The sequence below is a fragment of the Aliiroseovarius crassostreae genome, assembly GCF_001307765.1.
Classification (GTDB): domain Bacteria; phylum Pseudomonadota; class Alphaproteobacteria; order Rhodobacterales; family Rhodobacteraceae; genus Aliiroseovarius; species Aliiroseovarius crassostreae.
Genome location: NZ_LKBA01000023.1, coordinates 1 through 55,870 on the forward strand (window position 1 = coordinate 1; position 55,870 = coordinate 55,870).

Below are 55,870 nucleotides of genomic sequence, written 5' to 3' on the forward strand. Positions count from 1 at the left end.
AGCGGTTGTAGAGCGTCTTGGCGGGGCCATATTCCGGCGGCACATCGGACCAGCGATAGCCTCGCTGAATGCAGAAAATGATGCCCGATAACACGCGCCGGTCGTCGACACGCGGAACACCGCGCGGCTTTCTGGGCAACAAGGGCCTGATTTTATTGTACTGTTCTTCGGTGAGCCAGAAATGCGACGACATGAACCCCCCCGGATTTCACATCTTGAATCACATCAGCGTTTATAGGTCTACGCCCTAGGCTCAGGCCCCATTAATCGGCTTGAGATCGCATTGGTCGCATGCTTCACCCCCCAGACTTTCAGGGGGTATCATGAGCAATCTTTTTTGGCTGACCGACGAACAGATGGCGCGGCTGCGACCGTTTTTTTCCAAGAGCCATGGCAAGCCGAGGGTTGATGATCGGCGGGTGTTGAGTGGGATAATCTTCATCAATCGCAATGGCTTACGGTGGTGCGATGCGCCCAGGGAATACGGCCCGCCGAAGACGCTCTATAATCGCTGGAGACGTTGGAGCGAGATGGGTGTTTTTGCCAGGATCTTTGAAGGGTTGGCTGCGGAAGCGACGGACCTGACGACGATCATGATCGATGCGACCTATCTGAAAGCCCATCGTACAGCGTCCAGTCTGGGCGTCAAAAAGGGGGGCGTGGGCGCCTGATCACTGCCGGGCAGTGATCGAGATCATGTTCGGGCGTCTGAAGGATTGGCCGCGGGTCGCCACCCGATATGACCGCTGCCCCAAAGTCTTCCCCTCGGCCATCGCTCTCGCCGCAACAGTTATGTTTTGGTTATGAGGCCTGAGCCTAGATAGAAGGGCACCATCGGTAGGATGCAAGGGCTGGCAAAGGACAGAAGACCGGCCAGCGCCGCCCCTTGCAAAACTGATCTCGAGCATTTCCATCCCCACCTGCTTACTGCTGCTTGCCCCCAACGGACACCGAACACGGCTTGCGGTCAAAACATATTCAACTTACGCATTGTATTGAAACAAGGTCAACCGGGGTCTCCTCATGCGCCGCACATTTCCCAAGATTGCCGCCGCTTTTGTGGTCTTCGGCAGCTTTGCCTGACCGCTGAGGCGGCCGAACTGGTGATGGTGGAAGAACCCGGTTGCGCATGGTGTGCGCAGTGGGAGCATGATCTGGGGGCAATCTACCCAAAAACTCCCAAAGGCCGCTTTGCCCCGCTGAGCAAACTGGATCTGCGCGCAACCCGCAAAGAGACGCTCGGGTTCACACTGGCCCGCCCCGTGTCCTTCACCCCGACCTTCCTGCTTGTGGAAGACGGTCAGGAATTGGCGCGGATCGAAGGATATCCGGGCGAGGATTTCTTCTGGGGGCTGCTGGAAAAGATGCTGCTGGAACACACGCGTTTTGCCCAGCCGGAAGGCTGAGATCCGGCCCTCGGCGTCCCCTCTCTACACGGATCCGTGATTGTTGCGAAACCTTTGCAATTCAATCAAGCTCTTCTATATAGTATACGGACGCGCCCCGGACGCAAAGACCGGGCTGTCTGCGCATGGGCCGGGTTCCTCTTGGCACAGCGCTGCACAAACACTCCCCGGCGGGCCCACCGCCGGAGCAACCAGAGGATCGCAAGATGGCCCTACCCGTCATTCGCGAAGACATGACAAGCGAAGAGTTGGATCAGATGATGTCCAGCGCCTGTGACGCATCGACCCTGCTTAAGGCGATCAGTCACGAAGGTCGTCTGATGATCCTGTGCCATCTGGTCACCGGCGAGAAATCCGTAACCGAGCTGGAAAAACTGCTTTCTGCCCGTCAGGCCGCCGTGTCACAGCAACTGGCCCGACTGCGTCTGGAAGGGTTGGTAACCCCCCGGCGCGACGGCAAGACCATCTACTATTCCTTGACCGACGACCGCCCCCGGCGCATCCTCGAAGTGATTTACGAGATGTTCTGCACGGTTGGGAAAACGGACACGCACAAGGCTGCGGAATAACCGCAACGCCAACCCTGTGGTCGCTGCGTGACCAAGCGGCCGGGCAAAACATCTGAAACCATGACCGAACGGCGCCGCGTTAAACCAGTGTGCCCGGTGCAAACGACGTCTGTTCGGGATTATCCCGGTCAGGAAATTTTGTTTTGTTTTGGGAGGAGCGACCATGCTGGACTGGATTTCAGACGCCAATCTGGCAGCGATTGTGGGGCCGGTGGAGGGGCATCCTCCTGGGACTGTATGAGAGCTCGGACGGCGTGCGTAGTCTTGCCGCTCCCGTGAAGAACTTGTCCCATAGAGTTTCCTTTTGATGGTCACAGATCCGTAGACCATCACACCTTGGGACTGAACACCTAGGTGCGGCGATCATGGGGGGCGGCGCGGCGGTTGCCTTCGGGTGTTCCATCGGCCAGGGGCTGTCGGCCTTTGCGCTTTTGTATTACGGCGCACCGGTCACCTTTCTGGCCATCGTCGCCGGGGCAGCCATCGGGCTGCGCCACCTGATTTCAGGTTTTGCCATCACTGAATAGGCATCTCTGGCGGCGGCAGGCCAGACCGGGCATTCAGGTCAAGCTGCAGGCCAGGTATTCAGGCCAAGCATTCAGACCAGCCATTCAGGCGGGGCATTCCTCATGAAGATTGACGGAACACTGCGTATCTGCTGCAAAATTTGCCGCTTTTGACCTTTTCACCACCCGCCCTGCCTTATAGGGTCGCGCGGCAACGGATCTGCAACGCGCGAGACAGACCAGATGAAGAGTTTCAATCCCGGCCCGGAACATGCCGCAGAACTGAGGGGCGTTCTCGGGACCTTTCCGACCGGTGTCACGGTTGTGACCACCTCTGCCCTGATCGCGGGGAAGCGGCAACCTGTCGGCATGACGGTGAACAGTTTCACGTCGGTTTCCCTCGACCCGCCATTGGTATTGTGGTGTCCCGCGCTTGTCTCGGCCCGCCATGATGTTTTTGTCACGGCAGAGCATTTCGCCATCCACATCCTTGCCGAAACCCAGCGCGAACTGGCGCAGCATTTTGCCCGCAATGGCGATGATTTCACGCGAGTTCCTCACCAAATCGACGATCATGGTGTCCCGCATCTGGAAGGCTGCGTGGCGCGTCTGGATTGTATCACTGAGCGCGTGATGGACGGGGGAGACCATTCGATCATCCTCGGACGGGTGCTGCGCGCCAGTCACGATATGTCTGCCTCCCTTGCCTTTCGAGCAGGCAAGTTTGGCGCGTTCAGAGAAGGGGTATGACGTCCCCTGTCCGCTTTCCTGCCACTTTGGCAGGGTCTTGGCAGGGTCTCAGTTCATCAGGATATTGGCCCGCGCGTAACTGCCTGACGCGGTTGCCCCGTCATCATAGGTCAGTGTCACATCCACCTGCTCAACCGAATTGAGCGGGAAATTCAGGAAAGGCAGGCTGTCCGTTGCCTTGATGGCGTTGGGCTGGGCTTCCTCCATATAGCAGGGCTCCAGCTCAAAAACCTGCACATCGCCCCCATTCACGGAAAACTGCACCTGCTCCAACCCGCACCGCCACGCGAGGAGATGGGTGAAATAAAGCAGGTCCTGCCCATCATATTCCCGCAAAGCCACCCAATTGGCCTGCGTGGCATCAAGAATGGGACGCACTTCTGCGGCAGTGGTGAAAGGCTGCGATGCCGCAGGGCTGGCAAGTGCCCCCAACGCGGTCATCCCCAATACGGATAATTTCGGAACAAGTCTCATCATGATTACTCCTCACATGCAGGCGAAATCCTGCGCAGGCAAAGGCTTGCCTGAAATCCACGCGACATTCACGTGAAAGCGCCCCTATGCGGCGCCTGCTTTCCCACCTATACTGCCCGAAAAGACCAAAGCAGGCAAAGAGCAATGGTAAAATCGGCAAAAAAGCGAGCAAACCCAAAGCGGACCGGCGCCGGTGCGCATAAAGCAGGCACCCCCAAGGCACGCGCCCCACGCGTTTCGGGTAACACGCCACCTAAGGCTGCTTTCAACATCATGATTGTTGGGCAATCGGGCCGCCTGTCCTATGAGGCATTGCTGTTTGTGGCCTCGCTGCGCCAGTCCGATCCTGAGTTTTCCGGGCGCGTTTTTGTTGCCGAACCGCAACCCGGCGACGCATGGTCCGATGATCCGCGCATTCGCCCTTCGGTGCGGGAGGCGCTTGAGGCCATGGGGGCAGAAATCCTGCCATTCCAGAACCGCCATTTCGGGGCAAGCTATCCAAATGCCAATAAGATTGAGGCGCTGCTGGAAATGCCCGAAGGTGAGCCCTTCATCTTTTTTGACAGCGACACGGTGGTTACCGGCAAACTGTCTGACATGGATCTGAATTTCGATCGCCCCTCCGCCTCGATGCGGCGAGAAAACACCTGGCCAAAGATTGAACTTTACGGTCCGGGATATGCCGACACATGGCGTGCGCTTTATGAAAAGTTCGACCTCGACTTCGATGGCTCACTTGATCTTGGCCAACCGGATGAGCATTGGGAACGCTATATGTATTTCAATGCGGGCTGGTTCTTTGGCGCCTGTCCCCGTCAGTTTGGCGCCCGTTTTCTGGAATATGCGCTGGCAATCCGCGGCGACGCGCCCGAGGCGCTGGTCTGTCAGGAGCTGTATCCCTGGCTCGATCAGATTGCCCTGCCCCTTGTGATCTCATCTTTCGGAGGCGGACGGCCGGGGCCGGAGCTGGCGGGGCTGGACGGGGATATAACCTGCCACTGGCGGGTTCTGCCGCTTGCTTATGCGCGCGAAAGTGACCGGGTGATCGAGGTCATCGAAACGGCCTCGGCGCCGAACAGGGTCAAGAAGGTGCTGAAAGAATATGAACCGATGTTGCGAATGATCTTTCAGGGGCGTGGCCAAAAGGTGCGCGCCATGTTTGACCGCAATGACCTTCCCCGGCGCGAACAGATCCTTCGCAACAAGATCAAGCGCGAAGGGTTCTGGCTGCGCTGAACGCCCCAAATCTTCGCCAGCGGAAAATCAGCTGGCAAAGACTTGAGAAAGATCCCGGAACCCTTTGACCTCAATGGGGTTTCCGGATGGATCGTGAAAGAACATGGTCCATTGCTCTCCCGGCTCTCCTTCGAACCTCACAGTGGGGGCAATTGCCCATGCCACCCCGGCTGCCTCCAGCCGGTCGGCCAGCGCGCGCCAGTCCTCATAGGGCAACACGACGCCGAAATGCGGCATCGCCACCATATGCGCCCCGACTTTCCCGCTCTTCGTCGTCGAAAATGGGGGGCCCAGATGCAGGCTCAACTGGTGTCCAAAAAAACTGAAATCCACCCAACTGTCGGTCGACCTGCCCTCTTCACAGCCAAGAATGTCCCGATAAAATCTGCGGGTTTGGTCCAGATCCGTTACGTGGATCGCAAGATGAAAAGGTGTCAGCATGTGCGGTCCTTCTGAGAGAATGCATCCCCCGACAGGTCCGTTGTCCGGGAAATACAATGACATTGCCCCTAAAGCGTTTCGGGATCAACTTGAAGCACAGGGTTGTTCCGCCCCCCATCCTGCGCGGCAAACTTGCCCTGTCGTCACCACAACCTGCAATATTTTGTTACAAACCCCGCCTCACCACGAAACGACATCCCAAAAAGAATGGTATTTGCGGAATATTATTTCGCACTTTGAAAATGCTGCAAATCCCCTCCCCTTTCCAATGGCGGGTGCACCCTGTTATTGAAGCGGTTTCGTCTTTCGCCTAGCCTGCCGGCAACGAGTTTAGGGAGACAGACATGACCGAAGAACGTCAATGGGGTTTTGACACGCTGCAAATTCATGCCGGAACCGCTCCGGATCCGGCAACTGGCGCCCGTCAGGTTCCGATTTACCAGACCACTGCCTATGTATTCAAAGACGCCGAACACGCCGCGCGCCTCTTCAACCTTGAAGAAGTCGGCTATATCTACTCGCGCCTGACCAACCCGACCGTGGGGGCGCTGCAAAACCGGATTGCCGAACTCGAAGGCGGCGCGGGCGCTGTCTGCTGCTCTTCCGGTCACGCCGCCCAGATCATGGCGCTGTTTCCGCTGATGGGACCGGGGCTGAATATCGTGGCCTCGAACAAGCTTTATGGCGGCACGGTCACCCAGTTCACCCAGACATTCAAACGGTTCGGCTGGGAAGCCAAGCTGGTGAACTTTGATGATCCGGCCGCAGTGGAAGCCGCGATTGACGACAACACCCGCGCGCTTTTCTGCGAAACCCTGGCCAACCCGGCGGGCGTGCCCACCGACATTCCGGCCATGGCCGACATTGCCAACAAGGCCGGCATTCCGCTGATTGTTGACAACACCTCGGCCACCCCCTACCTGGTGCGCCCGATCGAGCTTGGCGCCACCATTGTTGTGCACTCCACCACCAAATACCTGACCGGCAATGGCACCGTGACCGGCGGGGCAATTGTCGACAGCGGCAAGTTTGACTGGATGCAAAACGATAAGTTCCCATCACTCAGCCAGCCGGAACCGGCCTATCACGGGCTGTGCTTCGGTCAGGCGCTTGGCCCGATGGCCTATACGTTCCACGGTATCGCCATCGGCCTGCGCGACCTCGGCATGACGATGAACCCGCAGGCCGCGCATTACACGCTGATGGGGATCGAAACCCTGTCGCTGCGGATGGAAAAACATCTGGCCAATGCGCGCAAAGTGGCAGAATGGCTGGAAGCGGATGACCGGATCGACGGCGTGACCTGGGCCAGCCTCGACAGTTCACCCTATAAGGCGCTGGCCGACAAGATCAGCCCGAAAGGCGCCGGTGCATTGTTCACCGTGGCGGTCAAGGGCGGGTATGATGCCTGTACCAAGCTGGTCGACAGCCTGAAACTGTTCAGCCATGTGGCCAATCTTGGCGACACCCGCTCGCTGATCATCCATTCGGCCTCGACCACCCACCGCCAGCTGAGCGAAGAGCAGCAGGTGATGGCGGGCGCGGCCCCCAATGTGGTGCGCCTGTCCATTGGAACCGAGGATGCAGATGACATCATCGCCGACCTTGATCAGGCGCTGGACACCGCCTGCTCCTAAAGCGTTTCAGGATAAACTTGATACACTTTAAGAGCTTTAAGACAAAAAAGAAGAGCCGCCCATCAGGCGGCTCTTTTATTTACAAAGGCTTACATAGGGTTTTTAATTCTCAATACCCAGAGAAAACTCCATCAGAACCTGCGCTGAGATTTCGATTTCCCCTGCCGCGACCGGCATGTTTCCGTCTGCCTCCATCGACATGCGCGCCATACCGAACTGGGGCGACGGAGAGGCGCCCCCTTCGCTGATCCGCAGCACCGGTCCAAGCGACACCCCCGCGACCTCAGCCAGCAGATTGGCCTTGTGCACCGCGTTTTTGACCGCTGCGGCACGGGCCTGATCCTCGGCAGCCTGCCGGTCGCTCAGATCGAAACTCAATCCTTCGAACTGGTTCGCCCCGGCACGCATCACCCGGTCCAGAACCGGACCCAGATCTGTGAGGTCGCGCACGACAACTGTCAGGGTCGATATGGCCTCGAACCCGACCTGTCGAGGGGAGGTGTTGCCAGAATAATCCATCATGGGCGAAAGACGCAGCTGGGTGGTTTGCATATCCTTTTCGGCAATGCCCGCCTTGCGCAGGTTTTCCAAAACCGAGGACATCGCCACGGCAACCTGACCGCTGGCTTCAGCCGCCTCCTTTGCCTGCTGACGCACCCCCAGACGGATCCGCGCGAGATCGGGTGCAACCGACACCGTGCCCTGCCCGCTGACCTGCACCTTTGGCAAGGGGCCCGTATCCGCCTGCGCAGCACCTGCCATGCAGAGCGCAATCCCAAAAACAGCAAGTAATTTCTTCATGTTACTCTCCTATCTCACGCCAGCTTGCGCCATTTCCCGCCTTGTTCAATCAATTGCACCCTCCCACTCTTTCCATGGGCAATTTCCTGCTGTAGTTTCGGCTTGGCAGGCGGTTATTGGACCTAAATTGCAAGCGGGTATTGGGCTGGCTGGGTCCTCTCGTGTTTTGGCAAATGCCACAGGATCAGAAAGACGCAATGGCTGCGGTGGCGTGCGCATGGAACGGCACCGGAGATGCGACAAGGGAAAAGAACACCGGTATGACGCCAGGATTTGCGCTTGATCTCACCCATGAGGGAATCGCCCTGATGCACCGCGGAAAGGGTGGCTGGTCCCTTGTTGGCGAGGTTAAGCTGGATGCAGCGGACCTGCCCGCACAACTGGGCATGATGCGCCAACGGGCCGTGGATCTGAACACCGGTGGATTTGCCACCTCGCTGATCATCCCTCCTTCTCAGCTGCTGTTCACAACCATGACAGCCCCCGGCCCCGATGACATCACCCGCGAGGCCCGCATCCGTGAAGGGTTGGAAGGGCTAACCCCCTACCCGGTCGATAAGCTGGTGTTTGACTGGTATGCCGATGGCGACATGGCTCATGTGGCGGTTGTGGTTCGCGAAACCCTGAAGGAAGCGGAAAGCTTTGCCGTGGAAAACCGACTGAACCCGGTTGCTTTCATGGCTCGCCCGCATGGCAGCTATGAGAGGGTGGCCTGTTTCGGCAAAACGGCCTGCGCGGCGGAACACCTGCCGGAAGGGGCCACGGTGAACCTTGACGAGCTTGCCCCTCCAATCCTGATGGGCACCGGCGCATCCCTTTCCTCTTTGGACACGCCTGCTTTGGACGCAGCCCAGACAGACACGCCGGAGGTGACTGCCAACGCCCCTCTGGCAGAGCCTGAAGAGAACGCATCGACACAGGATGGCGAAAAGCAGGATGATACCGCCCCGACGGCAGATACCGCCCCTGTTCTGGCGCCTTTTCCCCCCGACTTTGTTCCCGAAGAAAAAAGTGGTTCCAAACAGCCTCAAAAGGAGGCTGGCAAGTCCGGCGACCAGAGCCTTGCTGGACAGAATACCGAACAGAACACTGACAAGCAGGACCGTGACAGGCAGGACAGTGATCAGCGTCCGGACGCACCGGCCTCTGCCCCCCGCTCCGATATGGCGCCGCCTTCCGCCCTTGGCAGCACCTCCAAGACCCCCTCTTCGGACACGGGCAACAAAACACCTGCAGAAACATCCGCCCCCCCCGCATTCGCAAGCCAGCGCAGTGGTCAGGATGCACAAGCGGGTGGAAAGACCGCCCCCTCCGTTCCAACAAAAACCGTTGCGACCCGACTTCACATCACCCCCCCGACAGCCCCCACACATCGCCCGCAAGAAGTGCATGTGCCCGTGACGGCCCCCTCGCTGGAGGGTGCGGAAAACAAAACCATCACTCCCCCGGCTGAGGGCACCCTGACGCCGCAGAAAACCGACAACACCGCACGGCCACACGAGGCGAAAGCTGCCAAGAAACCTGAACAACCGTCGCCAGAGGGGCCCCTTTCTGCCAACGAAGACAAGGCAGGCAAGCCCCCTGTCGCAGCACCAGCTCAACCAGCAAAGCCGAAACGGCCCGCTCAGAAAACCAGCCCAGGCGCCACCGCAACTCAGTCGAATATGACTGTCGCGCCACCCCCCGGAGCAATGTCAGGCGCCCCGAAAATCCCGCAGCCTGGCAAAGCCCACCGGTCCCCTTCTGAGACCGACGCGATGACGGTCTTTGGTGCGCGCCGCAGTGACACGCCTGCGGGGCAGCGCAAATATCTCGGCCTGATTTTGGTGCTCGGTTTGCTCCTGATGATGGCCATTCTGGCCGTATGGTCGATGTTCTTTCTATCAGATCAGGCCAGCGAACTGTTCCCCGACCAGCCTGACCAGTTTGAAAGTGCAATCACAACCGGACAAGACAGCATTGACGCGGCAGAGCTGGAGGCCGAGCCGGAAGCGGCGGAAGATCTGGACGTCACAGATGCTGCGGCGCCTGAAGGGTTTGAGCAGCTCTCTCAGGAAGTCGCCGCAACACGTTACGCGGCCACGGGCATCTGGGAACGCGCCCCCGATGCCATCGTCGGTCCGCCTGCCGGGGCCATTGACGACCTTTATGTTGCCTCGATTGACCCGGAAGGTCTTGCCCATGATGCGGTTGCTTTGCCCGACATTCCTCTTCAGACCTTGGCCTCGGGGACGCAGATCGGGGGCAGCCATCTTGCCCCACCCCCAAAAGGAACCAAATTTGACCTGGATGAGAACGGTTTCGTGCGCCCGACGGCTGAAGGCAGCCTGACACGTGACGGGGTTATGGTTTTTGCAGGACTCCCCCCCCGTGTGCCGCCAATAAGGCCGGACGGGCTTTTTGCGGAAACAAGCCTGCCTGCCCCCGTTACGGCGGATCCCGCCCTGGCCGGCAAACGCCCGCTGCTCCGTCCGGAGGGGTTGGTTTTGACAGAAGAGGAGCGGTTGTTTGCAGGCCGCACCCGTCAGGAACTGGCCACACCTGCGCCAACCCTACGCCCAGCCGGGCTGATTTCTCAGGGGCAGGCCGTCGCTCAGGCTGAGAGCATCGCAAATGCCGTGGAAAACGCAGCGCAGGTGACATTTGTCAGCCCTACGGAACGCGCCATCACCAGATCGCTCCTCCCCCGCCCGCGCCCCGGTCGCTTTGATAAAATCGTCTCCTCTGCCCCTTCGGTCGAGGATGCGTCAGACGGATCGGTGGTCATTGCGGCAACTCCGCCCAATCAGGTTGTCACCCCTGCCCTGCCGACCCGCGCGTCTGTGGCCAAACAGGCCACGATGAAAAATGCGATCCCGCTGCGCAAGGTTGCGTTGATTGGCATCTATGGAAGTGCTGCAAAGCGCCAGGCATTGGTGCGCTTGTCCAACGGCCGGTATGTCAAAGTTGGCGTGGGGGATCGTCTGGATGGCGGACGGGTGGTGTCGATCTCTGAAGGGCAACTTGTCTACAAAAAGGGATCCCGGACCAACACGCTGAAAATTCTTCCTTTCAGCTGACCCTGCCACTTGCAGACACTCCGCACCACCTTGCATTTTCTTGCGTGATCCACCAGCCCGAACTATGGTTTGTGAAAAATTTCTGCAGGAAATGCTTATGGATCACCTAGATGCCCGCCTCTTGTCGGCACTCCAGAAAAATGCCCATCTCACCGCCCAGGAACTAGGGGAAATCCTGCACCTGTCCCCCAGCCAGGCAGGGCGCCGCAGGCAACGTCTTGAGGAGCTTGGTATCGTCAAAGGATATACGGTGCGTCTGGATCCGCTGGAACTGGGCCTGTCCGTGCAGAGCTTTATTCAGGTAGAAATGTCGAGCCACACGCCAGAAGCGGCACACGCCTTTTCGCGCATGATCGAAACCCATCCAGAGGTGATTTCGGCCTGGACCCTGACCGGAGCTGCGGACTATCTGCTGCGGGTTTATTGCGCAAATCTGGCAGCACTCAATCACCTGATCCATGATGTTCTGTTGCCACATCCTTCAGTCGCGCGTGTCCAAAGCCAAATCGTGATGAACCAGTTGAAATCAGACGCCCCTTTACCTGTCTCACCGGACATATGAGCGAAGTTCTGGCAGATTTCCGTCCGGTGTTAACCAAGCGGGAAGGTCTGCCACATAATCTCCAGAGCAGCCATTTCTTACTCTGGATGTCTAACCGTGACCATGATTGAGCGCCGCAAGGATTTTCGCCCTGAAACAGGCGAAGCTCCCTTTCATCTGAATGAAATTTTCTTCTCACGAACAGATGAGCGTGGGATCATTCGGTCAGGCAATGACATTTTCAAACGCGTGGCACATTATGAATGGTCTGAACTAATCGGCCAACCACACAATATCATTCGCCACCCGGACATGCCCAAGGGCGTCTTCTGGCTGATCTGGGATGAGCTGAAAAAAGGCAACCCGATCAGCGGATATGTCAAAAACCGGGCAAAGGACGGGCTGCATTACTGGGTTTTCGCCGCGATGCTTCCCTTCGGAAACGGGTATCTGTCTGCGCGGATCAAACCGTCTTGTGGCAAGCTTAAGCTGATCGAAAACCTATATTCCGAATTGCTGCAAACGGAAGAGAATACATCCATCACGCCACAGGACAGCGCCACCCTGCTGCTCGAAAAACTCGCGGATCATGGCTATGCAAGCTACATGCAATTCATGGCCCAGAGCTTGGTCGAGGAAATGATTTCGCGAGATAAGAAACTGGAATATCCCAGCGACCGCACCATTCATAATTTCCAACAAATGCACCAGCTTTCTGGGGAATTGCTTCAACAGACACAACAGCTCATTCAGCAATTTGAAGCGATGCGGACCGTTCCCCATAATCTGCGTGTAATCGCCTCGCGGCTGGAACCCACCGGAGGGCCTGTTTCGACCCTCTCGCAAAACTATGGCATCATGTCACGGGAAATGTCGCAATGGTTTGAAACACATGTTTTGGGGGAGAACAGCAACTTTTCAACCATTCGCGGAGCGGTGGAAAGCGCGATGACCATGTCGGGCATGGCAAAACTCTTGAAAGAATGCGCAGCGCAATTGCACAAGGAACGCCGCAGCATGGGGGAAAATGTGTCAATCACCAATGAGCGCCGTTACATGGACGAAATTGCTGCGCGATATGTCCAGAAATGCGACACCTGCTTTCACGAGGTAAAACACGAAGCAGAGCGCATCACCAAAGCCTGCGCCATCATGAACCGTCACGTTCTGGGCCTGTCGACGACGCGCGTCATGTGTAAAATTGAAAGCGCCCGCCGGCCTGACGCCGGGGACGCTCTCGATGACATCATCTCTCAATTGATGACATTCCAAAACCGGATCAAGCACCAGTTGGACAGCATTGCAACGCTCGGAGAAGATATTTCGCAACTGCGTGTCTGACACCATATTCGAGTGACAAAACCGGGTTGCGAGGCCCCTTACCCGTCCGAGACACCTGCTTCGGCAAAGGTCGCCATCCCGGAGTGGCAGGCAATCGCACCTTTCAGGACGCCAATGGCAAGCGCCGCGCCGGAGCCTTCCCCCAGGCGCATCCCAAGCGACAAAAGCGGGGCTTTGCCGATATGCGTCAGAACACGCTCATGCGCGGCTTCAGCAGAAACATGCCCTGCCACAGCGTGATCCAACGCCCCCGGCACCACTGCCGACAGGCAGGCCGCCGCCGCCGAACAGATAAAGCCATCAAGAATGACCGGAATACCCTCAACCCGCGCACGCGCAATTGCACCTGCCATGGCAGCAATTTCACGCCCGCCCAGACAGCGAAGGGCCTCCAGACCGTTTTCCGAAGCTTGCGGATTTGCTGCGAGACCCTCTGCAACCACGCGGGATTTCAGATCAATTCCCGCATCATCCACCCCCGTGCCACGCCCGGTCCAATCGCCAGAGGCTCCGCCGAACAAAGCATGCGCAATGGCAGCGGCCGAGGTGGTATTTCCGATGCCCATTTCCCCGGTCACCAGAAGATCACATGCGGGATCAACCGCCTCCCAACCCGCAGTCAGCGCCGCAACCACCTCGTCTTCGCTCATGGCGGGGGCCTGCGTGAAATCAGCAGTGGGTTTGTCCAGCGACAGGGCATGCACATCCATTTTTGCCCCAAAAGCTTTCGACAACTGATTGATCGCCGCCCCACCATGCTGGAAATTCAGAACCATCTGTTCGGTCACTTCCGCCGGGAATGCGGAAACGCCCCGGACGGTCACACCGTGGTTTCCAGCAAAAACAATCACCTGCGGCGCCTCAAGCGACGGACGCCCGTTGCCGCGCCAGCTTGCATACCAGATAGCGAGGTCTTCCAGACGGCCAAGCGCGCCCGGTGGCTTTGTCAGCTGCCCATTGCGGTCCTGCGCTGCGGCTTCGGCAGCGGTGTCTGGCCCGCGAGCCCCCTCCAAAAGCGCCTTGAATTCCGCAAGTGTGGAAAATGACTTGTCTGACATGGCCCGATCCCCGATTGATTCCTCGCTCTCTCCTCTTTACCGAGGAGAGGTGGAACGAACCAGATCACAAAAGACTTAATATGGCCAAACACGACATGCCCCTTCTTCACCCACAGGACGTGCCCGCCGCCCTTGGGCTGCTCAGCCGGTTACCTGTGCCGGTGAATGGCACCCTGGCCCTCGAGCGCGGGGCGCAAAGCGCATGGGCCTGGCCGCTGGCGGGTCTGCTGATTGCCGCCATCCCCAGCATCGCAGCACTTGCGCTCATTTGGATCGGATTGCCCGCCCCTTTGGCGGCTGTCAGTTTTCTGACGGTCCAGATCTTGATCACCGGCGCCCTGCATGAGGATGGGCTGGCCGATTGTGCGGACGGGTTTTGGGGCGGGTATGACCGTGTCAGACGGCTGGAGATCATGAAAGACAGCCGCATTGGTGCCTATGGTGTGATCGCCATTGGTCTGTCTCTGGCGGCGCGTCTGCTTGCCCTGACTACGGTTCTGCCCGCGGATCTGGCGGTGCCTTATTCCACTGTCATCCCCCTGATGGCCATCGGCATGATCAGCCGCCTGCCAATGGTGATACTCATGCATCTGCTGCCCAACGCACGCGGTGACGGGCTGGCGCAATCGGTTGGCCGCCCCCCCCTTTCAATCGTTTGCATCGCCACGTCCCTCACCCTCGCGCTGGGTTTTGCGCTGCTTGGTATGCAGCTTCTGCCCATTCTGATCTGGACAAGTGCAGCGATGGGTCTGCTGGCTTTGCTCGCCAGGCAAAAAATAGCAGGCCAGACCGGCGACGTTCTGGGGGCCAGTCAACAGATCTCAGAAATTATCGGGCTGTTTGTTGTCGCAAGCCTGCTGACATAAAAACCGCCGCCTGCAGGATACAGGCGGCGGTTCCAGATATTCACACCGATCGGGCACCCTGATCGGGCCAGTTTACGCGGCGCGCGAGGTCAGGACATCGCTGACTTTTTTCTGCGCAGCCAGCTCATCACCACCAGCAACCGCAGCCACTTCACGGGTCAGACGCTCAAGTGCAGCTTCATACAGCTGACGCTCGGAATAGCTCTGTTCGCGCTGGTCATCATTGCGGTGCAGGTCACGCACCACTTCAGCGATGGCAATCAGGTCACCCGAGTTGATCTTCTGTTCATATTCCTGGGCACGACGCGACCACATGGCGCGCTTGACCCGGGCTTTGCCCTTGAGCGTGTCCATCGCCTTGGTGACTTCCGCATCACTTGCCAGTCCCCGCATGCCCACTTCCGTGGCCTTGTTGGTGGGGACGCGCAGGGTCATTTTGTCTTTTTCAAAGGAAATGACGAACAGCTCCAGCTGAATTCCGGCGATTTCCTGCTCCTCGATCGACAGGATCTTGCCAACCCCATGGGCCGGGTAGACCACATAGTCATTCGGGCGGAAATCATTCGTTTTCTTGCTCATACAAGTCTTCCTTCACAAGTCTGGTCATTTGCACGGTGCCGAAGACGCTCCTCAACAGACGAAAAAAACACCGCGGGGGTGCAATTGCGCCCCTCGGCATGGTCATTTGATCGGAACATCCCCCGGACAGAGAGTGGCGCGGCCCATCTTACCATCTGCACCACCCTGATCCTATGTTTGGATCCTAGCTTTCATTGGCGACAGTATATCAAAAAAACAGACCAGACGAAAGAGCAGCCGCGCGCGCGCCCTCACCACCCGTTGTAAATCAAAGGATTAAAGGGGGGGGCTCAGTAGAATTCGCCCCCGATATCATGACCGGCAGGCGAATCAGATCTTTGGCAGGCTGAGATTACTGCTCGGCAGGTGCTTCCGAAAAATGGGTTTCGAGCTTGTTCTCGACACCATCCATGTCTCCTGCCTCCGGCAGCGGGTCTTTGCGTTCAACAATAACCGGCCAAAGCTCGGCATATTTACGGTTGAATTCCACCCATTTTTCCGTTCCCGGCTCGGTATCAGCCCGGATCGCATCTGCAGGACATTCCGGTTCACACACGCCACAGTCGATGCATTCATCCGGATGGATGACCAGCATGTTTTCACCCTCATAGAAGCAATCCACGGGGCAGACTTCGACGCAGTCGGTGTATTTGCAGGCGATACAGTTGTCTTGAACAACGTAAGTCATGATGCATCCTCAAACCTTTGGCTGTGCCCCACTTATTTGAAGGCGCCGGATCAATCAAGCGGGGGGGGGCCGCTTTTCATCAAGTTGCGACGATCTTTCTTCGTTGGGCGCCCTTTTCCGTCAAATTTTGGCGCAGCCCCCATATTTGGAGGAAAGTCGTTTTCCCCCAGTGGCGGGCTCAGATCCTCATACAGGGTCTGCGCCTCAGACGCCGGACCGCGCCGCACGGATAGCAGGGAAATTCTGACCACACGCACAAGGCGCGCCTGCGGGAATGTCAAAACGTCACCGGGGCCGATCTGGAAGGCAGGTTTGGAGATCTTCTCTCCATTCACCCGCAGATGCCCCGCTGCGATCAGCTTGGTGGCCAAACCGCGGGTTTTGAAAAACCGCGCATGCCAGAGCCATTTATCGGCCCGCATCCGGGCAGACGCGCCGCCCGGAGGAGTTTCTTCAGTGGGCGTAGCCGCCACTTACACTTAACCCTTGTCCTTGAGCGCCAGAAGCGCCGCGAACGGATTGTCCGGATCAACCTTCTTGTCGCGGTTCGACGGCCCGGTTGTGTAGGTCTTGGGTTTATTGTCGCGTTGGGGCTTGCCCCCTTTGCCCCGACGATCGCCCTGCGGTTTGCCCCGAGGCTTACCGCCATCACGACCACCTTCGCGGCGTTTGCCGCCCTGGGCTTTGCGATCCCCTTGCCGCTCACCGCTGTCGCGGCGACCACCTTGGTTGCGCGCGCCCTGACGGCGGTTGAACCCGCCCCAGGTGAACGTAAAAAACGTTTCCATCTCAGCCACGTCCACCGCCGCCTCTTCGCCCGGCGTTTCTGAGGGGGCTTCTTCCGGCGCATCCACAGGAATTTCCGCGGGGGCAGCCGCAGGCGCCTCTGCCGGAGTTTCCGGCTGAGTTTCTGACGGTTGTTCAACCGGTGTTTCCGCAGGCGTTTCCTTCGGATCCGCACCAGCTTCGGCGTCTGCCTCAGCCTTCACTTTCACCCGCTCCCCTTTTTCAGCCTTGTAGCCCAGCCCCTGCATCAGGTCCGCAAACTGCTCCAAGGTCATGCCGGTGATCGACAGCATATCCGCCTTGGCTTCAAAACCGCTGCGGCTATCCTCAACACGCAACTGGTCGGCCAGGCGTTCCAGCATATCAATGCGAATCGCACGCGCACCTGCGGGACGATACCCGGACAGAAGATAGGCCGACGGGTCCACTGCCTCGATCACCGGGATGGTAACGAGGCCGGGGGGCGGCGCTTCGGGGAATTCCTGCAGATTTTGCCACAGCGAATGCAGCACCAGACGCAGCCGGGTCGGTGCCGGTTTCAGCAAAAGCGGCATGAAAATGGTGAACTGACCAAAGCGGATGCCATGTTTGCGCAATGCCCCACGGGCGTCCTGATCAAGATCCTTGACCTCCCCCGCGACCTTGTCGCGCGGGATAATGCCCAGCTCTTCAACCATGCGGAAGGCAAAGCCGCGGGCAAGCCCGGACAGGGTTTCATCTTTCTGCATCGCCGAAAGCGGCTCGAACAACGCGGCCACTTTCCGGTCGATGAAGTGCTGCAGACGGCGGGCGACCTTTTCAGCCACATCCGCCCCGGCTTCTTCATCCACAAATGCCTCGACACGCGGTTTCAAAACATCGTCACCTTTGACGAGTTTCCCGACCGCGTATTCCCCCCACATCAGGCCACCTTGCTCGGTGAAATCCATTTCCGTATCGGGGGCATTATAGAATCGGTCTGCCCGCAGATGGAATTCCGGTGCCAGCGCCTGAAGGCTGGCCGCACGCAGGGTTTTTGCCTCTTCGGGAGATCGCGAGGCATCCTGGCTAAACCGGAACCCTTCCAGACGACCAACAAACTGGCCTTCTACCGTCACTTCACCCTTGTCATTCACGTCAGCCACGAGGCTCTCCTTCTGCTTCAACCGGCGCAGAAGCACAGAGGTGCGCCGGTCAACAAATCTTTGGGTCAGCGCATTATGTAATGCGTCCGACAATCGGTCTTCTACAGCACGGGTGGCCCCGCGCCAATGGGCAACATCACGTAACCAGTCGCGGCGTTGCGCCACATATGTCCAGGTGCGAATAAACGCCAACCGTTTCGACAATGTGTCAATATCGCCATCGGTGCGGTCGATGCGTTTCACCTGTCGCGCGAACCAGTCTTCGCGAATCTCTGTGTGCTGGTGCAGATCCTTAAAGAGGCTGGTAACGAGGCTCGCATGTTCACCATGGCTGATGCCGCGGAAATCCGGCAGGCGACAGACCTCCCACAAAAGCTGGGTTGAGGCACCATCGGTTGCGCGGGCAGACACTTCTTCGTCGGCAGATACCAGTTTCAGCGCAATGAGGTCATCGGCGTCTCGGGCGCGGGTCAGGTGTTCGTTACCGCTTGGCGCCTCAAGCGACCGGATCAGCGCCTCGGGGGTGCCCATCTGCAGATCGCCATTGCGCCACATCAGTTTTTTCTGCGGTATAAAGCGATGCGACGTGATAGCCTCAACCACCTCTTCCGCCATCGGAGGAGCCTCTCCGGTGACACCGAAAGAGCCATGGTTCATATGCCGACCAGCGCGGCCCGCAATCTGAGCAAGCTCATGCGGGAATAACGGGCGCATCCGGCGGCCGTCGAACTTCTCCAGCGCGGAAAACGCCACATGGTCGATATCGAGGTTCAACCCCATCCCGATCGCATCAGTGGCCACCAGGTAGTCCACATCCCCGTTTTGATACATCGCCACCTGGGCGTTTCGGGTGCGCGGGCTGAGCGCCCCCATGACCACCGCAACCCCGCCTTTCTGTCGGCGCATCAATTCCGCAATGGCATAGAGGTTATCGACCGAGAACCCGACAATGGCCGAGCGTCCGGGCATCCGGCTGATCTTTTTCGATCCGCCATAGACCAGTTCGGAAAACCGCTCACGGCGCAGAAATTCGACCTTCGGCACGAGGGCCGCAATCACCCCGCGCATCGTATCCGACCCGAGGAACAGCGTTTCATGGGTGCCACGCATATGCAGAAGACGGTCGGTAAAGACATGGCCGCGCTCTGGATCACAGCACAGCTGGATCTCGTCAATGGCCACGAAATCCGCCCCGATGCCCGGTGGCATCGCCTCAACCGTGCAGACCCAATATTGCGCCCGATCCGGCACGATCCGCTCTTCGCCGGTTACCAGCGCCACCACATTTGGCCCGCGCAACCCAACCAGTTTGTCGTAGACTTCGCGTGCCAGCAGACGCAGGGGCAGGCCAATCACACCGGTGCGATAGCTGAGCATCCGCTCAAGCGCGTAATGGGTTTTCCCGGTATTTGTGGGCCCAAGCACCGCAGTGATGCGATTGCCGGCACGGGCTGTATCGGAAACCATCTGTTGGCCTTTTTTGCGGGCTGGTTGCGGGTCAGAGATCAGTTGCCAGCTGTTTGGTCAGCCGGGCCACCGCCTCTTTTACGTCCGGATTTCGCGGATGTATAGCAAGGACTTCGTGGTAGATTTCCAGGGCCCGGTCAGGTTCATCCAGGATTTCCATCACCACAGCAACCCCTTGCAGCGCATCAAAATGACGTGGCTCCAATGCCAGGGTCCGGCGCAGACTGTCCAGCGCGAGCCCATAGCGTTCTGCGCGGAAAAATGCCGTGGCGCGCAAATGCCAGCCCTCGGCAAACTCGGGGGCATGATCGGTCAGGGCGCCCAGATGCGAGAATGCCCCCTCAAGATCGCCCGCTTCGATGGCGGATTTGGCCCGCGTATAAAGCAGGTCAACCGAGGCAGACCCACTTTGCGCCCAACGGCTCTGGATCGCCTGTTCCAGCGCCTGCCAGTTGCTGTCATCCGCCTGTTCCAATTGGGCATAAAGGGCGTCCAGCGGCACCTCTCTCTGATCTTGTGCCTGTGCACTCACCGGCGTCAGCAGACCCAGTGTGGATATCAGTAAAAAGAGGTGAAGGACACGAAACATGACCAAGGCTAGCGCGCATGGAATGACAGAACAATGGGGAAGCTTTCCCCCTTCCATCAACAAACCTCACATTCCCAAACGTCAGCGAAAAAATGAGTTTACCTCAACGTAAAGTCTAGGTTAGCGTTTCGGTAACACCTATATGTCTAAAGCGGTTCGGTATTGACCTGACAATGGGAAAAACCGAACCACTGCAAGAGATATCAATGATGTGGGCGTTTCAGAATAAACATGTGTCTCAAGTTTATCCAGAAACGCTTCAGGTAAAGTGACCAATGGAGGATTGCACGTGAGCGACGTGATCACTGCGGCCGTAGCGGCCCTGAGCGAAAAACTGACCGGCGGATTTGACGCCGGCACCGCCAAATTCGAGATTGAAGGCGAAGGCGCCATCATCCTCGACAGCAACGGTGTGCGCGCAGGTGACGATGATGCGGATGTTACCCTGAAAGCAGATGCCGATGTCTTCGAAGACATTCTGGCCGGGAACCTGAACCCGACCACCGCCTTCATGACCGGCAAGCTGAGCGTGGATGGCAATATGGGGCTGGCGATGCAGCTGGGCAGCGTCCTGAGCTGATCCCCTCTTCCAAGGACGGCGGATCACGCGATCAATCTGCACAAGAGGCACCATGCTGAACGCACCGCTTTTTCATGATATTGCACAGGGTCCCGATGGCGGGCAGGCCTATTGGCTGACTGCGACGGATGCTGTGCGCCTGCGGGCCGGCCATTGGCCGGCCGCTTCCAGCTCAAACCTGCGGGGCAGCATTCTTCTGTTTCCCGGACGCACCGAATATATTGAAAAATATGGCATTATTGCCAAAGAACTGTCTGCACAGGGATATCATACCCTGACGGTGGATTGGCGCGGACAGGGGCTTGCGGATCGTCCAGAGCATGATCGCGCCCTTGGACATGTTGGGGATTTTGCAGAATACCAGCTGGATGTGCAGGCTTTTGTGGATCTGGCCCGGCAACTTGACCTCCCACGCCCATGGTACCTGATCGGTCATTCCATGGGGGGCTGCATCGGCTTGCGGGCCCTATTGAACAATCTTCCTGTGGAGGGGGCCATTTTCTCTGCCCCCATGTGGGGGATCTCCATGGCACCCGTATTGCGACCGGTGGCGTGGAGCCTGAGCTGGGCCCTGCATATGAGCCCGTTCAAACATATTCTGACCCCCGGCACCCAGCGCGAAACATACCTGTCTCTTGCCCCGTTTGCCGATAACCTGCTGACCACGGATCCAGAGATGTATCGCTATATGAAGGCCCAGGCCGAGGCGCATCCGGAGCTGACACTGGGGGGCCCGACGGCAGGCTGGTTATACGCCGCATTGTCAGAAACCCGCGCTTTGATGTTAACCCCGCCACCAAAAGTCAGAACCGTTACCTTTCTGGGCAGTTGCGAACGGATCGTGCAGGCATCACCGATCCATGAACATATGCAACGGTGGCAAGACGGCAAACTGGTCATGATCGAGGGGGCAGAACACGAGGTCCTGATGGAAAGCGCGGAAATCCGGCAACGTGTCTATGACAGCTTGTCCTGCCTGTCCTCCCAACAGCCCTCCGTTGCGGAGCCGGCATGATAAGATCGCCACGTTCAGCCCGATTTCACCCGTGACCGCTCAAAAACGCGGCCTACCCATCGGTCCCAAAGCGTATCTGTAAAAATTACGTTACATCAGATCCGTGGGTCAGGTATTTGACCATCCGGGCGGTCGAGGCGTCCAGCCCGTCGACACCCTGCGCACCCGTCACCACCGGGACCAGCGCCGTGGCCAGTTCTTTACCCAGCTCCACCCCCCATTGATCGAAGGAGTTGATCCCGAGGAGCACCCCTTCGACAAACACCCTGTGCTCGTAAAGCGCCACAATCTGGCCAAGCACACGCGGTGTCAGTTTGGGGTAAATCAATGTGGTTGAAGGACGGTTGCCGGGGAATTCTCTATGAGCTGCCTGACGGATCATTTCCTCCCCCTCAAAACCTGCGGCGCGCATACGGGCTTCGGCCTCCTCCCGGCCGCGGCCCATCATCAATGCCTGCGACTGGGCCAGACAATTGGCGACCAGAAGTTTGTGCTGATCTGCAAGGTCCGGCTCATGCCCTTCCCGCGCCACCATGAATTCGCAGGGGATCACTGCGGTCCCCTGATGGATCATTTGATAAAACGCGTGCTGCCCATTGGTTCCGGGTTCGCCCCAGACCAGCGGGCCGGACACCACTTTCAGTGCCGTCCCATCCATCGCCACACGCTTGCCGTTCGATTCCATCTCCAATTGCTGCAAATAGGCAGGCAAACGTGCAAGTCGCTGCTCATACGGCAAAACCGCCCGCGTGGGATACCCACAGATCTGATGGTGCCAGACCCCCGTAAGGGCCAACATCAGTGGCATATTTTCGCGCCCTTTGGCGGACCTGAAATGGGTGTCCATCGCCCGTGCCCCGGCCAACATCTCGGAAAACCGATCTGCCCCGATGGCAATCATAATCGACAGACCGATTGGTCCCCACATGGAATAGCGCCCACCAACCCAGTCTTCAAACCCGAACACGCGCTCAGCCGACAAGCCCCATTCGGCGGTCTTTTCTTCATTCGAGGACAGGGCCACGAAATGCAGTGCGGCGGCAGCGTCACCAACCTGATTGGCGATCCATTTGCGGGCCACCTCGGCATTGGTCATGGTTTCGACAGTGGTAAATGTCTTTGACGCCACGATCACCAGGGTTTCCGCCGGGTTGAGGCGGCGCAGCGTGTCGTGAATATGCGCCCCGTCGAGGTTTGAGACGAAATGCACGTCGGGCCCGTCATGATAAGGCGCCAGCGCCCGGACAGCCATCACCGGGCCAAGGTCGGACCCGCCAATCCCAATGTTCAAAACATGCCTGAACCGCCCCCCCGATGGGGAGCGGATCTGTCCCGCGCGCAGCCGGGTCGAGAAATCGCGCATCCGCTCCAGCGTCGCCTGAACCTCAGGCACGACATCCTGCCCGTCCACCATGATCCGCCGCGCCGTGGTGGCGCGCAGCGCAGTGTGCAGCACCGCCCGGCCTTCGGTTTCGTTGATGGGTTCACCGGAAAACATGGCTTCACGCCGATCTTCCAACCCGGCCTCTGATGCGAGCTCCAGAAGAAGTGACACGGCTTTGTTGTCCATCGCGGTTTTTGACCAGTCAAGCACCATATCCAAGGCTGCGGTCGAAAACATCTCTGCCCGGTCGGGCGCGTCGAAAAGGTCAATAATACGCTGAGCTTGATGCGTGTCCCGATGGGCTACAAGCTTTTCAAATGTCATACTGCGCTCTGTTTGATAGGGTGGAAACCTGCACTGCACTGAACCGACTATACACATTCCCCACGGGCTGACCATATACCCCGAACATCACGCGGCCCAGTGCACGATCAGCGCCCCAAGCAGCGCCTTGACGGGAGCGTCCAGCGCATCCTCTGCCTCCATCGCCTGTGCAAGCGCGTCACGCTTGGCCTGCCCGGTGATAATCAGGTGTTTGTTCACCGCCGAGTTCAACGCCCGCGCGGACAACGTGACGCGCGGCTCCTGTGCACCGGGGGCGATCATGGTCAGTGCAGCTGGCGCTTCACGCGACAAAGCCTGTGCAAGCTGGTCTCCGCCGGGAAACAAGCTGGCCGTATGCATATCCTCCCCCATCCCCAACACGGCGACAGAGAGCGGCAGGCAATCCTCCACCCGGTCGGAAATCTGCGCAATCACCTGCTCGGGCGTGGCCCCGGCGTGATAGAGAGGCACAAGATTGGCGCGGACCGCCCGGCTGGTCAGCAGCCGGTCCCGCAGCATGGCCGTGTTGGAACGCGGATGCGTTTCCGGCACCCAGCGTTCATCGGTCAGCATCACATCCACCCGCGCCCAATCCAGATCCGCTGCACAAAGCGCGTCAAAAATCGGGCCCGGTGTCGCGCCGCCCGGCACCGCCAGGCTGGCACGTTCTTCATGTTCCAATGTCATCACAAGCTCAGATGCGATGCGGTCTGCCAGATCCAGCATCATCATGTCCTGATCGGGGTAATCAATCAGCTTCATTCCCGCAGCTCCCTCCATCGACGGCCGTCTTTATGTAATAGCATCAATGCCTCATCCGGCCCAGACGTGAATGGGTCATAGGAATGCGGTTTGTCGCGACGCGCCTGCCAGCCTTCGATGATCGGATCCGTCCAGGCCCAGGCCGCCTCCACCTCGTCGCCACGCATGAACAGGGTCTGATTGCCGCGGATCACGTCCATGATCAACCGCTCATAAGCATCCGGCACGTCAGCCACGTCTTCGCCAAGGGCTTCTGCAAAGGTCATGTCGAGCGGCACATCGATCAGCCGCATCCCCCCCGGCCCCGGTTCCTTGATGGTCACTTTCAGATCCATGCCCTCATTTGGCTGCAACCGGATCGACAACTCATTGGCAGACTGGCCGGTATCTTCCTCAAAAATGGAATGGGGCGGCTCTTTGAAACGAACCACGATCTCGGACATGCGCGCGCGAAGGCGCTTGCCCGTGCGCAGGTAAAACGGCGTGCCGTTCCAACGCCAGTTCGACACGTGCAGCTTCATCGCGATGAAACTTTCCGTATCACTTGCATCAACTTCCGCATCCCCCGCATAGGCAGGAACTTCGTCGTCGCCACGATACTGCCCCCGCACCAGATCTTCTGGCGCCACCGGATCGAGGGCCCGGATCACCTTCAGCTTTTCATCCCGCACCGCATCGGGATCGAATTTCGAGGGAGGCTCCATCGCCGTGAGGCACAAAAGCTGCATCAGGTGGTTCTGCACCATATCGCGCATCGCCCCCGAGCGGTCATAATAGGCCCCGCGCCCGGCGACCCCAACGGTTTCCGCAACAGTGATCTGGATATGGTCCACATATTGCGCGTTCCACAGCGGCTCAAACAGCATGTTTCCAAAGCGCAGCGCCATCAGGTTCTGCACCGTTTCCTTGCCCAGGTAATGATCAATCCGATAGATCTGGCTTTCTTCGAAATGCCGGGCCAGCGTGGCATTGAGCGCACGCGCGGTTTCCAGATCATGCCCGAACGGTTTTTCGACAACGATCCGCGCCTGCGGGCCAGCAATTTCATGCCCCCGAAGGCGTTCGGCGATCGGCCCAAACAGGCGCGGGCCAACAGAAAAGTAAAAGGCCTGCACCACGTCCTTGCGCATTTCTTTGGCGAGATGCGCCCATCCCTCATCCCCAAGCGCGTCAATCGCGACGTAAGAAAAAAGATCAAGAAACCCCGGCAAAACACTGGGATCACTTTTCTTTTTCGACACGAATTCGCGCACGGCAGTTTCAACAAAGCCCCTATACCCCGCACAATCAAGCTCTGACCGGGCTGCGCCGATGATACGCGCCTCCGCGGGAATCTGCCCATCACGATAGCGGCGATAGAGGCCCGGCAGGATCTTGCGACGGGCCAGATCACCGGTCCCTCCAAAGATGACCAGATCGAAAGGATCCACAGGGATAACGCGCGAAACCATGAAGTTCTCCGTAACTTATCTGTCGCAAACCACGTGCTGGTTCGTGATCATCCATCCTGCGTGGGCTTGCAAGCAGCCATGACACACAGAAGTTCGAACATGATCGACGCTCCTAGATAGGCTGTTGCGCCAGCGGGGTCAAATGGCGGCGACACCTCAACCAGGTCGGCACCGACAATCTTTACCCCCTGAAGGGCACGCACCACCTGAAGCGCCTGATAGGAGGTCGGTCCCCCCACCTCTGGCGTGCCGGTGCCCGGCGCAAAGGCGGGGTCCACAAAATCGATATCATAGCTGACATAGGTATCCCCCGCGCCGACAATTTCGCACGCCTCGCGCATCACATCGACAACGCCACGGGCATGAAACTCCTCAATCGCGATCACGCGAATGCCCACTGCATTGGCAAAATCCCGGTCTTCACTATCATATGCCGTGCCACGGATCCCGATCATCACCACACGCTTCGGATCCAGCAGCTCTTCTTCAACCGCGCGCCGAAACGGGGTGCCATGGGTATACATGGTGCCATCAAAATAGGAATGGAACAGGTCAGTGTGGCTGTCGAAATGCACCATACCCAGCGGGGCATCCACGCTCAGCGCCCGCAAAATGGGTAAGGTGCACAGGTGGTCCCCTCCGCCGGTCAGAGGCCGGATCCCTGCCCGCTTCACACGGGTGTAAAAGATCTGCATCCGCTCCAGACTGTCCATGACATCCGCGGGGTTTGGCGCCACATCCCCCAGATCAGCACAGTTCATCACTTCAAACGGGCGTATACCGGTGGCGCCATTTTGCGCACGGATCATGGTGGACATGTCCCGCAACTGGCGGGGACCGTGGCGCGGGCCTGGCCGGTTGGTGGTGCCCCCATCCCATGGCGCTCCAACCAGCCCCACCTCCACCTCTTTGATCCGCGCATGATCCAGATCGACATGTGGCAAGCGCATGAAAGTTGGGATGCCCGCAAAGCGTGGCAGGTCAAACCCCGAGACGGGTTTGAAAAAGTCATCGGTTTTCTGATTGATCATCTGAGCCTCCCTTTGGGACAGGCTAACCCGATCCAGACATCCCGTCTTCACTTTTCAGATGGCACCGCCTGTCCATCAGGCATCCAACTCGGCATCCCAATACAGAAAATCCATCCAACTTTCATGCAAATGGTTAGGAGGAAACTTGCGCCCGACATTGCGCAGCTCTTCTGCCGTGGGTTGCCTCGCGGGTTTGCGCAAGCTCAGACCTGACCGATGCAGGGGTTTGCACCCCTTTTTCAGATTGCACTTCTGGCACGCCGCGACCACGTTTTCCCAACTGGTCACGCCACCTGATGCCCGTGGCACCACGTGATCGAAGGTCAGGTCCCCTTTTCCGCCGCAATACTGACAGCAAAATTCATCCCTCAGAAATAAATTAAAGCGCGTGAAGGCCACGCGCTTTTGGGGTTTGACGTAATCTTTCAGAACCACAACCGAGGGGATCCGCATCTCCATACTGGGGGAATGAACCAGCTCATCATATTCCGCCAGAATATTGACCCGATCCAGAAACACCGCCTTGATCGCCTCCTGCCAGGGCCAAAGCGAAAGCGGATAATAGGACAGGGGCCTGAAATCCGCATTCAGGACCAAGGCCGGGTGCTGCTTTATCCGCCCCGGCTCCCTCGTAAACTCTGTTCTGAAATCGCCATCCATTTGGGACTCCCCCACCGCCCTGTGCTTAACCTCTTTGGTTCACGGGGCGGGAGCTCCCGCCCCTGCGCTTGGTTCAACTATATATAGGAACAGAAACCAAACAACCCCCAAGATAGAGGGTTGTGGGAGCTATAACCGCAAGAGGTGACAAAGATGTGACGTACCAAATGACCGTGACTAGCGCTTATTGTTCGCCTTCATTTCCCATCTGCATCTTCTGAATGCCGAGTTTATCGAGCATGAACTGCAACGCAACCGACAGCCCGTCCATGGCAATGCCATGGCCAGTGCCTTTCATAATGAACCCATAGGTTTCAAACCCATTGGCCTCAAGAATGGTGCCACTTTCGCTGAAATGTTGCGGCGGGACCATATCGTCCTGATCGCCATGAACCAAAAGCACCGGCGGCTTGCTGACAATATGAGCTGCAAACTCGTCCGGCTCCAGCATCCGACCCGAAAAGGCCACGATACCGGCCACCGGCTCGGCGCGTTTCGGCAACACGCGAAGGCTCATCATCGTGCCCTGAGAGAACCCGAAAACAATGAGTTGTGAGTGGGTTATACCCTCTTCCTCAAGAACCCGGTCCAGAAAGGCGTTGATGTCGGCCTCGGCCATTTCCGCGCCACGCATTGCGTCTTCTTCCGACGATCCATCAAGCCACGGGATGGGAAACCACTGATAGCCAAACGGATTGCCCGCACATTTTTCGGGCGCGTCAGGGGCAATGAATGTGGTATCCGGCAGATGTTCGGACAGGGGATCCGCCAACCCCAGAAGGTCCGCCCCATCCGCACCATACCCATGCAGGAACACCACCACAGATTTGGTTGTGCCCGAAGCCGCAGGGCGGCGTTTTGCATCCAGAATGCGAGTCATCAGCGGATCCCTTCCCTTTGTTTGATCACCCGGTAATAGGCCCACAAGAGCCGCGCTGCAACGCCCCTCCATGGGGACCAGGCCTCTGCCATCACTTTCAGTTCACGATCTTTTGGGCGCGCAGGCAGATCAAACATCTCTTTCGCGGCTTCCTGAAGGGCCAGATCCTTAGCTGGAAAGATATCTGCACGCCCCAGCGAAAACAGGGCATAGATCTCGGCGGTCCACTCTCCGATGCCGGTGACCGCAGTGAGCGTCGCAATCACCTGATCAGACGAGGCAGACTGCAACGCCGCATAATCAATCCCCGCATTTGCAAGGGCCTGCGCATAGCGGATTTTTGGACGAGACAGGCCAAGTTGCGCGAGGTCTTCGGTGCTTGCCTGCGCAACCCGCTCGGGCGTGACCAGCCCGGCCCCCTCGATCCGCTCCCAGATGGCCTGCGCCGATGCGGTCGACACCTGCTGAGAGACGATCGCGGACAAAAGCGCCGCAAACCCGTCCGATCTCAGCCGCAACGGGATTTCATCAATCTGCTCAAGGGCTTTCGCAAATCTTGGCTCACATTCAACCAGCCAATCGGCCCCTTCTTTCAAGCAGGCCTGCCCTGTGATCACGCGTTCCATCATTGATGGGCCTCTGCCCAGGCCATGACCTCGCCCAATGTCGAAACCGTCTCTGCATCCGGCCCATCCGGACGGGCGATCATGGCCACCTTCACCCCAAGCGCCCGCGCGGCATCAAGTTTGGCGCGCGCCGCCCCCCCAGCGTTTTTGGCAACCAGCCAACCCACGCCGAGCTGCTCTAGCAAAGCGGTTTCTGCCGCCAGGGTGAAAGGCGGCCGTCCGGTGATCCATCCGCCGGACAAGAGAAAAGGCTCTGGCCCATCATCCACCCGCCTGCAAAACAGAACCCGGCCCGGCAATGCCTTGGCGATATCCTCGCTCTGCCCGCCAGTGGCGAGGAACACGCGCGATTTTTCACAAATCAAGTCAGGAAGTTGCATTGCACTCTTGACGAAATTCCAGGTTTCACCGGGGTTCGGTGTCCACGCGGGGCGGGAATATCTGAGATAGGGGATCGACAAGGCGGCGCAAATCTCGGCACTCCGCTGGCTGATCCGGTCGGCAAAAGGGTGAGTGGCGTCGATGACAAGATCAAATGCCTGATCCGTCATATAGGCGGCCTGCGCCTCCTGACCACCAAACCCACCTATGCGCGTGGTCACCGCCATTGGTCTGGGCTGGCGCGTTGAACCGGCAAGGGACGCAATCACCTCAAACCCCGCCTTGGCAAGACGGTTTGCCAATTCACGCGCTTCCGCAGTTCCCGCAAGCAGCAGGAGGCGCCGCCGGCTCATCCGCCCACCTGTGCGATGATGGCGCCCGGTCGGTCGATGATGACGATATCCGCGACACAATCCGTGTTGCGCAATATGTGACGCACCTGCGCCAACGCCTTTTCCGCCACAACATCGACCATTATTTTTCCATGTTTTTCATAGACCTGAAGCGCTGTATTCATCCCCCGGACATCGTCATCGCCAAGCCAATCCGCCAGCAGATCAAAGTCCACCTGACTGCGGCGCGAATGCAGATCACGCGCGCCCTGTGCGAGTTTGGTGATCTTGCCGATCCCGCCCCCAACCGTCACCCGGCCCACCGGGTGTTTGGCAAGGTATTTCAGCATGCCCCCGGCAAAATCCCCCATGTCGATCATGGCGCCGTCACTCAGGCCATAGAGGGCCTGAACAGTGGCCTCTGAGGTGGCCCCGGTGCAGCCAGCCACATGGGGCAACCCGGTGGCCCGCGCCACATCGACACCACGGTGAATAGAGGCGATCCATGCCGCACAGGAAAACGGCCGCACCACCCCCGTAGTGCCGAGGATCGACAGCCCACCAACAATTCCCAGCCGCGGGTTCCAGGTCTTTTGAGCGAGGTCCGCGCCTCCCCGCACGGAAATGGTCACATCAAGGTCAGGCGCGTGATTGAATTGGCGGGCGGCGGCCTCGATCACTTCGGTGATCATACGGCGCGGCACCGGGTTGATTGCAGGCTCTCCCGGGGGCACGGGCAGGCCCGGCTTGGTCACCATACCCACGCCTTCCCCCGCGAGAAAACGAATGCCCTGACCCGCAGTGCCAGTGCGCACATGGGAAAGAATCAGCGCACCGTGGGTGACATCCGGATCATCGCCCGCATCCTTGATCACCCCGACCTCGGCCCAGCCCTGACCATGATGCGCAACCTCAAGGTCGAACTCGGGCATCTCGCCTTTGGGCAAAGTGATCGACACCTTATCCGGAAACGCCCCGCCCCACAGGTGATGCACCGCCGCACAGGTGGCAGCGGTGGCACAGGCCCCCGTGGTCCAGCCACGGCGCAATTGAACTGTATTTATCTCGGTCATCGGCGTGACCTTACCAGCGTCTTTTCGCGCCGCCAATCGGCGTTTGCGCCATTTGAGCGCGCGAGCGCGGCAGGGTGGCGGTGGCAGACAACTGAATGTCGCAAGACGGCTTTCGCCCGATCGAACTCCCACCTATAAGAGCGCCATGCAAAACGAACTCTCTTTTCCTGCCTCTCTTGCCGGAGGCGCATGGCCCGAAATGAAACCCGGCTGGGTCTGGCTGGTGGGCGCTGGCCCCGGAGACCCCGGCCTGTTGACGCTGCATGCTGTCAATGCGCTGCGTCAGGCAGATGTGATTGTCTATGACGCGCTGGTTCAAAAGGTCATCCTGGACTGGGCGCGCCCGGATGCCGAGGTCATCTATGCCGGCAAGCGCGGTGGCAAACCCTCTGCCAACCAGCGCGATATTTCGCTGCAACTGGTGGATCACGCCCGTGCAGGCAAGCGCGTGTTGCGCCTGAAGGGGGGGGATCCGTTTGTCTTCGGGCGTGGCGGCGAAGAAGGACAGACGCTGGTTCAGCACCAGATCCCGATCCGCATCATCCCCGGCATCTCTGCAGGGATTGGCGGTCTTGCCTATGCCGGCATCCCGGTCACCCATCGTGATGTGAACCAGTCGGTTACCTTTGTGACCGGGCATGACCAGTCCGGCAATACGCCCGGTTCCCTGGACTGGAGCGCAATTTCCAAAGGGTCGCAGGTCATCGTAATCTACATGGGCATGAAACATCTGGGTCGGATCCGCTCCGCCCTGATTGCCGCCGGGCGCGAACCGGAAGAACCCGTTGCCATTGTCACCAATGCCACCACGCCAGAGCAGCGCGTGCTGGAAACCACCCTGATCACCTGTGTCGAAGACGCCGAAGCTGGTGGCTTTGGTGCCCCGGCAATCATCTGCGTCGGGCGCGCGACATTGATGCGTCAGGCGCTTGACTGGCAGGCGATCGCAGAAGGCATGGCGCCGCGCAACACCGACCCGCTTGGGCGGGGACGCCCGGCCGAGGATCGCTGAGATGGCCGCCGCGCAATTGCCCCACCCGCAGGGTGTGATCATCGCCGCCCCCAATTCGGGGTCTGGCAAGACCACGCTTACCTTGGGCATTCTGCGCGCCCTGACCCGGCAGGGGCATCATGTCACCGGGGCGAAATCCGGGCCGGACTACATCGACCCGCGCTTTCACGCCGCCGCCTGCGGGCGGGACTGCCTGAATTTGGACGCATGGGCAATGTCTCCGGACCGGGTGCGGGCATTGGCGGGACAGAGTGGTGATCTGCTGATCATCGAAGGGGCCATGGGGCTGTTTGACGGCGCCCCGCCAGTAGGCAAAGGCGCCACTGCGGACCTTGCCCGCATCCTGAACCTTCCGGTCATTCTGGTGGTGGATTGTGCGCGTATGGCGCAATCGCTTGCCCCGCTGATTGCCGGGTTTGCCGCCCATGATCCCGATGTGCGGGTCGCCGGGGTGATTCTCAATCAGGTTGGATCGGCGCGCCATGAGGCAATGCTGCGCGCCGCCATGGCGCGGATCGAACTGCCGGTTCTGGGCGCAGTCTATCGTCAGGATCAGATGGCGCACCCGTCACGCCACCTTGGGCTGGTACAGGCGGGCGAGCATCCGGACCTGCAGGCCTATCTGGACCGGGTTGGCGACGCGGTGAGCGAAGCGATCGACCTCGAAGCCCTGACCTCTCTGGCAACCACCCTTCCCAACGCACCCACCGCCGCACGCCTGCCCTCTCCGGGCAGTCGCATTGCTGTGGCACATGATCGCGCCTTTGCCTTTGCCTATCCGCATATTCTGGCCGATTGGCGGGCGGGGGGTGCAGAAATCCTGCCGTTTTCACCGCTGGCGGATGAAGCCCCGGCAAAAGATGCGGATTTCATTTTCCTGCCCGGTGGCTACCCGGAGCTTCATGCAGCCCAACTGGCAGCTGCGCAAAACTTCAAATCTGGTATGCGCACCGCAACCTGCCCCATCTACGGCGAGTGCGGAGGTTACATGACCCTTGGCCAAACCATTGAAGACAAAGATGGAAATACCCATGAGATGCTTGGCCTCCTGGGGCTTGAGACCAGTTTCTCCAAGCGCAAGCTGCATCTGGGGTATCGGCAGGTCAGCACGGATCACGGGCCCTTTGCCGGGCGCTGGAACGCACATGAGTTCCACTACGCCACCACAATCCGCGCCGAAGGAACCGCCCTGTTCGAGGCCACGGATGCCGAGGGACAGACGCTTATTCCAATGGGACTCATCCGCGCCAATGTCAGTGGCAGCTTTGCCCATCTGATCGACAAAGCGGATTGATTTTTTTGCGGCAATTTGCTTGGTGCTTGGGGGTGACCCCTTCATGTCAGGCTTATTGACCCATGACCGATATTAATGCCCCTTCCATGGCGGATGACAGCCGCGCCAGGCGAAATGTAACCATTCTGGTGCTGGCCCAGGCCATTCTGGGCGCGCAAATGCCGATGATTTTCACCATGGCAGGTCTGGCGGGACAGTCTCTGGCGTCAAACCCGTGTTGGGCAACATTGCCGATCTCACTGATGGTGGCCGGGTCGATGGTCTGGGCCAATCCGATCAGCTGGGTGATGCAGACCTATGGTCGCCGGGTTGGGTTTTGGGTTGGCACGGGTGGAGGGTCGCTCGGCGCAGCCATCAGCGCCTATGCATTGATGCAATATGACTTCTCGCTCTTCCTTCTGGGGTCTTTCCTGATGGGCCTGTATCAATCCGCACAGGGTTTTTACCGGTTTGCCGCGGCCGATACCGCCTCACCCGAATTCCGCCCCAAGGCCATTTCCTATGTGATGGCGGGCGGGCTGGCCTCGGCCATTATCGGCCCTCAACTGTTCAACCTGACCAATGACATGCTGGTTGTGCCCTTCCTTGGTGCCTACCTGGCGATCATTGCCATCAACCTTGCAGGCTCCTTTCTTTTCCTTGGGCTCGACATTCCCAAGCCGGAAAAGCCACATATGGACGCCCCCAAGGGCCGCACCAGGCTTGAGCTGTTGCGGGATCCGGTGATTGCCGTGGCCATTATTTGCGGCATGGTTTCATACGCTTTGATGAATCTGGTCATGACCTCTACCCCGCTGGCCGTTGTCGGCTGTGGTTTTGAGACCGACATGGCGGGAAATATAGTCACCGCCCATGTGCTGGCTATGTTTGTGCCCAGCTTCTTCACCGGGCATCTGATTGCCCGCTTCGGGGTGCGCGCCGTGATTTCCTCGGGGCTGGTCATCCTCGGGCTGGCGGGGATCGTCGCGCTTCAGGGGGTCGAACTGGAGAACTTCTTCCTTGCTCTGGTTCTGCTTGGGATTGGCTGGAACTTCGGCTTTATCGGCGCAACCACCATGCTGGCCGGCGCACATAAACCCGAAGAACGCGGGCGGGTGCAGGGGATGAATGACATGATCGTCTTTGGCTGCGTGACCGTGGCCTCGCTCGCATCTGGCGGGCTGATGAATTGTTCGGGGGGAACCGCCGTGGAAGGCTGGAGCGCTGTGAATATCGCGATGGTGCCGTTTCTAGCCCTGGCAGGCGCGTCGCTTATCTGGCTGATGCTGCGCCCGAAAGAGGCGTTCTGATTGACCGAACAGCGCCTTTGGGGACGAGTGGGGTAACGGGAGACAGGGGGCAAAGGAGCTTTGCCCAGCTTTAGCGATAGGCCTTTCCCCCAAATATCTTGCCCCTATCAGCCAATGGCTCAGGCAGGGTTATGGTGCCACCGGTTTCAGGTTTTCACCCGCGCATTGCGCCCGCCGCGGCGGCCGGTTGTTACAGCGGGTTCCAGAGCAGCCCGCATGACCGACGTCATCGGATGATCCGGGGCGTCCGCGCCGTAGGCCTCAAGCAACAACGCAATCCGTTCAGCCTGCGGTAATTCATGTTCGTCAAACAGCGCCCAATCAAGGAAGATCGACCGGCATTCTTCGGACCGGATCCCGTCGATCCGGTAGCTTTCGCGGATCAGACCCCGTTTATCGATGGCGGCAATCAGCTCGCTCATGTCCTCTCCCTCCTCACGCATGGGCCCCTCTCCTCACGCCGAAACCGATCCCGCCACCACCGGCGGATGCGACAGCACCTCTTCGATTGCTTCCGCGGCACGGGCGGCACGGGTTTCAACCTCGCTCACCAGCTCGCCCTCATCCTCGACCCCGGTTTCGCGCAAGAGCAGGTCCTGCCCCCCCTGCCCCAGCGCCTGCAGATCCAGCGGACCATCGCTGAGCAGTTTGGACGCGGCCTGCAACCGCCACATTAGGTCATGGCTGTCGGCCATGGCTTGCCCTTGGGCGTCAGTGAACCAGCCAATTGCGACCCCCTGCGCGATCTGTTCCCGGGGCGTGCGCGCCACATCCGGGGACAGGAGCGAGGCGGATTGCGCCACCAGTTCCACATCCTGCAGATGTCCCACCCCCAGCTTGGCCTCAAGCGCCCCACCGCCTTCGCCCTTGGCGGCGGCAATGCGCGCCCGCATATCAATCACATCCTGCACCACCTTGACCGGATCGCGGTCAAAGCTCAGCACGTCCTGGCGAACCGCTTCGTAGGCGGCCGCAACATCGGCAGGCCCGGTGACCACCCGCGCGCGGGTCAGTGCCAGATGCTCCCAGGTCCAGGCCTCGTCGCGCTGGTAGGTGCGGAAACTGTCAATGGACGTGGCCACCGGCCCCTGTCGACCGGATGGGCGCAGGCGCATATCAATCTCGTAAAGCTTGCCTTCTGCCATCGGCGCGGAAACTGCGGTGACAAACGCCTGGGTCAGGCGGGCGTAATAGGGCTTGGTGGCCAGCGGACGTTTGCCATCCGACATGTCCTGCCCGTCTGCATCGTAAATCACGATCAGATCGAGATCCGACGTCGCCGAAAGCGAGCGCGCGCCAAGGCTGCCCATGCCGACAAGCACCGCCCCTTTCCCCGGCGGCGGGCCATGCTTCACTGCAAAATTCGCCACCACCTCGGGCCAGAGCGCCCGGATCACCGCATCGGCAAGGTCGGTATATTGCGCCCCGGCCTCGCGTGCGTGGATCAATCCGCGCAGGAAATGCACACCAATGCGGAAATGCCATTCCTTCATCCAGCGCCGGGTGGTGTCGAGCTTGACTTCGTAATCCGGCGCCTTTGACAGCCGGTCCTTCAGCATCCCCGTCAAGGCCGCCTCTCCGGGCCAGGGTTCGAAAAACCCGCCTCCGATCACCGCATCCAGCACCTGGGCGTTGTGGCCAAGATAGGCGGCAAGGGCCGGCGCGGTGGCGGCGATATCGACAATAAGATCCACCAGGGTTGGATTGGCTTCAAACAGCGAAAACAGCTGCACCCCGGCCGGCAATCGGCTGAGAAACCCATCAAACTGGATCATCGCATCATGCGGACGGGGGGCCGCGGCCAAGCGCGCCAAAAGATCAGGTTTCAACCGGTTGAAAATCTCGACCGCGCGCGAGGATCGCAGGCAGGAATAGGTTTCCCACCGCGACACAATCTCGGCTTCGCTTTCCTCCAACTGGGGCACGGATGCGCCTGTGTCATCGGGGGCAAAGAAGCCTTCGGTCACCTCATGCACTTCGGTCAAAGCATCGTGGATACGGGATTTCAACGCTTCGGTGTCCCCCTCGCCCATCATCCGCGCGAGGCGGTCGAACTCCTCGGGGTTTGAGGGGAGTTTATGGGTCTGCGCATCGCGAAACATCTGAACCCGGTGTTCAACCTCGCGATGGAACCGGTAATGGCGGGTCAAAACCTCGGCCGTCTCATCCGGGAGCCAGTTGGCCGCGGCAAGGGCGGCCAGCCCCGACACGGTCTGGCGAGAGCGCAGGGTTTCATCGCGCCCGCCCGCAATGATCTGGCGGGTCTGGGTGAAAAACTCGATTTCCCGAATGCCACCGCGCCCCAGCTTCATGTCATGGCCGGGAAGGGTGATATCACCATGCAGCCCTTTATGGGCGCGGATCCGCAACCGCATGTCATGGGCGTCCTGAATGGCGGCAAAATCCAGATGCTTGCGCCAGACAAAGGGGCTGAGTCGTTTGAGATAGGCCTCACCTGCGGCCAGATCGCCCCCACAAGGGCGCGCCTTGATATGCGCCGCCCGTTCCCAGGTGCGTCCCAGACTTTCATAATAGCGCTCTGCCGCCTGCATCGCCACGCAGACCGGGGTGACCGAAGGATCCGGACGCAGCCGCAGGTCGGTGCGGAACACATAGCCATCCGCCGTCAGTTCAGACAGCATCGCGCTCATCCGGCGGGTGGCCTTTACATGGCTTGCGCGCGCGTCATGGAAGTCGAGATTGTCGAACCGGCTGTCATCAAACAGCATGATCAGGTCAATATCGGACGAGTAATTGAGCTCATGCCCGCCCATCTTTCCCATGGCAAGCGCAACCATACCGCCTGCCGTGGCAATGTCGTCCTCGCTCATGCCCGGCAATTTGCCGCGCCGGATTTCCTGCCCCACCTGAAACTTCATGGCAAGATCGGTCGCGTGCCCGGCAAAATCAGTCAGCGCCCCGGTGACCTGTTCCAGTGTCCACACACCCGCAAGATCTGCCAGCCCGGTGAGCAGGGCCACACGTTGCTTGGCAATTCGCAACGCGCTGCGCAGCGCGCTGTCACTGTCGCCGTCGATCGCCTGCATCGCATCTTCAAAAGCACCCTCAGGGCTCTGCGACAAGGCCGCTCGCAACCAATCCGCCTGTTTTTCCATCAATCCCCGCAAATAGGGCGAACAGCCGGCGGTGCCGGCCAGGACCTCACGCAGCTCGGGGGAGAGATCTTTGAAGTGGTCGGCAATCTCTCCGGCGGGTTCGGTTTCATATGCGATTGGAGAACGCGTGATGCGGGCGGCGAAAGGTTCTGTTGTCATGGGGCAAAATTGCCCCCGCGGCACCGCCGGGTCAACAGCGCAAAGGGGGGCTGCGACATTTCAGTCGCTGTCTTTTTGCATCCTTAGGGGAATGCGTTTCGGGACAAACCTGAAACACATGTATTTTGCGAAACGCCCATGAGATTGATATCTCATACGGCGGCTCGACGTTTCCCGATAGAAGGTTAAAGTCGAAACGCCTGAGGGTGCGAGGAACGAACGAAGGAACAGAGATGTCAAAAAGCCTGAAACGGGTGCGGGCCGCACTGGAAACACATGGGATCGCGGTCGAGATCATGGAAATGGCCGAGAGCACCCGCACCGCCAAAGAGGCAGCCGCCGCGGCGGGCTGCGCGCTGGATCAGATCGTGAAATCCATTATGTTCCGGGGGGAAAACTCCGGGAACCTCATCTTGTTTCTGACTGCGGGCGGCAATCAGGTCTGTGCGGACAAGGCCACCGCCCTGGCGGGAGAACCTCTGGGCAAAGCTGATGCGCGATTGATCCGGGATCAGAGCGGATTTGCAATCGGTGGCGTCTCCCCCGTTGGGCACCTGACCCCCATTCGTGCATTCTGCGACCCTCGTCTGAATGAATTTGACCTTGTCTGGGCCGCCGCAGGCACACCGCGCCATATTTTTGCAGCCCCTCCGGAGGATGTGATCCGCGCGAGCGGGGCAAAACTGGCCTGTTTTACTGTTTAAGCGCGGTATTCGGGCCATTATTTCGCAACAGACAGAATGCAAAGCATCAGTTTATATTTAATGTTTTCAATTAGGTAACTGAAAAATGTAAAAAACATTCACATTTACCCTTGCACCCCCTTCGTAGGCTCCCCACATGCAGTAATGTGAAAGGCATTCACATACACCGAAACAATCCTACGGAGAACCACCATGTCCACCGCCGCCCAATCGCATATCAGCCCCGCCCCGCAAGGCTGGTTTTCGCGCGCCGAGAGCTGGCTGGATCAACGTGGCAAAGGCGCCTGGATCGCTGCCATGGTTGTGTCCTTCATCCTGTTCTGGCCTGCAGGCCTCGCCCTTCTTGCCTATATGATCTGGAGCAAACGCATGTTTTCGAAATCCTGTTCCCATCACCGCCACCACATGTCAGGCGATCAGCATTTCGCCCGTCGACACGGGTTCCGCAGTTCTGGCAATACCGCCTTTGACGCCTATAAGGCAGAAACCCTGCGCCGGTTGATGGATGAGCAGGAAGCCTTTGAAAACTTCCTCGAGCGCCTGCGGGCCGCCAAGGACAAGTCGGAGTTCGACCAATTCATGGACGAGCGCGCCGATGCCACCCGTGATGCGGCCGTAAAGGCTGGTGACGATTTGGCAGATGAGGCAGATACGCTTGATGAACCGGGCAAAAACGAGAAGTAACCCCTTTCCTCCCTTCTCACCTGCCCACCCTGCGCGCCCCGCAACCTGACTTAATGGGGCGCGCTTTTCCTTTGCATCACAACCCGGTAAAGAAAGATGATGACCCATACAGATAATGCGCTTTGGGGGCTGCCAGATCCCGCCTACCAGCCTGAATATTACGAAAGTGTTGCGCTGAAGCGCCTGATGGCCTGGGGCGTGGACGTGGTTGTGATCTTCACCCTTTCGGTGCTGGCCAGCCTGTTGAGTTTCGGGATCGGCTTTTTCCTGTTTGGGCTGGTCTATTTCTCGGTTGGTTTTGTTTACCGGGTCCTCACGATCTCTGGACGTTCTGCCACCTTGGGCATGCGCCTGATGGCCATCGAATTGCGCACCCATCGCGGAGACCGGTTTGATCCGATGACGGCGATTTTCCACACGCTGGGCTATTATATCTCAATGGCGACATTTCTGTTGCAACTGATCTCTCTGGTGATGATGTTCACCACCCCGCGCGGTCAGGGGCTGATCGACATGGTGCTGGGCACAACCGCCCTGAACCGACAAGCCCGACAATAGCACCAAAACGGGGGCAGAACGGCTGTGACAATCAGCCGTTTACCCTTTTCATTCTATGGGGTTGAAGGAACCTGCCTATTGGCGTTACCTTTTTGGAAACCATGATTTACACGGATGACCATGCGCCATTCTCTTCCCCTTGCGCCGCAGTTTTATGTAACTGCGCCCCAGACCTGCCCCTATCTTGAGGATCGGCAGGAGCGCAAACTGTTTACCGCGCTTCAGGGGGAACACGCATCCGAACTGAATGACAGCCTGTCCAAGCAGGGATTCCGCCGCTCACAAAATGTGCTCTATCGCCCCTCTTGCGCGGAATGTAATGCCTGCCTGTCGGCCCGAATTCGGGTTGAGGATTTCGTTCCGACCAAAAGCCAGAAACGGACCGCGCGGAAAAATGCAGCCCTGCAACGGCGGGCCCGCGCGCCTTGGGCCACCGAAAACCAGTTTGACCTGTTTCGCACCTATCTCGACAGCCGCCATGCAGATGGAGGCATGGCGGATATGGATGTGTTCGAATTTGCAGCGATGATCGAAGAAACCCCGATCAAGACGCGGGTGATTGAATACCGTTCCCCCAGCGATCAGCGCAAAGGAGACCTGACCGCGGTCTGCCTGACCGATGTGCTCGATGATGGGCTGTCGATGGTGTATTCCTTCTATGACCCGGACCTGCAGGATCTGTCCCTGGGCACCTACATGATCCTTGATCACATTGAACTGGCCCGCGAAGTGGGTCTTCCCTATGTCTATCTGGGCTATTGGGTGCCCGGCAGCCCGAAAATGGACTACAAGGCCAAATTCTCCTCTCTCGAAGTGTATCGCCGTGGGGAGTGGGAGCCGTTGCAGGACCCGAAAGCCTATGAGGTGGATCAGCATCCGCTCTCTACTGATCCGATTTCAGAGCAGGTTGCGGGGATCCAGCTGCCCAGCCTGCCAAACACGGATCATTAAAGCGTTTTGGTTTTCTCCTGACACAGGAGACGTCGAAACGCGGCAAGAGATGCCAATACTATTGACGTATCGGGATATACGCCCCCCTGAACCCGTTTCATGCCGCCCTGCGTGTCCGTCACAAAAGGTCTGCGCAAAATTTTGACCGCACCCGACCAATTCCCGCCAGCATTTTTTCACTTATTACCAGAATGAGCAATATTATTTCCAAATAATTCAAAAAAACAGACCCTGCGACATTTTATTCGTCATTTTCGCTGTTGACGCCCCTGCCCCCCCCTCATAATGTCGCGCAGGAAGTCACTCCCCATCCGGGGATGCTAAGAAAACGTGGAACATAGGGACCTTCCCCAATGAACATCCTTCTGGTCGTCGTAGGAACATGGCGCATGGGCCGGTAACGGAACCTGAAGGTAACCCCATGCGCCCCCGAAGATCGGGGGTTTTTTTTTAGCACTTCACAAAATTTGGACGCGTGTAGACGGAGAGTAAGATGACACGTCAAATGACCGGAGCGAAAATGGTGGTTCAAGCCCTTAAGGATCAGGGTGTGGACACAGTATTCGGCTATCCGGGGGGGGCCGTCCTACCTATTTATGACGAGATCTTCCAGCAAAACGACATTCGCCACATCCTTGTGCGCCACGAACAGGGGGCGGTTCATGCGGCCGAAGGCTACGCCCGTTCAACCGGCAAACCGGGTGTTGTGCTGGTGACCTCCGGCCCCGGTGCCACCAACGCGGTGACCGGCCTGACCGATGCGCTTTTGGACTCGATCCCGCTGGTGGTTCTGACCGGCCAGGTGCCGACCTTCATGATTGGCACCGATGGTTTCCAAGAAGCGGACACGGTGGGCATCACCCGCCCCTGCACCAAGCATAACTGGCTGGTGAAAGAGACTGACAAGCTGGCGGACACAATCCATCAGGCGTTCCATGTGGCCAAATCCGGCCGCCCCGGCCCGACGCTGATCGACATCCCGAAAGACGTGCAGTTTGCCACCGGCACATATACCGCCCCGTCAAAAACCGATATTTCCCATTACGCCCCGCAACTGCGTGGCGATCTTGAGGCAATCACCGCACTGGTTGACCTGATGGAGAGCGCCAAGCGCCCCATTTTCTATACTGGCGGCGGCGTGATCAACTCGGGCACCGCGGCCTGTCAGTTGCTGCGCGAACTGGTGGATGCCACCGGCTTCCCGATCACCTCAACCCTGATGGGGCTTGGGGCCTATCCCGCCTCGGGCGAGAAATGGGTTGGGATGCTGGGCATGCATGGTCTTTATGAGGCCAATATGGCCATGCATGACTGCGATCTGATGATCAATATCGGCGCCCGTTTCGACGACCGGATCACCGGGCGCGTGGATGCCTTCTCACCGAAATCAAAAAAGGCGCATGTGGATATCGACCCCAGCTCGATCAACAAGGTGATCCATGTGGATCTGCCGATTGTGGGGGACGTGGGGCATGTGCTTGAAGATATCCTCAAGGTCTGGAAGGCACGTGGCCGCAAGACGGACCGCGAGGCCATCGCCAAATGGTGGGGCCAGATTGACGAATGGAAAGCGCGCAAATGCCTGACCTACAAGCAAAATGACCAGATCATCCAACCGCAATATGCGCTGGAACGTCTGGAAGCCCTGACCAAGGACAAGGACCGTTACGTGGCCACGGAAGTGGGACAGCACCAGATGTGGGCTGCTCAGTTCCTGGGCTTTGAAGATCCGAACCGCTGGCTGACATCCGGCGGGTTGGGCACGATGGGCTATGGCCTGCCGGCAACCGTTGGCGCACAGGTCGCCCACCCGGACAGCCTTGTCATCAACGTGGCGGGGGATGCCTCCTGGCTGATGAATATGCAGGAAATGGGCACGGCCGTGCAGTTCCGCCTGCCAATCAAGCAGTTCATTTTGAACAATGAACGCCTGGGCATGGTGCGCCAGTGGCAGGAGCTTTTGCATGGCGAACGCTATTCGCACAGCTGGTCCGAGAGCCTGCCTGATTTCGTGAAACTGGCCGAAGCCTTTGGCTGCAAGGGCCGTCAGGTGTCGGACCCGGCAGAGATGGATGACGCCATTCAGGAAATGCTGGACTATGACGGGCCGTTCATTCTGGATGTTCTGGTCGAGAAACACGCCAACTGTTTCCCGATGATCCCGTCGGGGGCCCCGCATAACGATATGTTGATGGGTGAAGCGGAAACCCAGGGTGTTATTGGCGCTGCTGGCGCAACTTTGGTGTAAGGAGACGAAGAAAATGTCTGCACTGAAAATCAAAAAAGGCTCGTCGCGCAAATCGGCCTATGATCTGCGGGACCCGCATTCGGGCCTGATCGAGCGTCACACTCTGGCCTGTGTGGTCGACAACGAAGCGGGCGTTCTGGCGCGTGTGATCGGGCTTTTTGCCGGTCGTGGCTACAATATCGAAAGCCTGACCGTGGCAGAGGTGGATCATCAGGGGCACCGCTCGCGCATCACCATTGTCACCACAGGCACCCCCTCGATCATCGAACAGATCAAAGCCCAGCTGGGGCGGATTGTTCCGGTGCACGAGGTCCACGATCTGACCGTTGAAGGGCCGGCTGTGGAGCGTGAACTTGCCCTGTTCAAGGTGGAAGGCAGTGGGGACAAACGGGTTGAGGCTCTGCGTCTGGCAGATATTTTCCGCGCCAATGTGGTCGACAGCACGCTGAACAGCTTTGTGTTCGAAATCACCGGCACCACGGAAAAAATCGATGCCTTTGCTGAATTGATGCGTCCGCTCGGATTGCTGGAAGTGGCCCGGACCGGGGTTGCCGCGCTGTCTCGCGGAGACAGCTGACACCTGCCCTTTGAAGGTTTCTCAAGACTGGCCTGCACCGATCGGTGTGGGCCATTTTCTTTCAGGAGAGGTCTCTCAAGAGAGGCAAGACACGCGGCTGAACAGGGGCAGGCTGCTTTACGCAACAACCCTCAGATGGCCGCCGGATTGAGGGATCGGACGCACACCGCCTTCCTGTGGCTCCTGATTTATTGCCGTGGGGGTGTCCGGTTCAGCCTGATCGCTTACCGGGGCGTCCCCTGCCCCGCCCACCTGCTCTGTTTTATCAGCTTCGGCCCGCAGCAGAACCTGCACATCCAAAGCGGAGGAGCACGGGCGGTGGCTCAGGATCTGGCAAACTTCTCGCATGCCGCCAGCGTCACGAACGTCGCAAAGGATCTGATCTCCTGCCTCCAAGTGGTCAAACCCACTTCGAACCAGCGTGTCTGACGTGATACAGGCCAGAGGGCCCTGATCATCACACCATACCAAACCGATCTTCTTGTCCCTCTTGTACCAGAGAACAATACCGTTCATGACCTGCTCCATTCTTATAGGGTAACTCTATTCACCGGTTACGAGACCCGCCAGCGGAGTTTTGACCTCGGCACACACAATTTCGGCGTCACAATCCACGAACTTGACGCGAAAGAGCGTCAACTCCACAACAGCCGAGGTGCTTTCCGACTGCCACCTGCCATTTGATCTTGGGTCACGACGAATGTTTACGCAAGGGAAAGTAGAGTTAAATCATCCTTCCGAAAAAGAAAGGACGCCCGCAGGCGCCCAGTTTCGCTGATAAGGCTCTTCGTTCACTGCCCGTCGTATTTATTGCCTGCGGCCTTATCCGCGTCGAGGGCGAGCGCACCCGCCCCGCGTGAGGATGGGGGGCAAGACCGCCCACCCTATCCCTTGCGCCCACCCCGAAGAAGGGGAATTAAGGCGCAAATTCAATCAGCTACACCCAGAAGTTCCCCCGCAGGTGTTGCATTTCATACAGGTGCCATTGCGCACCAGCGTGTAATTCCCGCATTCGCCACAGGGATCCCCCTCATAGCCCTGCATCTTTGCCTTGGTCCGCTGGTCCATCGACATGACCATACCTGACGCATCGGCTGCATCGCTTGTCGAAACAGACGTGATGTCCGTTGGGGCTGCACGATCCAGCGCGGTTTCCGGGACCAGCGTTTCAAGAGCGACCACCGGATCGGTCCCGTTCAACGACACATCCTGTCCGCCCTGCAGCACCACCAGCTCTTGCGGCAATCGTTTGCGCAGATATCCGGTAGAGCTGATTTGTTTCAGCACTTCCAAAGACTTGGAGGCCGCACTTTCAGACATTTCCTGAACATTGGAGACACCCTCATCCTGCCCACGACCCAAATCGTCGAAACTGGCGCCTGACGGTTTTACATGGGCCAGATCAGTGCGATCGAGATAGGACACTGCCAGTTCGCGGAAGATGTAATCGAGGATCGAGGTGGCATTCTTGATCGAGTCATTGCCCTGCACCATCCCCGCCGGTTCAAACTTGGTGAAGGTGAACGCGTCCACGAATTCTTCCAGCGGCACGCCATATTGCAGGCCAACCGACACCGCGATGGCAAAATTGTTCATCATCGCCCGGAACCCTGCGCCTTCCTTATGCATGTCGATGAAAATCTCACCCAGATTACCATCTTCATATTCACCCGTGCGCAGATAGACCTTGTGGCCGCCGACAATCGCCTTCTGGGTATAGCCCTTGCGCCGTTCCGGCAGTTTCTCGCGGCCGCGCGCCACCTCTTTGATCACCACTTTCTCGATGATCTTTTCAGCCAGAACCACCGCTTTTTCCTGCGGGGTGCCCGAGGTCAGAACCTCTTCTGCCTCCTCGTCATCTTCGACCAGCGACGCGGCCAGAGGTTGGGACAGTTTCGATCCGTCGCGGTAAAGCGCATTGGCCTTGATGCCAAGCGACCAGCTCAGCTCATACGCTTTCTGGCAATCCTCGATCGTGGCGTCATTGGGCATGTTGATCGTTTTGGAAATGGCGCCGGAAATAAAGGACTGCGCCGCGGCCATCATGTGGATATGGCTGTCAACACTCAGGAAACGCTTGCCTTTTTTACCGCAGGGATTGGCGCAATCGAAAATGGCATAATGCTCTTTCTTCAGGAATGGCGCCCCTTCAAGCGTCATCGTCCCGCAAACGTGATCATTCGCCGCCTCGATGTCCTGACGGGTAAAGCCCAGGTGGGAAAGCAGGCTGAACCCGGGATCATTCAGCTTCTCTTCCGGGATGCCCAGCACATTGGTGCAGAACTCCTCACCAAGGGTCCATTGGTTGAACACGAAACGAATGTCGAAAGCGGAGGGCAGCGCCGCCTCGATCTTTTCGATCTCATTTGCGCCGAACCCATGCCCGATCAGCGTGGTATGGTTGATCGCCGGACCATTGCCCAGGGTGCCATGCCCCACAGCATATGACACGATCTCTTCGATCTGTGCCGAACTGTAGCCCAGTTTTTCGAGGGCCGCCGGCACCGAGCGGTTGATGATCTTGAAATACCCGCCCCCGGCAAGCTTTTTGAACTTCACCAGCGCGAAATCCGGCTCAATCCCGGTTGTGTCGCAATCCATCACAAGGCCGATTGTGCCGGTGGGCGCAATGACCGAAACCTGTGCATTGCGGAACCCGTGTTTTTCGCCAAGAAGCAGTGCTTCGTCCCAAGATCCCATCGCCAGCTCAACCAGACGGGCATCGGGACAGTTGGCGTGATCCAGTGGCACGGGAAGAACCTCAAGCTGCTCATACCCATCCGACGCACCATAAGACGCGGTGCGATGGTTGCGGATCACCTTGAGCATGTGTTCACGATTGCGGGCATAACCGTCAAACGCCCCCAGCTCTCCCGCCATTTCAGCCGAAGTGGCATAGGCGACGCCGGTCATGATCGCGGTCAGCGCCCCACACAGGGCACGCCCCTCAACCGAGTCGTAGCCAAGCCCCATATTCATCAGCAGGCCACCGATATTGGCATAACCCAACCCGAGCGTGCGGAAATCATGGCTGAGCTGCGCAATCTCTTTCGACGGGAACTGTGCCATCATCACCGAGATTTCCAGCGTCACGGTCCAGAGCCGGGTCGCATGCATGTAATCCTCAGCCTGAAAAACGCCGTCCTTCAGGAAGGTCAGCAGGTTCATCGACGCGAGGTTACAGGCGGTGTCATCAAGGAACATATATTCCGAACACGGGTTTGAGCCGCGAATCTCGCCATCTTCAGGGCAGGTGTGCCAGGCGTTGACCGTGTCGTGATATTGGATGCCGGGATCGGCACAGGCCCAGGCGGCATGACCGATCTGATCCCAGAGATCGCGGGCGGAAATGGTCTTGGCAACGGCACCATCGGTTCGGCGGATCAGCTCCCAGTCCGCATCGTTTTCAACGGCTTTCAGGAAGGCATCCGTCACCCGGACCGAGTTGTTGGAGTTCTGCCCCGAGACGGTGGCATAGGCCTCGCTATCCCAATCGGTGTCATAGGTCGGGAACTCAATCGCGGCGAAGCCCTGCTTGGCGTAATCCAACACGCGCTTTACGTAAACCTCTGGGATTGCTACTTTTTTCGCAGCCCGCACAGCGCCCTTCAGGCTTTCGTTGACCTTCGGATCATAGGCGTCTTCTTCCGCCCCGTCCCAGGCGCGGATCGCGGCGAAAATGTCGTTCAGATGCGCTTCGTGCATCTTCGAGCCCGCGACCAGAGAGGCCACTTTCTGCTCTTCCTTGACCTTCCAGTTGATATATTCCTCGATATCCGGGTGGTCGGCGTCAACAATCACCATCTTGGCGGCGCGCCGGGTGGTGCCACCGGATTTGATCGCCCCAGCCGCCCGATCCCCGATCTTGAGGAACCCCATCAGGCCCGAGCTTTTGCCGCCGCCTGACAGGGCTTCGTTTTCGGCACGCAGGCTGGAAAAATTCGTGCCGGTGCCCGACCCGTATTTGAACAGGCGCGCCTCGCGCACCCACAGATCCATGATCCCGCCATTACCCACCAGATCATCGCCAACGGATTGGATGAAGCAGGCATGGGGTTGCGGATGCTCATATGCGCTGGTCGAACGGGTCAGTTTCTTTGTCGTATGATCGACATAGTGATGCCCCTGACTTGGCCCATCAATCCCATAGGCCCAGTGCAGCCCCGTGTTGAACCATTGGGGCGAGTTCGGGGCGGCCCGCTGGCTTGCAAGCATGTGGCGCATTTCGTCGAAATACGCGCGCGCATCCTCTTCTGACGTGAAATACCCGCCCTTCCAGCCCCAGTAGGCCCAGGCCCCGGCCAACCGATCGAAAACCTGTTTGGCTGAGGTTTCGCCACCAAACCGCGCCTCTTGCGGCAGTTCATCCATAGCTTTTTCGTCCGGAACCGAGCGCCAGAGGAAGGATGGAACCCCCTTCTCCTTCACCCGTTTCGACACCGCCGGAACGCCTGCTTTGCGGAAATATTTCTGCGCAATCACATCCGAGGCAACCTGGCTCCAAGAGGCGGGAACTTCGCAGTTTTCAAGCTGGAACACAATACTTCCATCAGGGTTTCGGATCTCGGATGAAGTGGTGGTGAAATCCAGGTCAGCATAGGCATCCGCTCCGGCTTTGGTGAATTTGCGCTCAATCTTCATCTTGCCCTGTCATCCTTATGCATGCGGTATGGCCATTGGCCACTCTGTCCCAAAAATCTTCGGCATCGACAACCCAAGGCAGAAACAGGATCTTTCATGCGCATTGCGACAACGCCAAGACCGCCACGGCAGCCCTCATGCACTATGCCAACTGTCCCATCACCACCAGTCCACCATATATTGTGGCCATGCGATCGACCCCCACAACGTGGCGTAGGAGGACATGAGACGTCAATGATATTTTAAGATATATCCACAGCTCTTTTCCATTGACCCAACATGGCAGTTTTGCCGTTAGAAATTAACCTTTTGATTCCCCGGAACACAACCACCACGTGCAGCCTTATTTTCCTGATAATTCGGTTGGCTGATCCCCTCTTCTCCCGACGCGGCCACATACGTCTGGGGTGCGCCCCTCATTTCGGGATCTGTGGAAAACCTTGTGTAAAGATACACAAATCCGAAAACTCGGGCGCTCTCACCCCAAACCTCTCAGGGGACACACGCCCCTTCGGAGCGGTCCAGACACAACAGATAGAAGGGAAGATGGTCGGGACGGCAAGATTCGAACTTGCGACCTACGGTACCCAAAACCGTCGCGCTACCAGGCTGCGCTACGCCCCGACAGAAGGACAGATAACGATCTCTTTTGTGCGAGAAAAGCCCTAAACGACGGAAAAGTGAGAAATCTGGCCAGAAAATTTTCAGGTGACAGCCAGGAAATCGTGTCACTCGGAACAGGGCCAGGCGGCAAGGCTTTGCACAACGAAAGGAGAGCGCAATTCGCTGCCTTCTGAAATGCCGATCTGCCGCGCCAGCCCCCCGTTGATTTCCAGAACATAGCGCACATCCTGCCCCCCGCTGACAGGGGTCAAATCCCCGGGCTGCGCATTTTCATGCACATAGGTGACCCGCCCATCAGAGGAGAGAAAGATCATGTCCAGCGGGATCAGGGTGTTTTTCATCCAGAATGCCACCTGATGCGCGAAAGGATAGACAAACAGCATCCCCTGCCCTTTTGGCAGTTCTTCACGAAACATCAGCCCCTTGGCGCGCTCCCGGTTCGTTTGGGCCACTTCAACGGAAAACCCCGCCTGCCCCCAGACCCCGCGCAGATCCACGCGATCAGAACGACACTCAGCCTGCCCTGGCAAGGCCAGACAGATCAGCAAAACTGAAAGCAAAAAACGCATGAACCAGATCCCTTGTCGCCCTGCCCGCATTCAAAACGCAAAGGCAGGACAAGATCAACCACTTCAGTTCACGGCAGTATCCCAAGCCGATACGACAAGAGCGAGTTTTCCGCGTTTTCCCTGAACCGTGCGCAGGCAAATCGCCTCTCCGGGCTGGAGGTCTGCCAAGCCGGACCGGCGCAGAACCTCGATATGAATGAACACGTCTTCATCCGAGCCAAAGATATTGGCAAAGCCAAACCCTTTGCCCTTATCAAACCACTTCACGCGGGCGGGCTCAATCGGGCCAGCATTTTCGAGATCTATTTCACCGGTCTGTTCTTCGCTCAGCCCCGTCAGATCATCTGTTTCCGGCGGCGTTATCGACCGGACGAGAACCGCCTGACGACCACGCTGGGTGTCCTGCACTTCAATCTCAATCCCGGCCCCGTCCGCAACGGAGCTTTGCCCATAATTTCTCAGGACATTGGCGTGAAGCAGAATATCTGCGCCACCCTCATCGGCAATCACAAACCCAAATCCCTTGGTGGGATCAAACCACTTTACATGTCCATGCAGAACCACTGTGTTCTGCACCTCAGACTCGTGCATCATCTGGTCACCCTAAAAGTTCACATCCCCATGTATAGTTTTGAAACAATTGGTGTTTGCCCGCAAGCCAAAACTACCTGTCCTTTTAGACAGGTTTTGACCGGTAACCCTGCATGAACAACGCAAAAATTTACTTTCTTTTAAGGATTTAACCGGGTCACACACCAATTCAGATTACCCTTTTCGCGTGTCCATCGAAAGCGGTCATGCAATCGGAACGCGCCATCCGCCCAGAACTCTATCTCGACCGGGTGAATGCGATACCCCCCCCAGAAAGGAGGACGTTTCGGTGATGGACCATGGGTGGCGGTGACTTTGGCAACCTCAGCCATCAGCGCGGCACGCGATGAAAGCGGCGCGCTTTGGTGTGAGGCCCACGCCCCGAGGCGGCTTTTCAGCGACCGGGAGCTGTAATAGGCATCTGCCTGCGGCCCCTCCTCACGTGTCACCGTGCCGCGCACCCGGATCTGTCGGCGCAGCGATTTCCAGTGCATTACAAACGATGCCTTGCCGGTGGCTTCGATCTCCTGCGCCTTGGCCGAGCCATAATTGGTATAGAAAACGAAAGCGTCATCCTCGATCTCTTTCAACAGCACCATTCGGGAATTCGGCATCCCCTTCGGATCCACCGTGGAAAGCGCAATGGCATTGGGGTCGTTCGGCTCGGATACTTCCGCCTCAATCAACCAGTTGCGCGCAATTTCAAATGGGTTGTCGCCCGCAAAGATCCCGTCCCGCTCAGACATGTCACTTCCTTTCAGAACCAATCTAACAGATGCCATTAAGGCGCATTTGCCTCGCGATTGTCAGCCTAATGTATCTGGCCTTTCCAAGCAGGCTTGCAGTAAGATGGGCAATCGCCTAAATGGGCTTAAACCAGAAATGTGGGACGGGGAACAGAGAATGTCGACCGGTTTGATGAATGGCAAGCGCGGCCTGATTATGGGGCTCGCAAATGACAAATCCATTGCATGGGGGATTGCCAAAGCCTGTGCGGATCAGGGTGCAGAGCTTGCCTTTTCCTATCAAGGGGACGCTTTGAAAAAGCGGGTGGCCCCGCTGGCGCAACAGCTTGGGTCGGATATTGTCGAACCCTGCGACGTGTCGGATGCCGCTTCGATTGACGCGCTTTTTGCCACGCTGGAAGAGAAATGGGGCAAGCTGGACTTTATCGTACATGCCATTGGTTTCTCGGACAAAACTGAACTTCGCGGGCGGTATATCGACACCAGCCCCGAGAACTTCCGCCTGACCATGGATATCTCTGTCTACAGCTTTACGGCCGTGGCCCGCCGTGCGGCGGCAATGATGCCGGATGGCGGTTCGATGCTGACACTGACCTATTACGGCGCCGAACAGGTGATGCCGCATTACAATGTGATGGGTGTTGCCAAAGCCGCGCTTGAGGCCTCGGTCCGCTACATGGCCGAAGACCTGGGCAAGGATAATATTCGTGTAAATTCGATCTCTGCCGGCCCGATCAAGACGCTCGCCGCTTCCGGGATCGGGGATTTCCGCTACATTCTGAAATGGAATGAGCTGAATTCGCCCCTGCGCCGCAATGTGACGATTGAAGATGTCGGCAAGTCCGCGCTGTATCTCCTGTCCGACCTCGGCAGCGGTGTCACCGGTGAAACCCATCACGTGGATGCCGGCTATCACGTTGTCGGCATGAAAGCGGTCGATGCACCGGATATCGACGTGGCCACCGGCCGCAAGTGATTGAAAGGGACTGTTATGACTGATCGTCTGCCCCATGAAAAAGGATTCCACATCAGCTGGGACCAGATCCATCGCGATTCTCGGGCGCTGGCATGGCGTCTGGACGGACAGGGCCCGGATGATGGCGCATGGCGCGCGGTTGTGGCCATTACCCGTGGCGGCATGGCCCCCGCGATGATTGTCAGCCGTGAACTCGACATTCGCACCGTGGATACGATTTCCGTACGCTCCTACCACCATCAGGCCCAGGGCGAGGCGGAAGTCCTGAAAGCGCCGGACGAAAAGATCATGGGCGACGGCGAAGGCATCCTGATCATCGACGATCTTGTCGACAGTGGCAAAACGCTGGAACTGGTACGGCAAATGTATCCGAAAGCGCATTTCGCAACGGTTTATGCCAAGCCCAAGGGCCGCCCTCAGGTGGACACGTTCATCACTGAAGTCAGCCAGGACACATGGATTTTCTTCCCCTGGGACATGGCCCTGCAATATGTCGAACCCTATCGGGGCAAAGACTGACCGCCGCAGACAGGTAAGCTGGCAGGAAAATGGATCGGTGAACTGACCGGCAAAAGACACCCCGACCCTGCGTGAAGCATTCCAGGTTCTGGGACACAAAACGGCCCCCTGTTGAGATTTTTCTCGCCAGCGGAGTGGGAAACTACACGCTCAGCGCTGATGAGATCGCCAGGCCCTCCTGACGTGCCCCCATGGGGTGGTCCAGATCGATGATGTCGTCGCTCAGATGGTCTTCATCGGCACGGCCTAGCGGCACCTTGCGCTGAGTGGATCGATGCCGCACATGATCAATGCACTTCCGGCGACGTGAAGGGGTTAGAAACCTCTCGGTGATTGCTGCGCATTCACCTGCCGGTCAGCGGTATTCCCCTCACGGCTTCGCTCAGAATGAGCTTGTCCAGGATCAGGTCAACACCACCCGCTGCATCCCGCCATAAAGCTTCCGCCATCGAGAGAACCTTTGCTGGGTCACGCCGATCTGGCACACCGCTTCCGCAACCGTCGCCCCTTGTCCTTGCAGAACTTAAACCTGCCGAAGATTTAATACTATCTCTTCGGGTTTCTCTCGCTTTCCAGCCATCGCAGATCCTCCAATTTACAGAACAAAATATCCCAGTTGCTGGACCACTTTCAGGGGAATAATCTACAAAAGTTGGCGTCGGCCGTCGTCAGGCAGTGGTTTGAAGTTGCTTAATTCCGTCTTTGAACTCAACACCCTGAATGACCTCGGGCAGACGGGTTTGCCCTGCCGCAATCAGACGTTGCAGTGGGATACCGCAAGGTGTTTGCCACATCTCCTCCTCATTTCCGTGTTAACCTTAACTTGTGCAAAAACAGTGATCCGGGGGGAGGAAGAGGCAGCATGACCAAGATCCGTCCCCCTGACCCAAAAGGTGCAACTGAGCGCAGGATGCACAAATCCGACCCCACCCCGCCATCGAAACGCAACAAGGCGAAACTCACGCCTCAGGACAAAGAAACAGATGTGGTTTTCACCGACTGGGCCAGTATCTGATCCTTTTTCCCGCCGGGATTTCACGCTAATCTACGGGCTATGAGCAACCCTGTTTCCAGCATTCGAAATCTCGGCCCCGCCTCCGATGACGCCTTTGCCCGCGCCGGGATCACCAGCGCGGAGGAGTTGCGCTCTCTTGGGCCGGATGAAGCCTATTTCCGGCTGCTCGACAGCGGGCACACCCCACATTTCATAGGATATTACGCCATGGTGATGGGACTTCAGGGTCGGCCATGGAACGATTGTCAGGGCGCTGAGAAAGCCAAGCTGCGCAAGCGGTTCGACAAGATCAAGGCGCGGGTGGCAAATGGGGCTATCAGCGATCTGGCCCATGACGCGGCTTTTGAACGGATCCTCGACGAGATTGGTATCCGCGCCCGGCGATGACACGCTTTATGGCGACTCGCACAAAAAAACCCGACCCCTTACCGGGGCCGGGCTGATCATCTGGATCGAACCTGTGGCTTAAAGCGTTTCGAGATTAACTTAAGACACAAGTTGATTTCGAAACGCCCGCAACATCAGTAGGTTTCGAGCGTTTCGCCTCATTATTGTTTCTCAATAATAAGTCGAAACACTTTAGCCCACCAGTTCCAGACCCGAGAAGAAGTAAGCGATTTCTTCTGCGGCGGTTTCCGGAGCGTCCGAACCGTGCACCGAGTTTTCGCCAACCGACTGGGCGAACTCTTTGCGGATAGTGCCTTCGTCAGCGTCAGCCGGGTTGGTGGCGCCCATCACGGTGCGGTAGGCTTTGATCGCGTCTTCGCCTTCCAGAACCTGCACAACAACCGGTTCCGAGATCATGAACTCGACCAGTTCACCGAAGAAGGGGCGCTCTTTGTGCACACCATAGAAGGTTTCGGCTTGTTTCTGGGTCATGTGGATGCGCTTTTGCGCGATGATGCGCAGACCAGCGGCTTCGATCTTGGCGTTGATGGCGCCGGTCAGGTTGCGTTTGGTGGCATCGGGTTTGATGATCGAGAAGGTGCGTTGAATGGCCATGTCGGTCCTCATTTATCTGCATGTTTCACGGGTGCCGGGATCGGCAATGTCTTTGGTCGCCCCCGTAACATGCCTAAGCCGTTCTGAAAAGAGCCGATTGACGCCTTGCCTGTGGTCAGGCACATGGGAAACATGTTGAAGATTTCCGATATCTCCTATGCGGTCGAAGGTCGCCCGCTGATCGAACATGCCTCGGCCACCATCCCCGACGGCCACAAGGTGGGTCTTGTCGGGCGCAATGGCACCGGGAAAACCACGCTGTTTCGGCTGATCCGGGGCGAGCTGACGCTGGAAACCGGTGAAATTTCGGTGCCCAAGGGCGCACGGATTGGCGGCGTGGCGCAGGAGGTTCCGGCCAGCGACACTTCGCTTCTGGACACGGTTCTGGCGGCCGACACCGAGCGCGCGGCCCTGATGCAGGAGGCCGAGACCGCAACCGATCCCACACGCATTGCCGAGGTTCAGACCCGCCTGGCAGATATTGACGCCTGGAGCGCCGAAGCACGCGCCTCTTCCATCCTGAAGGGGCTTGGGTTTGACGATCACCAGCACGCCCTGCCCTGCGCCGATTTCTCCGGCGGCTGGCGGATGCGGGTGGCATTGGCCGCCGTGCTGTTTTCCCAACCAGATCTGTTGCTGCTCGATGAACCGACCAACTATCTCGATCTTGAAGGGGCGCTGTGGCTGGAGCAATATCTGGCGAAATATCCCCATACGGTGATCATCGTCAGCCACGACCGGGGGCTGTTGAATCGGGCTGTGGGCGGGATCCTGCATTTGGAAGATCGCAAGCTGACCTATTATTCGGGACCGTATGACACATTCGCGGAAACCCGGGCTGCGCGGATTGCGGCGGCGGAAAGCGAAAACAAGAAGATCGCCGCACGCAAGGCCCATCTGCAATCTTATGTAGACCGCTTCCGCTATAAGGCATCGAAAGCCGTTCAGGCCCAGTCGCGGCTGAAGATGATCGAAAAGCTGAAACCGATCACCACGCCGCAAGAGGCGGCTTTGAAGGCGTTCAGCTTCCCCGAACCAGAAGAGCTCTCTCCTCCGATCATCAACATGGAGGGCGCGGAAACCGGTTATGGGGAGACCACAATCCTGTCACGGATGAGCCTGCGCATTGATCAGGACGACCGGATCGCCCTTCTGGGCAAGAATGGTCAGGGCAAATCCACCCTGTCGAAACTCCTGTCCGACCGGCTGGAACTGAAATCGGGCCGCATGGTGAAATCCGCCAAGCTGCGGATCGGCTATTTTGCCCAGCATCAGATGGACGAACTTTACCCCGATGAAACCCCGATTGAGCACCTGCGCCGCCTGCGCCCGGATGAATTGCCCGGAAAGCATCGCGCGCGTCTGTCGGGATTTGGCCTGGGCGCCGAACAGGCCGAAACCGAGGTGCGGCGCCTGTCGGGGGGGCAAAAGGCACGGCTGACCCTGCTTCTGGCCACGCTGGACGCACCACATCTTCTGATTCTTGACGAGCCCACCAACCACCTCGACATTGAAAGCCGCGAAGCCCTGGTCGAGGCGCTGACCGCTTATTCCGGCGCGGTGGTGCTGGTCAGTCACGACATGCATCTACTGTCGCTGGTGGCTGATCGTCTGTGGCTTGTGAGCAAGGGGCGCGTCACCCCGTTTGACGGTGATCTTGAGGATTATCGCAAGCTCCTTCTGACCTCGGACACCCCCAAGAAACCCGCCAAACCTGCACCTGAAAAAGCCAAACGTGCGGATCGAGATACCCTGCTGGCCCTCAGAGCCGAGGCGCGCAAATGCGAGACACGCGTGGACAAGCTTTTGGAAATGCGAGATAAACTCGATCAGAAACTGGCTGATCCGACCCTCTATGATGGCAGCAAAGCCGATGAAATCGCCCTTTGGCAGAAAAAACACGCCGAGGTGATGGACGGGCTGGAACGCGCGGAGGAATTGTGGATGGTGGCGCAGGAAAACCTTGAGAAGGCAGAGGCTTGATGGTCGATCTTCAGTATTTCATACCGGCCTTTGTGACGCTATTTGTGGTCATGGACCCCATTGGTCTGACACCGCTGTTCCTCGCGCTGACCCAAGGGATGAACACACACCAGCGCCGGGTGATTGCGCTGCGGGCGGCGGGGGTTGCTGGCGTCTTGCTCACCCTCTTTGCCTTTCTTGGCGACAATGTGCTTG

Annotated in this window: 55 protein-coding genes, 1 tRNA gene and 3 pseudogenes (1 of these 59 cut by a window edge); 28 read left to right on the plus strand and 31 right to left on the minus strand. The window is 58.4% G+C overall.

From position 1 onward, the window contains the following. Positions 1–193: transposase (locus AKJ29_RS15790; protein ID WP_152972468.1), on the minus strand; the 193-nt coding region annotated here is incomplete at its 3' end. 130 nt (positions 194–323) lie between these two features. On the opposite strand from AKJ29_RS15790, the pseudogene AKJ29_RS15795 reads away from it, so the two are divergent. Beyond that, positions 324–807, plus strand: a pseudogene (locus AKJ29_RS15795) (transposase). 10 nt (positions 808–817) lie between these two features. Here the strand turns inward: AKJ29_RS15795 and AKJ29_RS20215 are convergent. Next, positions 818–908 (minus strand): annotated as a pseudogene (locus AKJ29_RS20215) (cytochrome c biogenesis protein CcdA); the annotation flags it as partial. Positions 909–1,106: 198 nt separating this feature from the next. On the opposite strand from AKJ29_RS20215, the gene AKJ29_RS15805 reads away from it, so the two are divergent. The 4 genes from AKJ29_RS15805 (at position 1,107) to AKJ29_RS15815 (ending at position 3,231) form a co-directional block, all read left to right on the plus strand. Beyond that, positions 1,107–1,406, plus strand: coding sequence for a thioredoxin domain-containing protein (locus tag AKJ29_RS15805; RefSeq protein ID WP_314732212.1), 300 nt, complete (start codon positions 1,107–1,109; stop codon positions 1,404–1,406). A gap of 206 nt (positions 1,407–1,612) precedes the next feature. Continuing rightward, positions 1,613–1,975, plus strand: a complete 363-nt coding sequence (locus tag AKJ29_RS15810; protein ID WP_055192692.1) for an ArsR/SmtB family transcription factor — start codon at positions 1,613–1,615, stop codon at positions 1,973–1,975. A gap of 317 nt (positions 1,976–2,292) precedes the next feature. Beyond that, positions 2,293–2,502, plus strand: a complete 210-nt coding sequence (locus AKJ29_RS19040) for a YeeE/YedE family protein (protein WP_261172617.1) — start codon at positions 2,293–2,295, stop codon at positions 2,500–2,502. A 222-nt stretch (positions 2,503–2,724) separates the two neighbouring features. Beyond that, a complete protein-coding gene (locus tag AKJ29_RS15815; protein WP_055192513.1) occupies positions 2,725–3,231 on the plus strand; it encodes a flavin reductase family protein in 507 nt (168 codons plus the stop codon). A 48-nt stretch (positions 3,232–3,279) separates the two neighbouring features. Here the strand turns inward: AKJ29_RS15815 and AKJ29_RS15820 are convergent, their stop codons facing one another. Further along, complete coding sequence (locus tag AKJ29_RS15820) at positions 3,280–3,708, minus strand: hypothetical protein (protein WP_235477624.1); 429 nt, start codon at positions 3,706–3,708, stop codon at positions 3,280–3,282. A gap of 270 nt (positions 3,709–3,978) precedes the next feature. On the opposite strand from AKJ29_RS15820, the gene AKJ29_RS15825 reads away from it, so the two are divergent. After that, positions 3,979–4,941 carry a hypothetical protein gene (locus tag AKJ29_RS15825; RefSeq protein WP_055192693.1) on the plus strand — a complete coding sequence of 321 codons (963 nt, stop codon included), beginning with the start codon at positions 3,979–3,981 and terminating at the stop codon, positions 4,939–4,941. Positions 4,942–4,968: 27 nt separating this feature from the next. On the opposite strand, the gene AKJ29_RS15830 is transcribed toward AKJ29_RS15825, so the two are convergent. Further along, on the minus strand, positions 4,969–5,382 hold the full coding sequence (locus AKJ29_RS15830; RefSeq protein ID WP_055192515.1) for a VOC family protein: 414 nt from the start codon (positions 5,380–5,382) through the stop codon (positions 4,969–4,971). Between the two features lie 344 nt (positions 5,383–5,726). On the opposite strand from AKJ29_RS15830, the gene AKJ29_RS15835 reads away from it, so the two are divergent. After that, positions 5,727–7,019: an O-acetylhomoserine aminocarboxypropyltransferase/cysteine synthase family protein gene (locus tag AKJ29_RS15835; RefSeq protein WP_055192516.1), complete on the plus strand. Its 1,293-nt coding sequence runs from the start codon at positions 5,727–5,729 to the stop codon at positions 7,017–7,019. 102 nt (positions 7,020–7,121) lie between these two features. Here the strand turns inward: AKJ29_RS15835 and AKJ29_RS15840 are convergent, their stop codons facing one another. Next, the gene (locus tag AKJ29_RS15840) at positions 7,122–7,820 is read right to left on the minus strand and encodes an SIMPL domain-containing protein (protein ID WP_055192517.1); all 699 of its coding nucleotides are present in this window, start codon (positions 7,818–7,820) and stop codon (positions 7,122–7,124) included. A gap of 260 nt (positions 7,821–8,080) precedes the next feature. On the opposite strand from AKJ29_RS15840, the gene AKJ29_RS15845 reads away from it, so the two are divergent. From AKJ29_RS15845 to AKJ29_RS15855, 3 genes are all read left to right on the plus strand, one after another. Continuing rightward, the gene (locus AKJ29_RS15845) at positions 8,081–10,879 is read left to right on the plus strand and encodes a hypothetical protein (protein WP_055192518.1); all 2,799 of its coding nucleotides are present in this window, start codon (positions 8,081–8,083) and stop codon (positions 10,877–10,879) included. Positions 10,880–10,970: 91 nt separating this feature from the next. Continuing rightward, complete coding sequence (locus AKJ29_RS15850) at positions 10,971–11,441, plus strand: Lrp/AsnC family transcriptional regulator (RefSeq protein ID WP_055192519.1); 471 nt, start codon at positions 10,971–10,973, stop codon at positions 11,439–11,441. A 102-nt stretch (positions 11,442–11,543) separates the two neighbouring features. Beyond that, positions 11,544–12,761, plus strand: coding sequence for a PAS domain-containing protein (locus AKJ29_RS15855; RefSeq protein ID WP_314732213.1), 1,218 nt, complete (start codon positions 11,544–11,546; stop codon positions 12,759–12,761). A 38-nt stretch (positions 12,762–12,799) separates the two neighbouring features. On the opposite strand, the gene cobT is transcribed toward AKJ29_RS15855, so the two are convergent. After that, entirely contained in the window at positions 12,800–13,819 is a 1,020-nt protein-coding gene (cobT, locus tag AKJ29_RS15860) for a nicotinate-nucleotide--dimethylbenzimidazole phosphoribosyltransferase (protein ID WP_055192521.1), read from the minus strand. 95 nt (positions 13,820–13,914) lie between these two features. Here cobT and cobS point away from each other — a divergent pair, with 95 nt between their 5' ends. Then, complete coding sequence (cobS, locus tag AKJ29_RS15865) at positions 13,915–14,685, plus strand: adenosylcobinamide-GDP ribazoletransferase (protein ID WP_055192694.1); 771 nt, start codon at positions 13,915–13,917, stop codon at positions 14,683–14,685. A 72-nt stretch (positions 14,686–14,757) separates the two neighbouring features. Here cobS and AKJ29_RS15870 read toward each other — a convergent pair whose 3' ends face one another. The 5 genes from AKJ29_RS15870 to AKJ29_RS15890 form a co-directional block, all read right to left on the minus strand. Further along, positions 14,758–15,264, minus strand: a complete 507-nt coding sequence (locus AKJ29_RS15870) for a CarD family transcriptional regulator (RefSeq protein ID WP_055192522.1) — start codon at positions 15,262–15,264, stop codon at positions 14,758–14,760. 352 nt (positions 15,265–15,616) lie between these two features. After that, positions 15,617–15,952, minus strand: a complete 336-nt coding sequence (gene fdxA, locus AKJ29_RS15875) for a ferredoxin FdxA (RefSeq protein WP_055192523.1) — start codon at positions 15,950–15,952, stop codon at positions 15,617–15,619. 50 nt (positions 15,953–16,002) lie between these two features. Beyond that, positions 16,003–16,374 carry an RNA-binding S4 domain-containing protein gene (locus AKJ29_RS15880; RefSeq protein ID WP_055192524.1) on the minus strand — a complete coding sequence of 124 codons (372 nt, stop codon included), beginning with the start codon at positions 16,372–16,374 and terminating at the stop codon, positions 16,003–16,005. 57 nt (positions 16,375–16,431) lie between these two features. Beyond that, the gene (locus AKJ29_RS15885; RefSeq protein WP_055192525.1) at positions 16,432–19,329 is read right to left on the minus strand and encodes a helicase-related protein; all 2,898 of its coding nucleotides are present in this window, start codon (positions 19,327–19,329) and stop codon (positions 16,432–16,434) included. A gap of 31 nt (positions 19,330–19,360) precedes the next feature. Next, positions 19,361–19,918 (minus strand): tetratricopeptide repeat protein, encoded by a 558-nt coding sequence (locus AKJ29_RS15890; protein WP_139231394.1) that lies wholly within the window; start codon positions 19,916–19,918, stop codon positions 19,361–19,363. Positions 19,919–20,207: 289 nt separating this feature from the next. Here AKJ29_RS15890 and AKJ29_RS15895 point away from each other — a divergent pair, with 289 nt between their 5' ends. Further along, the gene (locus AKJ29_RS15895) at positions 20,208–20,498 is read left to right on the plus strand and encodes an SCP2 sterol-binding domain-containing protein (RefSeq protein WP_055192527.1); all 291 of its coding nucleotides are present in this window, start codon (positions 20,208–20,210) and stop codon (positions 20,496–20,498) included. 52 nt (positions 20,499–20,550) lie between these two features. Further along, positions 20,551–21,513, plus strand: coding sequence for an alpha/beta fold hydrolase (locus tag AKJ29_RS15900; protein ID WP_055192528.1), 963 nt, complete (start codon positions 20,551–20,553; stop codon positions 21,511–21,513). 85 nt (positions 21,514–21,598) lie between these two features. Here AKJ29_RS15900 and pgi read toward each other — a convergent pair whose 3' ends face one another. From pgi to AKJ29_RS15945, 9 genes are all read right to left on the minus strand, one after another. Next, positions 21,599–23,221: a glucose-6-phosphate isomerase gene (gene pgi / locus AKJ29_RS15905; RefSeq protein WP_055192529.1), complete on the minus strand. Its 1,623-nt coding sequence runs from the start codon at positions 23,219–23,221 to the stop codon at positions 21,599–21,601. An 87-nt stretch (positions 23,222–23,308) separates the two neighbouring features. Continuing rightward, the gene (pgl, locus tag AKJ29_RS15910; protein WP_055192530.1) at positions 23,309–23,983 is read right to left on the minus strand and encodes a 6-phosphogluconolactonase; all 675 of its coding nucleotides are present in this window, start codon (positions 23,981–23,983) and stop codon (positions 23,309–23,311) included. Then, positions 23,980–25,434, minus strand: a complete 1,455-nt coding sequence (gene zwf, locus AKJ29_RS15915; RefSeq protein ID WP_055192531.1) for a glucose-6-phosphate dehydrogenase — start codon at positions 25,432–25,434, stop codon at positions 23,980–23,982. Before zwf ends, pgl begins: the two co-directional genes overlap by 4 nt. A 47-nt stretch (positions 25,435–25,481) precedes the next feature. Continuing rightward, positions 25,482–26,465, minus strand: a complete 984-nt coding sequence (locus AKJ29_RS15920) for an agmatinase (protein ID WP_055192532.1) — start codon at positions 26,463–26,465, stop codon at positions 25,482–25,484. Positions 26,466–26,540: 75 nt separating this feature from the next. Continuing rightward, the gene (locus tag AKJ29_RS15925; protein ID WP_055192533.1) at positions 26,541–27,125 is read right to left on the minus strand and encodes an HNH endonuclease; all 585 of its coding nucleotides are present in this window, start codon (positions 27,123–27,125) and stop codon (positions 26,541–26,543) included. Between the two features lie 184 nt (positions 27,126–27,309). Beyond that, complete coding sequence (locus tag AKJ29_RS15930) at positions 27,310–28,005, minus strand: alpha/beta hydrolase (protein ID WP_055192534.1); 696 nt, start codon at positions 28,003–28,005, stop codon at positions 27,310–27,312. Continuing rightward, positions 28,005–28,634 carry a DNA-3-methyladenine glycosylase family protein gene (locus AKJ29_RS15935; RefSeq protein WP_055192535.1) on the minus strand — a complete coding sequence of 210 codons (630 nt, stop codon included), beginning with the start codon at positions 28,632–28,634 and terminating at the stop codon, positions 28,005–28,007. The genes AKJ29_RS15930 and AKJ29_RS15935 overlap by 1 nt, the downstream gene beginning before the upstream one ends. After that, positions 28,631–29,365, minus strand: coding sequence for a cobalt-precorrin-6A reductase (locus tag AKJ29_RS15940; RefSeq protein WP_055192536.1), 735 nt, complete (start codon positions 29,363–29,365; stop codon positions 28,631–28,633). The genes AKJ29_RS15935 and AKJ29_RS15940 overlap by 4 nt, the downstream gene beginning before the upstream one ends. Next, positions 29,362–30,417, minus strand: a complete 1,056-nt coding sequence (locus tag AKJ29_RS15945; RefSeq protein ID WP_055192537.1) for a cobalt-precorrin-5B (C(1))-methyltransferase — start codon at positions 30,415–30,417, stop codon at positions 29,362–29,364. The genes AKJ29_RS15940 and AKJ29_RS15945 overlap by 4 nt, the downstream gene beginning before the upstream one ends. A gap of 145 nt (positions 30,418–30,562) precedes the next feature. Here AKJ29_RS15945 and cobA point away from each other — a divergent pair, with 145 nt between their 5' ends. The 3 genes from cobA (at position 30,563) to AKJ29_RS15960 (ending at position 34,012) form a co-directional block, all read left to right on the plus strand. Then, positions 30,563–31,429, plus strand: a complete 867-nt coding sequence (gene cobA, locus AKJ29_RS15950) for a uroporphyrinogen-III C-methyltransferase (protein ID WP_055192538.1) — start codon at positions 30,563–30,565, stop codon at positions 31,427–31,429. 1 nt (position 31,430) lies between these two features. Next, positions 31,431–32,723, plus strand: a complete 1,293-nt coding sequence (locus AKJ29_RS15955) for a cobyrinate a,c-diamide synthase (protein ID WP_055192539.1) — start codon at positions 31,431–31,433, stop codon at positions 32,721–32,723. A gap of 62 nt (positions 32,724–32,785) precedes the next feature. Then, a complete protein-coding gene (locus AKJ29_RS15960) occupies positions 32,786–34,012 on the plus strand; it encodes an MFS transporter (RefSeq protein ID WP_055192540.1) in 1,227 nt (408 codons plus the stop codon). Positions 34,013–34,158: 146 nt separating this feature from the next. On the opposite strand, the gene AKJ29_RS15965 is transcribed toward AKJ29_RS15960, so the two are convergent. Both AKJ29_RS15965 and AKJ29_RS15970 read right to left on the minus strand, forming a co-directional pair. Beyond that, positions 34,159–34,455, minus strand: coding sequence for a hypothetical protein (locus AKJ29_RS15965; RefSeq protein WP_074963712.1), 297 nt, complete (start codon positions 34,453–34,455; stop codon positions 34,159–34,161). 12 nt (positions 34,456–34,467) lie between these two features. After that, positions 34,468–37,287: a bifunctional [glutamine synthetase] adenylyltransferase/[glutamine synthetase]-adenylyl-L-tyrosine phosphorylase gene (locus AKJ29_RS15970; RefSeq protein WP_055192541.1), complete on the minus strand. Its 2,820-nt coding sequence runs from the start codon at positions 37,285–37,287 to the stop codon at positions 34,468–34,470. Between the two features lie 233 nt (positions 37,288–37,520). On the opposite strand from AKJ29_RS15970, the gene AKJ29_RS15975 reads away from it, so the two are divergent. From AKJ29_RS15975 to ilvN, 6 genes are all read left to right on the plus strand, one after another. Beyond that, positions 37,521–37,991 (plus strand): YbaK/EbsC family protein, encoded by a 471-nt coding sequence (locus AKJ29_RS15975; RefSeq protein WP_055192542.1) that lies wholly within the window; start codon positions 37,521–37,523, stop codon positions 37,989–37,991. A 192-nt stretch (positions 37,992–38,183) separates the two neighbouring features. Continuing rightward, entirely contained in the window at positions 38,184–38,675 is a 492-nt protein-coding gene (locus AKJ29_RS15980) for a DUF2852 domain-containing protein (protein WP_055192543.1), read from the plus strand. 99 nt (positions 38,676–38,774) lie between these two features. Further along, positions 38,775–39,233 carry an RDD family protein gene (locus tag AKJ29_RS15985; RefSeq protein WP_055192696.1) on the plus strand — a complete coding sequence of 153 codons (459 nt, stop codon included), beginning with the start codon at positions 38,775–38,777 and terminating at the stop codon, positions 39,231–39,233. Between the two features lie 120 nt (positions 39,234–39,353). Beyond that, positions 39,354–40,184 (plus strand): arginyltransferase, encoded by an 831-nt coding sequence (locus AKJ29_RS15990; RefSeq protein WP_055192697.1) that lies wholly within the window; start codon positions 39,354–39,356, stop codon positions 40,182–40,184. Between the two features lie 493 nt (positions 40,185–40,677). Continuing rightward, a complete protein-coding gene (locus AKJ29_RS15995; RefSeq protein ID WP_055192544.1) occupies positions 40,678–42,432 on the plus strand; it encodes an acetolactate synthase 3 large subunit in 1,755 nt (584 codons plus the stop codon). A gap of 13 nt (positions 42,433–42,445) precedes the next feature. After that, positions 42,446–43,009: an acetolactate synthase small subunit gene (gene ilvN, locus AKJ29_RS16000; RefSeq protein WP_055192545.1), complete on the plus strand. Its 564-nt coding sequence runs from the start codon at positions 42,446–42,448 to the stop codon at positions 43,007–43,009. Between the two features lie 117 nt (positions 43,010–43,126). Here the strand turns inward: ilvN and AKJ29_RS16005 are convergent, their stop codons facing one another. The 6 genes from AKJ29_RS16005 to pdxH all read right to left on the minus strand — a co-directional run bounded on the left by AKJ29_RS16005 (position 43,127) and on the right by pdxH (position 50,180). After that, a complete protein-coding gene (locus AKJ29_RS16005) occupies positions 43,127–43,525 on the minus strand; it encodes a hypothetical protein (RefSeq protein ID WP_139231395.1) in 399 nt (132 codons plus the stop codon). Positions 43,526–43,942: 417 nt separating this feature from the next. Next, complete coding sequence (locus tag AKJ29_RS16010) at positions 43,943–47,650, minus strand: vitamin B12-dependent ribonucleotide reductase (RefSeq protein WP_055192547.1); 3,708 nt, start codon at positions 47,648–47,650, stop codon at positions 43,943–43,945. Positions 47,651–48,197: 547 nt separating this feature from the next. Further along, positions 48,198–48,274 (minus strand) — tRNA-Pro (locus AKJ29_RS16015). Positions 48,275–48,378: 104 nt separating this feature from the next. Continuing rightward, positions 48,379–48,843, minus strand: coding sequence for a DUF192 domain-containing protein (locus AKJ29_RS16020; RefSeq protein ID WP_055192698.1), 465 nt, complete (start codon positions 48,841–48,843; stop codon positions 48,379–48,381). Between the two features lie 63 nt (positions 48,844–48,906). After that, a complete protein-coding gene (locus AKJ29_RS16025) occupies positions 48,907–49,437 on the minus strand; it encodes a cold-shock protein (RefSeq protein ID WP_055192548.1) in 531 nt (176 codons plus the stop codon). A 137-nt stretch (positions 49,438–49,574) separates the two neighbouring features. Further along, positions 49,575–50,180, minus strand: a complete 606-nt coding sequence (pdxH, locus tag AKJ29_RS16030) for a pyridoxamine 5'-phosphate oxidase (protein WP_055192549.1) — start codon at positions 50,178–50,180, stop codon at positions 49,575–49,577. A gap of 157 nt (positions 50,181–50,337) precedes the next feature. Between pdxH and fabI the strand changes: the two genes are divergently transcribed. After that, positions 50,338–51,156 carry an enoyl-ACP reductase FabI gene (gene fabI / locus AKJ29_RS16035; protein ID WP_055192550.1) on the plus strand — a complete coding sequence of 273 codons (819 nt, stop codon included), beginning with the start codon at positions 50,338–50,340 and terminating at the stop codon, positions 51,154–51,156. 15 nt (positions 51,157–51,171) lie between these two features. Further along, positions 51,172–51,675: a xanthine phosphoribosyltransferase gene (gpt, locus tag AKJ29_RS16040; protein ID WP_055192551.1), complete on the plus strand. Its 504-nt coding sequence runs from the start codon at positions 51,172–51,174 to the stop codon at positions 51,673–51,675. A 187-nt stretch (positions 51,676–51,862) separates the two neighbouring features. On the opposite strand, the pseudogene AKJ29_RS20220 reads toward gpt, so the two are convergent. Continuing rightward, a pseudogene (locus AKJ29_RS20220) lies at positions 51,863–52,195 on the minus strand (hypothetical protein); the annotation flags it as partial. Positions 52,196–52,343: 148 nt separating this feature from the next. Beyond that, positions 52,344–52,469, minus strand: coding sequence for a hypothetical protein (locus AKJ29_RS20375; RefSeq protein ID WP_261172616.1), 126 nt, complete (start codon positions 52,467–52,469; stop codon positions 52,344–52,346). A gap of 68 nt (positions 52,470–52,537) precedes the next feature. On the opposite strand from AKJ29_RS20375, the gene AKJ29_RS19765 reads away from it, so the two are divergent. Together AKJ29_RS19765 and AKJ29_RS16050 are read left to right on the plus strand one after the other, a co-directional pair. After that, entirely contained in the window at positions 52,538–52,690 is a 153-nt protein-coding gene (locus tag AKJ29_RS19765) for a hypothetical protein (protein ID WP_161805467.1), read from the plus strand. A 39-nt stretch (positions 52,691–52,729) separates the two neighbouring features. Then, entirely contained in the window at positions 52,730–53,077 is a 348-nt protein-coding gene (locus AKJ29_RS16050) for a TfoX/Sxy family DNA transformation protein (RefSeq protein ID WP_055192553.1), read from the plus strand. Between the two features lie 192 nt (positions 53,078–53,269). On the opposite strand, the gene ndk is transcribed toward AKJ29_RS16050, so the two are convergent. Then, positions 53,270–53,692: a nucleoside-diphosphate kinase gene (gene ndk, locus AKJ29_RS16055; RefSeq protein ID WP_055192699.1), complete on the minus strand. Its 423-nt coding sequence runs from the start codon at positions 53,690–53,692 to the stop codon at positions 53,270–53,272. Between the two features lie 132 nt (positions 53,693–53,824). Between ndk and AKJ29_RS16060 the strand changes: the two genes are divergently transcribed. Together AKJ29_RS16060 and AKJ29_RS16065 are read left to right on the plus strand one after the other, a co-directional pair. Further along, positions 53,825–55,675: an ABC-F family ATP-binding cassette domain-containing protein gene (locus AKJ29_RS16060; protein ID WP_055192700.1), complete on the plus strand. Its 1,851-nt coding sequence runs from the start codon at positions 53,825–53,827 to the stop codon at positions 55,673–55,675. Next, on the plus strand, positions 55,675–55,870 hold the start of the coding sequence (locus AKJ29_RS16065; protein ID WP_055192554.1) for a MarC family protein. The gene runs 437 nt beyond the window's last position; 196 of the gene's 633 nt are visible here — the first part of the coding sequence; it begins with the start codon at positions 55,675–55,677; its stop codon lies beyond the right edge, outside the window. Before AKJ29_RS16060 ends, AKJ29_RS16065 begins: the two co-directional genes overlap by 1 nt.

Excerpts from the sequence above, each read along its gene's own strand:
- AKJ29_RS19765 (WP_161805467.1), top strand. The coding sequence starts at position 52,538 with ATGACCAAGATCCGTCCCCCTGACCCAAAAGGTGCAACTGAGCGCAGG.
- AKJ29_RS15965 (WP_074963712.1), bottom strand. The coding sequence starts at position 34,455 with ATGCGTGAGGAGGGAGAGGACATGAGCGAGCTGATTGCCGCCATCGAT.
- cobS (WP_055192694.1), top strand. The coding sequence starts at position 13,915 with ATGCCCCTTCTTCACCCACAGGACGTGCCCGCCGCCCTTGGGCTGCTC.
- AKJ29_RS15840 (WP_055192517.1), bottom strand. The coding sequence starts at position 7,820 with ATGAAGAAATTACTTGCTGTTTTTGGGATTGCGCTCTGCATGGCAGGT.
- pgi (WP_055192529.1), bottom strand. The coding sequence starts at position 23,221 with ATGACATTTGAAAAGCTTGTAGCCCATCGGGACACGCATCAAGCTCAG.
- AKJ29_RS15815 (WP_055192513.1), top strand. The coding sequence starts at position 2,725 with ATGAAGAGTTTCAATCCCGGCCCGGAACATGCCGCAGAACTGAGGGGC.
- AKJ29_RS15880 (WP_055192524.1), bottom strand. The coding sequence starts at position 16,374 with ATGCGGGCCGATAAATGGCTCTGGCATGCGCGGTTTTTCAAAACCCGC.
- AKJ29_RS16050 (WP_055192553.1), top strand. The coding sequence starts at position 52,730 with ATGAGCAACCCTGTTTCCAGCATTCGAAATCTCGGCCCCGCCTCCGAT.
- AKJ29_RS15850 (WP_055192519.1), top strand. The coding sequence starts at position 10,971 with ATGCTTATGGATCACCTAGATGCCCGCCTCTTGTCGGCACTCCAGAAA.
- AKJ29_RS15925 (WP_055192533.1), bottom strand. The coding sequence starts at position 27,125 with ATGGATGGCGATTTCAGAACAGAGTTTACGAGGGAGCCGGGGCGGATA.
- AKJ29_RS15830 (WP_055192515.1), bottom strand. The coding sequence starts at position 5,382 with ATGCTGACACCTTTTCATCTTGCGATCCACGTAACGGATCTGGACCAA.
- AKJ29_RS15835 (WP_055192516.1), top strand. The coding sequence starts at position 5,727 with ATGACCGAAGAACGTCAATGGGGTTTTGACACGCTGCAAATTCATGCC.
- AKJ29_RS16005 (WP_139231395.1), bottom strand. The coding sequence starts at position 43,525 with ATGAACGGTATTGTTCTCTGGTACAAGAGGGACAAGAAGATCGGTTTG.
- AKJ29_RS15995 (WP_055192544.1), top strand. The coding sequence starts at position 40,678 with ATGACACGTCAAATGACCGGAGCGAAAATGGTGGTTCAAGCCCTTAAG.
- ilvN (WP_055192545.1), top strand. The coding sequence starts at position 42,446 with ATGTCTGCACTGAAAATCAAAAAAGGCTCGTCGCGCAAATCGGCCTAT.
- AKJ29_RS15960 (WP_055192540.1), top strand. The coding sequence starts at position 32,786 with ATGACCGATATTAATGCCCCTTCCATGGCGGATGACAGCCGCGCCAGG.
- AKJ29_RS15825 (WP_055192693.1), top strand. The coding sequence starts at position 3,979 with ATGATTGTTGGGCAATCGGGCCGCCTGTCCTATGAGGCATTGCTGTTT.
- AKJ29_RS15975 (WP_055192542.1), top strand. The coding sequence starts at position 37,521 with ATGTCAAAAAGCCTGAAACGGGTGCGGGCCGCACTGGAAACACATGGG.
- AKJ29_RS16060 (WP_055192700.1), top strand. The coding sequence starts at position 53,825 with ATGTTGAAGATTTCCGATATCTCCTATGCGGTCGAAGGTCGCCCGCTG.
- AKJ29_RS20375 (WP_261172616.1), bottom strand. The coding sequence starts at position 52,469 with ATGTGGCAAACACCTTGCGGTATCCCACTGCAACGTCTGATTGCGGCA.
- ndk (WP_055192699.1), bottom strand. The coding sequence starts at position 53,692 with ATGGCCATTCAACGCACCTTCTCGATCATCAAACCCGATGCCACCAAA.
- AKJ29_RS15980 (WP_055192543.1), top strand. The coding sequence starts at position 38,184 with ATGTCCACCGCCGCCCAATCGCATATCAGCCCCGCCCCGCAAGGCTGG.
- AKJ29_RS15935 (WP_055192535.1), bottom strand. The coding sequence starts at position 28,634 with ATGATGGAACGCGTGATCACAGGGCAGGCCTGCTTGAAAGAAGGGGCC.
- AKJ29_RS15985 (WP_055192696.1), top strand. The coding sequence starts at position 38,775 with ATGACCCATACAGATAATGCGCTTTGGGGGCTGCCAGATCCCGCCTAC.
- AKJ29_RS15955 (WP_055192539.1), top strand. The coding sequence starts at position 31,431 with ATGGCCGCCGCGCAATTGCCCCACCCGCAGGGTGTGATCATCGCCGCC.
- pdxH (WP_055192549.1), bottom strand. The coding sequence starts at position 50,180 with ATGTCTGAGCGGGACGGGATCTTTGCGGGCGACAACCCATTTGAAATT.
- AKJ29_RS15805 (WP_314732212.1), top strand. The coding sequence starts at position 1,107 with ATGGTGGAAGAACCCGGTTGCGCATGGTGTGCGCAGTGGGAGCATGAT.
- AKJ29_RS15870 (WP_055192522.1), bottom strand. The coding sequence starts at position 15,264 with ATGAGCAAGAAAACGAATGATTTCCGCCCGAATGACTATGTGGTCTAC.
- AKJ29_RS15920 (WP_055192532.1), bottom strand. The coding sequence starts at position 26,465 with ATGATCAATCAGAAAACCGATGACTTTTTCAAACCCGTCTCGGGGTTT.
- AKJ29_RS15940 (WP_055192536.1), bottom strand. The coding sequence starts at position 29,365 with ATGAGCCGGCGGCGCCTCCTGCTGCTTGCGGGAACTGCGGAAGCGCGT.
- zwf (WP_055192531.1), bottom strand. The coding sequence starts at position 25,434 with ATGGTTTCGCGCGTTATCCCTGTGGATCCTTTCGATCTGGTCATCTTT.
- AKJ29_RS15820 (WP_235477624.1), bottom strand. The coding sequence starts at position 3,708 with ATGATGAGACTTGTTCCGAAATTATCCGTATTGGGGATGACCGCGTTG.
- AKJ29_RS15885 (WP_055192525.1), bottom strand. The coding sequence starts at position 19,329 with ATGGTTTCCGATACAGCCCGTGCCGGCAATCGCATCACTGCGGTGCTT.
- AKJ29_RS16025 (WP_055192548.1), bottom strand. The coding sequence starts at position 49,437 with ATGATGCACGAGTCTGAGGTGCAGAACACAGTGGTTCTGCATGGACAT.
- AKJ29_RS16010 (WP_055192547.1), bottom strand. The coding sequence starts at position 47,650 with ATGAAGATTGAGCGCAAATTCACCAAAGCCGGAGCGGATGCCTATGCT.
- pgl (WP_055192530.1), bottom strand. The coding sequence starts at position 23,983 with ATGAAGCTGATTGATTACCCCGATCAGGACATGATGATGCTGGATCTG.
- AKJ29_RS15945 (WP_055192537.1), bottom strand. The coding sequence starts at position 30,417 with ATGACCGAGATAAATACAGTTCAATTGCGCCGTGGCTGGACCACGGGG.
- cobT (WP_055192521.1), bottom strand. The coding sequence starts at position 13,819 with ATGTCAGACAAGTCATTTTCCACACTTGCGGAATTCAAGGCGCTTTTG.
- AKJ29_RS15900 (WP_055192528.1), top strand. The coding sequence starts at position 20,551 with ATGCTGAACGCACCGCTTTTTCATGATATTGCACAGGGTCCCGATGGC.
- AKJ29_RS15810 (WP_055192692.1), top strand. The coding sequence starts at position 1,613 with ATGGCCCTACCCGTCATTCGCGAAGACATGACAAGCGAAGAGTTGGAT.
- AKJ29_RS15855 (WP_314732213.1), top strand. The coding sequence starts at position 11,544 with ATGATTGAGCGCCGCAAGGATTTTCGCCCTGAAACAGGCGAAGCTCCC.
- AKJ29_RS15890 (WP_139231394.1), bottom strand. The coding sequence starts at position 19,918 with ATGTTTCGTGTCCTTCACCTCTTTTTACTGATATCCACACTGGGTCTG.
- fabI (WP_055192550.1), top strand. The coding sequence starts at position 50,338 with ATGTCGACCGGTTTGATGAATGGCAAGCGCGGCCTGATTATGGGGCTC.
- gpt (WP_055192551.1), top strand. The coding sequence starts at position 51,172 with ATGACTGATCGTCTGCCCCATGAAAAAGGATTCCACATCAGCTGGGAC.
- AKJ29_RS16020 (WP_055192698.1), bottom strand. The coding sequence starts at position 48,843 with ATGCGTTTTTTGCTTTCAGTTTTGCTGATCTGTCTGGCCTTGCCAGGG.
- cobA (WP_055192538.1), top strand. The coding sequence starts at position 30,563 with ATGCAAAACGAACTCTCTTTTCCTGCCTCTCTTGCCGGAGGCGCATGG.
- fdxA (WP_055192523.1), bottom strand. The coding sequence starts at position 15,952 with ATGACTTACGTTGTTCAAGACAACTGTATCGCCTGCAAATACACCGAC.
- AKJ29_RS15990 (WP_055192697.1), top strand. The coding sequence starts at position 39,354 with ATGCGCCATTCTCTTCCCCTTGCGCCGCAGTTTTATGTAACTGCGCCC.
- AKJ29_RS15970 (WP_055192541.1), bottom strand. The coding sequence starts at position 37,287 with ATGACAACAGAACCTTTCGCCGCCCGCATCACGCGTTCTCCAATCGCA.
- AKJ29_RS15845 (WP_055192518.1), top strand. The coding sequence starts at position 8,081 with ATGACGCCAGGATTTGCGCTTGATCTCACCCATGAGGGAATCGCCCTG.
- AKJ29_RS15930 (WP_055192534.1), bottom strand. The coding sequence starts at position 28,005 with ATGACTCGCATTCTGGATGCAAAACGCCGCCCTGCGGCTTCGGGCACA.